This is a genomic window from Streptomyces sp. NPDC054887 (assembly GCF_053610585.1).
In genome coordinates this window covers 55,991-111,859 of sequence record NZ_JBSGYQ010000013.1, presented here as the reverse complement: position 1 = coordinate 111,859, position 55,869 = coordinate 55,991, and the positions used below count along the sequence as shown (strand labels likewise).

Below are 55,869 nucleotides of genomic sequence, written 5' to 3'. Positions count from 1 at the left end.
AGTCGCTGACCCGGATCAGCAGCGCCACGATGATCCAGTTGGTGACGACGGACGAGCCGCCCTGCGCGAGGAAAGGCATCGCCATGCCGGTCAGCGGGATCAGACCCATGACGCCGCCCGCGATGACGAACACCTGGAGGGCGAGGATCGAGGCGAGTCCGATCGCGAGCAGCCGCCCGAACGGGTCGCGCAGCGCGAGGCCCGCCCGGTAGCCGCGGGCGACGATCAGGGCGTACAGCAGGAAGACCGCGGTGAGCCCGGACAGGCCCAGTTCCTCGCCCGCCGTCGCCAGGATGAAGTCGGACTTGGCGGCGAAGCCGATGAGGATGGAGTCGCCCGCGCCGAGCCCCGCGCCCAGCATGCCGCCCGCCGCGAACGCGAAGAGCGACTGGGCGAGCTGACCGGGGCCCCGGCCCGCGTCGATGGAGGCGAAGGGGTGCAGCCAGTCCTGCACGCGGCTGTGGACGTGCGGTTCGAGCGAGCCGACGACGAACGCGCCGACCGCCGCGAGGAGCAGGCCGACGGCGATCCAACCGGTGCGCCCGGTGGCGACGTACAGCAGGATCACGAAGAGCCCGAAGAAGAGCAGCGAGGTGCCCAGGTCGCGCTCCAGGACCAGGACGCCGACGCTGAGCAGCCAGATCGCGACGATCGGGCCGAGGACGCGGCCGGTGGGGAGCTGGAGCTTCCAGATCCTGCGGCCGGTGTAGGCGAGGGCGTCGCGGTTGCCCGCGAGGTAGGCGGCGAAGAAGACGGCGAGCAGGATCTTCGCGAACTCGCCCGGCTGGAAGGAGAAGCCGCCGACGCGGATCCAGATCTTCGCGCCGTTCACGGCGGGGAAGAAGATCGGCACGATCATCAGGACGAGGGCGGCGGCGACCGAGAGGTAGGCGTACCGCTGGAGGAGGCGGTGGTCCCGCAGGAGGATCACGACGCCGATGAAGAGCGCGACGCCGAGGGTCGACCAGACGAGCTGGGTGGGCGCGGCCTGGTCCTTCGGCGTCTCCAGGTCCAGGCGGAAGATCAGTACCAGGCCCAGGCCGTTGAGCAGGACCGCGATGGGCAGCAGCAGCGGGTCGGCGTACGGGGCGCGGAAGCGGACGGCGAGGTGGGCGAGGAGCGCGAGGACGCCGAGACCCGCGCCGTAGCCGGCGGCGCCGGGAGGGACGGCGCCGTTCTTGGTCAGGCCCACGTCGATGTAGCCCAGGACGGCGATGAGGACGGCGCCGACGAGCAGCGAGAGTTCCACGCCGCGCCGTCTGGGGAGGCGTACCTCGGGCGGGGGAGCGTCCACCGTCGTTGCGGTCATGTCAGGCAACGTAGCAAGCGGGCGGGCTGTATGTACGTATATGTCGGCTCACGCGTGCGGAGTTCCCCGACGGGCGCACGCCCGGGGAGTCCGCCCGGCGTGCGGCGGACTCCCCGGGCGCGTGCGGGGCCCGGTGACGGCCGGTCAGCACCAGCGCGGGACGGCGCCGATGTTCGCGATGTAGTGCGCCGAGCCCCAGGCCCAGGTGCCGTCGGTGAGCAGGTACCAGCGGTCGTTGCCGTGCACGCTGCCGCCGCGCGTCTTGCAGAAGATGTGGACGATCGCGCCGTAGGGCTTGCTGCCGATGACCCGGCTCGCACGGGTGGGCTTGTCGCGCAGCAGGAGCCCGGACTTGGCTATGACCCGCCCCTTGTACAAGTGGGAACGCTCGGACGCGGGCTGCTCGGACGCGGGCCGCGGGGGATCCGTAGCGGCGAGCGCGGGGCCCGCGGCGGTGAGGGCGGCCACGGCGCCGGCGGCGGCGTACAGGCCGAGCCGGGAGAACGGGGACCGGGGAAGCAGGGGCATGCTGGCTCCTGGCGGATGAGGGGCCTTCGTCGCGGCGAAGGGCGGCGAGGGGGCTCCGGTCCGTGACGAACCGGTCCTCGACTCGCCCGGTTCACGCTAGTTTCGCCACCCAGTGATCGCAATCCGTCACTCTGTGTGCGCACCGGCGCCCGGGCCGCCCACGCCTTCCCCGTCGGGGTGGACCTCCGGCAGGGTCAGCGTCGCGACCGCCCCGCCGCCCGGCGCGTTGGTGAAGGCGAGGCGCGCGCCGATGGCCTCCGCCTGCCCCACGGCGATCGTCAGGCCGAGACCGTGCCCCTTGCCGCCCGCGCGCGGCTCGGTCCTGAACCGCTGCGGGCCGTGCTCCACCAGGTACGCGGGGAAGCCCTCGCCGTGATCGCGGACCGTCACCACCGGCCCGTCCACGGTCAGTACGACCGGCTCGCCCCCGTGCTGGTGGGCGTTGCCGATGAGATTGCCCAGCACCCGCTCGAGCCGCCGCCGGTCGGTCTCCACCCAGGCGTCCCGTACGATCCGGACCTCCGTCGGGGCCCCCGTCTCGCGCGCCGGGCCGCGCGCCACGCGCTCGGCGAGCGGGCCGATCCGGTGCACGTCCGGGCTGATCTGCTCGCTGCCCGTGTCGAGCCGCGAGATCTCCAGCAGGTCCTCGGTCAGCAGCCGCATCGCCCGCACCCGGTCCTGCACGAGCTGCGTCGGCCGGCCGGGCGGCAGCAGCTCCGCCGCCGCGTGCAGGCCGGTCAGCGGCGTGCGCAGCTCGTGGGCCACGTCCGCGGTGAACCGCTGCTCGCTCTGGAGCTTGCCCTGGAGCGTGGAGGCCATCGCGTCGAGCGCCCCGGCCACCGTGGCCACCTCGTCCTGGCGCGTCGAAGCGGCTTTCGTACGCCGGTCGTTGACCCGGGCGTCGAGGTCCCCGGCGCTGATCCGGCGCGCCACCGCCGCCGTCTGGTGCAGCCGGCGCGTCACGCGGGTGACGGCGAAGACGCCGACGAGCAGCGTCGCGGAGATGGCCAGCAGCGACGAGCCGACGATGGCCCGGTCCAGGCCCATGATGGTGCCGACGCCCTGGCTGTAGTCGATCTCGGCGGCCATGGCGCGCCGGTCGGCCGGAGCCGCCGCCCACATGGTGGGGCGGCCGTCGTGCTCGCTCACCACGGTGCCGTGCCGGCCGGACAGCGCGAGGTCGCGCAGCGACGCCGGCAGCCCCTCCGGGTCGATGCCGGTGTCCGGCGGCAGCGGATCGCCGGCCTCGTACGCCCGGGTCGCCTCCTCCAGCCGGGCGAGCGCCTTCTCGCGGGCCTGGTTGAGCGTCTGGTGCGTGACGGAGACGTGCACGAGCGCGCCGAGGAGCGCCGCGAGCGCGCAGCACATCACGGTGATGAAGGCCGCGGCCTTCCAGGTGAGCCGCGCGGTCCAGGCGGGCAGCCGGGGCCTCACCGGGGACCGCCGGTCCCGGTGGCGCTCGCCGTGGGGGAGGGGCGGGGGGCCGGGGGAACCGTGTGCGAGTGGGAGGGCAGGGGCTCGCCGCCGTCCTGGTGCACCCGCAGGATCTCGTCGCTCGTGGGGAGCATGGCGTGCTGGTGGTCGTCCCAGGACCAGACCGTGCGGAACTCGTACCCGGGCAGGTTCGAGGGGGCCCGGATGATCAGGTCGCGGCCCGCCAGCGAGACGCCGATCACCGCGTCGCTGGTGCCCATCACCCGGATGAGCCGGCCCTTCTCGGCCAGGTAGCAGCTCACCACGAGCTGCCCCTTCGGCAGCGAGACGCCGATGATCATCTCGTCCTTGCCGTCACCCGTGAGATCCCGGTAGTACGCCTTGAGCACGGGGCAGGCCCTCGGTTTCGCGTCGCACTCCCGCAGCCGCTCCACCGTCTGCTCGTACCTGCCGTCGGGCCCGCTCAGCGTGTCCGGGTCCGCGGCCTGCTCCGCCCGGACGACGGTCACGGGCCGCACCGCCCGCACGTCGTCGCCGGGCACCTCGATCCCGCGCACTGTCTCCGTCTCCCCCTCGCCGTAGTCCATCGGAGGGACCGTGGCGGCGGGCCGCTCGGGCCACAGGCGGGTGGGCCCGACGGCCGTGGGCGTCGGGCCGGCGCTCTCCAGCTCCCCGGCGTCGGCGCAGCCGGACAGCGCCGCCAGCACCGGGAGCACCGCGGCGGCGGTCAGGAGCAGCAGTGCCGCGCGGACGGGGCGGTGCGGGCCCAAGGCTCCCCTCGCTTCTTCGCTTCGTGTGGACGGACCGGTACGGCGCCGCTCGCCGCGGCTCAGCGCTGGTACGGGTTGCGGCCGGGCTCGGGCGCCGGGGCGTGGCCCTGGCCGGCGTCGCCCCGCGCCTGCGCGGCTTCCAGCTCGTGCGCCTGCTCCTTGCCGATCTGCTGCTCGGCGCCGCAGAAGGTGCACTGGGTCGCGTACTTCGTCGAGAACGCGAACAGCGGCACGAAGAACAGCGTGAACTTGCTGACGCGCTTCTTCAGCGTGTGCGCCGCCGGGTTGCCGCAGCGCCCGCAGACGAGCGTGAGTATCGCCAGTTGGTACAGGTAGCTCTTGCTGCCAAAGATGATCATTCGGTGATCCCCTCCGTGCCGTGATCCGTGACTGCCCTGCTGTCGAGTCTGCACCAACCCCGCCGTTCGCGACGCCGGGCCCCGCTCACCGGTCGTCGTACCGCAGCCGCAGCACCGTGGAGGTGGCGTGGCGGCCGGCGTTCCGGCGGACCTCGGCCAGCAGCCCCGCGCCCACCCGCCGGTACGGCACGTCACCGAGCCCGACGGCCACGATCCGCCCCTCGCCCTCGTCCGCCGCGCCCGCCAGCGCTTCCCGCGCCTGGGCCCGCACCGTCGGGGTCAGCGGCCTCGACAGCAGCGGGTCCGCGTCGCCGGGCAGCACCAGCACCAGCGCCCGCGGCGCCCGCGCGGTCCCCGTGTAGCCGACGACCGCCGCGTCGCGCGTGTCCGCGTGCCGCACCTTCACCCACGACTTGGCGTCCCGGGGCCGGTAGCGCGAAGCCAGGCCCTTGCACACCAGCCCCTCCACCCCCTGGCCCACCAGCGCCTCGTACCAGACCAGCGCCTGCTCGCGGTCGGTCGTCGCCAGCACCCGCTGCACCTGCGGGCCCGCCTTCGCCAGCGCGCCGCCCAGCAGCTCCCACCGCTCCTCCAGCGGCAGCTCCCGCACGTCGCGCCCCGGCACGGCCAGTACGTCGAAGGCGACGTACGCCACCACCACCCCGTCCGCGATCCGCGCGGCGTGCGGGCGCATCAGCTGGGTGAAGGCGAACGCCCCGTCCGCCCAGGCGCACACCTCCCCGTCGAGCACCAGACCGGCCGGCAGCGCGCCGATCGCGGCGGCGACGTCCGGAAAGTCGAGCGCCATGTCCCGCCCGGACCGGGACTGGAGGACGGCACGGGCGCCGCTCCCGCCGCCCCGCGCGAACGCCACGCACCGGAACCCGTCCAGCTTCAGGCTGTACTGCACCCCGCCCGCCAGCGCGTCCGCCGCCGGGACCGCCGCGGCCGTCCTCGGCCGCATGACCTGCACGGGCGGTACGACCGTCACCACGCCGTTCACGCCTTCGGCAGCGGATGGCAGTGGTCCGGATCGTTCAGGGGGCCGAGCAGGTCCCCGTACCGCTCCAGCCGTACGCCGATGTCCGCCGCCCGGAAGACGAGCCGCAGGGGGCGCTTGCGCCCGTCCTCCACCTCGTCCCACGTCACCGGCGCCGACACGGTGGGCTCGGCCTTCGCCCGGAGGGTGTACGGCGTGGCCGTCGTCTTCGCGGCGGCGTTCTGGCTGAAGTCGACGAAGACCTTGCCCGGCCGCAGCGCCCGCGTCATCCGGTGCACGACCAGCTCCCCGAGCGCGTCCTGCGCCTCCAGCGCGAGCTGCTTCGCGTACGCCGAGACGCGCTCGGACGGCGTCGGCTCCAGTGCGGCCAGCAGGTGCAGCCCCTTGGAGCCCGAGGTCTTCGCGAAGGTCTCGATGCCGTCCCGCGCGAGCCGCTCGCGCAGCCACAGCCCGACCACGCAGCACTCCGCCACCCCCGCGGGCGGGCCGGGGTCGAGGTCGAGGACCAGCCGGTCGGCGACGCCGGGTTCCGGGGCCAGCCACTGCGGCGTATGGAACTCCACGACCAGGTTCGCCGCCCACATCAGCGTGGGCAGGTCCTGGACGATCACCTGCCGCGCGAGCTGCCCCTCGGTGCGGGACACCGCCACCGTGCGCACCCAGTCGGGCGTACCCTGCGGCGGATTCTTGGTGAAGAAGAGCTGTCCCCCGGGGCCGTCCGGATAGCGCAGGAACGAGACGGGCCGGTCGCGCAGGTGCGGCAGGAACGCTTCCGCGGTCGTGGCGTAGTAGTGCAGCACCTCGCCCTTGGTGGTCCCGGTCGCGGGATAGAGGACCTTGTCCAGATTGCTGAGCGCCAGGCGCCGCCCCTCCACCTCTGTGATAGGCGACATACGATGACAATCTCATGTATCCATGGTGAAAGGCGTCTCAAGGGGGCGAAACGTGCGATCCATCTGGAACGGTGCCATCTCCTTCGGTCTGGTCAGCATCCCGATCAAGCTGGTCAACGCCACCGAGCACCACTCGATCTCATTCCGCCAGATCCACACGGCCGACGGCGGCCGGATCCGCTACCGCAAGGTCTGCGAACTCGACGGCGAGGAGATCCCGGCGTCGGAGATCGGCAAGGGGTACGAGGAGCCGGGCGGCGGCATCATGCCGATCACCGACGACGACCTGGCCGCGCTCCCGCTGCCCACGGCCAAGACGATCGAGATCGTCGCCTTCGTGCCGGCGGCCCGGATCGACCCCCTCCAGATGGACTCGGCGTACTACCTGTCCGCCAGCGGCGCTCCCGCCGCCAAGCCGTACGTCCTGCTGCGCGAGGCGCTCAAGCGCAGCGACAAGGTGGCCGTCGCCAAGTTCGCGCTGCGCGGCCGCGAGCGGCTCGGCATGCTCCGCGTGGTGGACGACGCCATCGTGATGCACGGGCTGCTGTGGCCCGACGAGGTGCGCGCGCCCGAGGGCGTGGCACCGGAGACCAAGGTGACGGTGCGGGACGCCGAACTCGATCTGGCGGACGCGCTGATGAACACGCTGGGCGAGGTCGACCTCGACACCCTCCACGACGACTACCGCGAGGCGGTCGAGGTGATGATCGCCGCCAAGGCGTCCGGCGGCGAACTCCCCGCCGAAGCCGCGCCGGCGGCGGGCGGCGGCCAGGTCATCGACCTGATGGCCGCGCTGGAGAAGAGCGTGCGGGCGGCGAAGGAGTCGCGCGGCGAGGGCGGCGCCGGGGACGAGGGCGAAGAGGTCGCCGAGGTCACGCAGATGGCACGGGGCAAGGAGAAGGGCGGGGCGGCGTCCCCGGCGGGCGCGAAGAAGAAGCCGGCGGCGAAGAAGCAGACCGCGGCGAAGAAGACGACACCGGCGGCCGGGGCGACGAGCGGCGGGAAGAAGTCGGCGTCGGCGTCCGGCAGGCAGGCGGCGGGGGAGAAGCAGGCGGCCGGGCAGAAGCAGGCGCAGACGGCGGCGAAGAAGACCACCGCCAAGAAGGCGGCCCCGAGGAAGCGTACGTCGGCCTGACCCCCGGGGAAGTGGCGGTCCGATCCGGTGCCGACCCGGTGCTGTCCGACTCGGTGCCGTCCGGCCCGGAGGCCCGCCGGCCGGGGGCGGAGTGCCGCCCGAGCCCACCCGCGCGCCGCCGTAACGCCGTTGGCGGCCCGTACGGCGACTTTTCACGGTGAGGCCATCGCCGCTTCCCCACCCCTTCCCTTCCGTTGAGTCCTCTTGGAACATTCTGTTCGCTTCCGTCTCCTCACACCCCAAGAGGCCCCACACCCATGCCAGAAATCAATAGGCGCCGCTTCCTCCAGATAGCCGGCGCGACCGCGGGCTTCGCCGCGCTGTCGAGCAGCATCGACCGCGCCGCCGCGATCCCGGCGGGCCGCGTCTCCGGCACCATCCAGGACGTCGACCACATCGTCGTACTGATGCAGGAGAATCGTTCCTTCGACCACTACTTCGGTGCGTTGAAGGGGGTACGGGGCTTCGGGGACCCGCGCCCGGTGACGCTGCCGAGCGGCAAGTCGGTCTGGCACCAGGCGGACGGCAGCAAGAAGGTGACGCTGCCGTTCCACCCCACGGCCGACGACCTGGGCATGCAGTTCCTCCAGGGCCTCAACCACGACTGGGCGGGCGGCCACAAGGCGCTGAACAACGGCAAGTACGACCAGTGGGTGCCCGCGAAGACGCCGACGACGATGGCGTACCTGACCCGGGAGGACATCCCCTTCCACTACGCGCTCGCCGACAAGTTCACCGTCTGCGACGCGTACCACTGCTCGTTCATCGGAGCCACCGACCCGAACCGCTACTACATGTGGACGGGCCACACCGGGAACGACGGCACCGGCGGCGGCCCGGTCCTGGGCAACGAGGAGACGGGATACGGCTGGACGACGTACCCCGAGCGGCTGGAGAAGGCCGGGGTCTCGTGGAAGATCTACCAGGACACCGGTGACGGTCTGGACGCCGCCGGCCACTGGGGCTGGATCAGCGACGCCTACCGGGGCAACTACGGCGACAACTCGCTCCTGTACTTCAACCAGTACCGCAACGCCAAGCCCGGCGACCCGCTGTACGACAAGGCCCGCACCGGCACCAGCGTCAAGAACGGCGACGGCTACTTCGACGACCTCAAGGCCGACGTCCAGGCCGGCAACCTCCCGAAGATCTCCTGGATCGCCGCCCCGGAAGCCTTCACGGAGCACTCCAACTTCCCCTCGAACTACGGCGCCTGGTACATCGCGCAGGTGCTGGACGCGCTCACGTCCAACCCCGAGGTGTGGAGCCGTACGGCGCTGTTCATCACGTACGACGAGAACGACGGCTTCTTCGACCACATCGTGCCGCCGTACCCGCCGGCCTCCGCCGCGCAGGGCCGCTCCACCGTCGACACCTCGACCGAGCGGTACGCGGGCGGCACTTCGTACGCGGCGGGCAACTACGGCCTCGGCCCGCGCGTCCCCATGCTCGTCGTCTCCCCGTGGAGCAAGGGCGGTTACGTCTGCTCCGAGGTCTTCGACCACACCTCCATCATCCGCTTCATGGAACGCCGCTTCGGCGTGCACGAACCGAACATCTCGCCCTGGCGGCGGGCCATCTGCGGCGACCTGACCTCGGCGTTCGACTTCGCCGCCCCGGACGCGCAGCCCGCCGAACTGCCCGGCACCGCCGCGTACGAACCGCCGGACCACGAGCGCCACCCCGACTACCGGCCGACCCCGCCGGCCGTCGGCAGCATGCCCAGGCAGGAGCCCGGCGCGCGCCCGGCCCGCCCACTGCCGTACGCGCCCTACGTCGACGGCGCGGTCAACACCGGCGACGGCCGGATCGCCCTGACCTTCAGCCCGGGAGCGGCGGCGGGCGCGCACTTCTACGTCACGTCGGCGAACCGCACCGACGCCCCGTGGACGTACACCGCCGAGGCCGGGAAGAAGATCTCCGACACGTGGAACTCGGCGTACTCCAAGGGCACGCACCACCTCACGGTCCACGGACCGAACGGCTTCCTGCGGACCTTCCGGAGCCCGGCCACCACCGTCTGTCCCGAGGTCACGGCCCGCCACAACGCCACCACCGGCAACCTGGACCTCACCCTCACCAACCCGGGCACCACGACCGCCCACCTCACCGTCACCAACGCCTACGGCGGCCAGCCGCAGACGTTCGCGGTGCGCGCCGGGGCCACCGTCACGCACACGGCGGACCTGCGCGCCACCAAGCGCTGGTACGACGTGACGGTGGTCTCCGACACGAACGCCTCCTTCCTGCGCCGCTTCGCCGGACACGTGGAGACGGGCGCGCCCGGTGTGAGCGACCCGGCCACCCTCACCGCGTGAGGTCCACGGGACACGTCAGCGGTCCGCCGTCCGGGAGCCGGTCCCGTCCACGGGGTGACGCCGCGAGGCCGGTCGCGTCCACAGCTGGCACCGTGACGCCGGTCCCGTCCACGGCGTGACACCGGGAGGCCGTTCACGTACACGGCCTGACGTCCGCACACCCCGCTCCGTCCTGCCCGTCGCGGCGGGAACTCCGCCGGGGCCGCCCGCCCGCCGACGACCGGGCGGCCCCTGCGGGGCAGGGCCTCACACGCTGCGGAGTTCGGCCGTACGCCGCCTGTTGACGTAGGCGAGCATCGCGGGATCGCCGCCGACGGCCACCGGGTGCCCCACGCAGTCGAGCATCGGCAGGTCGGACGCGTGGTCCCCGTACCCGTAGCAGTCCGCCGGGTCGATCCACGGGCGGGCCTCCAGCAGCTCCCGCACGGCGGCCGCCTTCGCCTCCCCGATCATGGGCTTCTCGACCTCGCCCGTGTACCGGCCGTCGCGCACCACGGGCCGGGTGCACAGCAGGTGATGGGCGCCGACCTCCGCCACCACGGGCGCGAGCACGGCGTCGAACGAGCCGGAGACGAGAACGATCTCCGCACCCTCGGCGCGGTGTGCGCGCAGGGCCTCACGGGTGCTCTCGATGTAGAGCCCCGCCGCGTTCCGCTCGGCGTACCAGCGGGCTCCCAGCTCGTGGATCTCCTCCACCCGGTCGCCGGTGAAGTGGGCGTAGTACTGGCGGTTGATCTCCTCGCGCGGCACGCCCTCGTCCGCCTGCCGCTGGAGGTCGGCCCGGATCCGGGCGTACTCGGTGGCGCCGTACGGGCCGTGTTCGGCCACCAACTGGAACCGAAGGAACTCGAACATGCTCTTGCAGTCGATGAGGGTCTCGTCCACGTCGGCGACGACCAGGTATGGAGGAGTGGGCATCGCCGCACTCTCCTTTCGCATGGATAGATTCACTATTGCAACGTTTGCTGTCGGGCGGTCCCGGGCCCGGACCGCGGCACGGCACGGGGGTGCGGCCGCGATCCGGAACCCCGGGGTAAACCGGCGTCACCGCGTAGTCCGAGAAAGCGTTCCCCGCCTGTCCGCATTTCGTCGTCAAACCTTCGGAGAACGGCTGCACGCCTTTCTCCGAAAGAGCGGTGAGCATTCATTGTGTCGCTGCTTTCACTCGAAACGGTCCCGTCGTGGTGGTGCCCGGCCCCGCGTCAGCGCCGCATCAGCGCCGCGCCGGTGGCCATGCCCCCGCCGAAGGCGAGCAGCAGCACCAACTCGCCCTCCGGGATCGCCTCGTGGCGCAGTGCGTGGTCCAGCGTGATCGGCACGGACGCCGACGCCGTGTTGCCGTACCGGTCGATGGTGCGGTGCACCGTGACGTCACCGGCGAGTTCCAGCGACGGCACGAGGGCGTCGAGCATCACGCCGTTCGCCTGGTGCGCCACCAGGTGCCGCACCTGACGCCCGTCGACCCCGTGGTCGGCCAGGAACCCCTTGACCGCGAGAGGCACTTCGGAGAGCACGAAGTCGCGTACTCCGCCGCCGTCCATCCGGAACGCGTCGCCGTGCTCCATGTGGATCAGCTGCCCCAGGTGTCCGTGGCTTCGCAGCTGCGTGGCGAGGATCGAGCCGCGCCCGCCGTCCCGCTCGGGGCCGATGACCACCGCGCCGGCTCCGTCGCCGAACAGGACCACCGTGCGGTGGTCCGTGCGGTCCAGGATGCGCGAGTAGATGTCGGCCCCGACGACCAGGGCGTAGCCGCCCGCGTCACCGGTGGCGAGCATGCCGCGCGCGGTCGCCAGGGCGAAGAGGAACCCCGTGCACACGCCGTTGACGTCCAGCGCGGCCGCTCCGGTCGCACCGAGCGCCGCCTGCACGGCGGTCGCGGTGGGCGGCTGGGGCCGGTCGGGCGTCGAGGTCGCCAGCACGATGAGGCCGAGCTGCTCCGGCTCGATGCCGGCCCGCTCGATCGCCTGCCGCGCGGCGGCGACGGCGGCGTCCGCGGTGGTCGTCCCGTCGTCGGCCCACCGGCGCTCGACGACCCCCGTCTTGCGGGTGATCCACTCGCTCGGGCCGCCGGTCAGCGCGACGGTCTCCGCGTTGCTCACCACCCGCTCGGGCACCCAGGCACCCGTGCTGATCAGGGCGGTCATCGCGCTTCCTCCTGCTCAAGGGCGCGCGAGGCGACGGGCGCCAGGTTGGTGAGCAGCGCGATCAGGGTCCCGACGATGAGCAGGGTGAAGTGCACCTGCTGCACGGGGCCGAGGTGCAGCCAGTAGCCGAAGTACAGGCCGCTGATGAGGAAGCCGGCGAAGAGGAGCAGGAACGGCACCAGGGAGTGGTTGACCTGGCGTACGTACGTGAACAGGCCCGACGACGGGCTGCGCAGCGCTCGTACGCCGGTGGCGACGGCCCGCCACATCAGGGCGACCGTGCCGAGCTGGTAGACGATGACGGCGACGAGCGCCGGGGCGGCGAGGCTGTTGGGCAGGGCGCGCCCCTCCAGGCCGTTGCCGCGGACCGGGTCGTCGATCAGGGCCTGCATGTTCATGGTGGCCTGGAGCAGTGCCTTGTTGGTGCCGAAGTCGGTGATGTTGTTGACGGCGATGAGCGTCAGCCAGGCGGTGACACCGGCCAGCAGCACCACGGTGAGCAGGAGCAGGCCGCTGCGGCTGTGCGCGGGGGCGGTGCGCTGCTCCTCGGTCCTCGTGAGGGTGGTCGAACTCATGGTGATTCTCCGTTGTCTCGCGGGTCGTGCCGTGCGGTCGCGCCGCGGCGGCGCCGTACGGTTGCGCGGCGGCGCTCGGCCGTACGGTCGGGCCGTACGGTCAGGCCGTGCGGGCGGGCCGTACGGTCAGGCCGTGCGGGCGGCGGCCGGCTCGGGAGCCGCGCCGTTCAGGACGTTCGCCACCGCGTCGGCCGCCAGGCGGTGCTCCTTGGGCCCGAGACGGTCGGCGTCGTACGCGGTGAACCTGATGCGGGCGCGCGCAGCGCGGTTGCCCGCCTGGTGCAGCTCCAGGTCAACGGTGAACTTCAGGCGCGCCGGGTCGGAGGTGTCGGACTCGGCCACCGTGCAGGTGATGTCGGCGTCCAGCGGGAACAGGAAGCTGTCGAAGCTGATGTCCATGCCGTGCCATATGTAGTAGTGGCGCAGCTCCGGCCACTGGGCGGCGACGAACTTCTCGCAGAACGCGATGAACATCTGCCGGAACGCCTCGATGGCGACCATGCCCTGGACGTGCTCGCCGGTCTGGTGGTCGAGCAGCAGCTCGTTGTCGGAGTGCAGCCGCAGCGTCGCCCGGTACGTGTCCTCGCCCTGCTGCTGGAGGCCCGCGAGCAGGACGTTCGGCTCGCGGTTCTTGTGCGCCTCCGCGCGCGGGACGACGACGGGGTTGTTCGGCTGGGTGAGGATCTTGCGCGAGAGGCCGGCTCTCTCGAGTGCGGCGCGGACGTACTCGCGGTCGAAGTCGTTGACGCCCTGCCCCTCCCAGAGCAGGAGCGGGGTGTCGAGTTCGTCGTACACACCGGACGTCACGGCGGAGACGAAGCCGCTGACGGTGCGCACCGCCTCGTGCTTGGCGAAGGAGCTGAAGCGGTCCCCGACGAGGCAGACGCTTTTCAGAAGGTGCTCGGACATGGTTCCTCCGAAGGATTCGGGTGATTCAGGCCGTGCGGACGCCTTGCGGCACGGCACAGCCGGCGCATGAGGGTGTGAGAAGCCGAGGAACGGTGCAGAGGAGCCGCGCGGAAGGCGGGCGCGTCAACGGGCCCGCAGGTGCGGCGGCTTGTGCGTCTCGACGGACCCGCGTCGAATCGGAAGCCTGAATTCCGATTACTGAACGGCGAGTTCGTGCCGGAGAGAGATGATGTGTACGATTTCAGGGGACACCGGCGGTCTGTGACCGGAAGGCCCAGGGCGACCAGAGCGGTCTATGGCCTCGGCGGGCGGTGAATCAACGCGCCATTACGTCGGTGTCGGCAACACTCAGCACACATGAAATACATATTTCCCCCCGGCGATATGTCTACGCGTTCCCCCGCCGCGAGGCCATTCCTTCAGCCCCGCGACAGGTTGAACACTGCCAAACATCTAGTTGGTTGACAACCTCCTCCAGGGTGACCCACGCCACAGACTTTGCGAATGCTAGGAAGTTCGCCGGTCGTTCACCGGGTTCGGGATGCGAAGCGCGGCGTAATCCGTCCTCCATCCGTCAGCCGTTCGCGTGCTGCACCCGCCCGGCCGCCACGCGCCCGGCGAGTTCCACCACGCTCGCCCGGACGACCGCCCCCATGTCCTCGGGCTCCACCTGCGAGCCGACGATGAGGCGCGAAAGCTGCGGTACGGCGCTGGGCCACGCGGCCAGGCCGATGAGCGACAGCAGCATCGCCGCGGCCTCCGGTCCCGGGGCGATGCCCAGGCGCTCGGCCAGTGCGTCCACCTTCAGGGCGTAGGCCCGCGTACGGTCCTCCTCGCCGGCGATCGCCGGCTCCCGCTGGTGCAGGGCCTCCCACAGGAGGAGGCGCAGCAGTTCCGGCCGCTCGCGGTGGAAGTCGTACACCGAGCCGACCCACTGGGCCACGTCGTCGCCCGGCTTGCCCACCGCTACCGTGAGCTCGTCCATGGCGGCGCCGACCGTGGCCGCGAAGAGCCCTTCCTTGCTGCCGAAGTGGCCATAGACCCGCTCCTTGTTGACCCCGGCGAGTTCGGCGATGCGGTCGACCCGCGCCCCCGCCACCCCCAGGGCGGCGAACTCCTGGCGAGCCGCGCCCAGGAGCTTCTGTTTCGTCACTGCTGTGTCTCTAGCCATGGGGCCAGATTACCCAACCGAATAGTTGGGACGCCGTTGACATCCAACTGGTTGGTTGGTTCTATGTGCGCCATGACCACCGACTCGACCGTCACGCCGGCGGCGACGCCGCTGCGTGAGACCAAGCCGGCCAGGGCCATGCCCTCGCCCCGATCCGAGACCGCGCCCGGGGCCGTACCCGCGACCGCCTCCTTCAGCAGGACCGTGCCGGCCCTGTGCGCGGTGGGCGTCCTGATCGTCGGCCAGCTCTACACCGTGCTCCCGGTGCTCGGCCTGCTCGCCGACTCCTGGTCCACGACCGCGGCCGCCGCGGGCTGGACCACGACCGCCTTCGGTTTCGGGTACGCCGCCGGATTCCTCGTCTGGGGCCCGCTGTCCGACCGCTTCGGACGCCGCAGGCTGATCGTCCTCGGCCTGTTGCTGACCGCGCTCACCACGGCCGCCGTCGCCGCCGCGCCCAACCTGGCCGTCGGCTGCGCCGTCCGCGTCGTACAGGGCCTGAGCGCGGCCACCTTCGCGCCGCCCGCCTTCGCGTACATCGCCGAGCGCATCGAGCCCACCCGGCGGGTGGCCGCCATGACGTGGCTGACCAGCTCGTTCCTCTCCGCGGGCGTACTGGGCCAGGTGTTCTCGCAGTCCGTGGCCGACGCCCTCGGCTGGCGTGCGGTCTTCCTGATCTGCGCGGCCGGCATGATCGGCGGCGCGCTGCTGCTGCGCGGCGTTCTGGACCCCGACCGCGCCGCCGCCAACACCTCGTCCCTCGACGCCTACCGGGCCATGGGCAGGCTGCTCACCAAGCCGTCCCTGGTCCTGCTCCTGCTGGCGACGCTCACGCTCCTGTGCGGCTTCGTCGCCGTCTACACGGGCCTTCAGGTGGCCGGACCCGCCGGCCTGGCGGGCGACCCGGACGCGATGCTCCTGCTGCGCGCCAGTTCGCTGCCGGCCATGGTGCTCGTACCGCTGGTGACACCCTTCCTCGTACGGCTGCCCGCTGTGAGCCGGGTCGTCGGAGCCCTGCTGCTGGCCGCCGCGGTGAGCGCGGGATCGGCGCTGCTCTCGCGCGGGGGCGACCTCGACGCCGTACTGCTGGCCGCCCTGCTGTTCGTCTTCGTCTTCGGCATCGCGGTCACGGCGCCGGCGCTCGTGGAGGCCATCGGCTCACAGGCCGGCCCGGCGCGCGGCGCGGCGGTCGCCCTCTACACGTTCGCGCTGTTCATCGGCGCCAGCGTCGGCCCGCAGCTCGCTACGGCGGCGGGCGACCACGCCACCGTCTTCGCGGTGATCGCCGGCGTGCTCGGGACGGGCGCGGTACTGGCCGCCCTCGGCCACCGCGTGCGCCGCTGACCCGCCCCGCCCGAACCCGCACCACAAGGAAGGGAACCGATCCACCATGCGATACGGCATCCTCACCACGGCTCTGGCCCTCGGCGGAGCCTGCGTGCTCGGCACGGCGGTACTCGTCACCGCCGACGACGGCGACCCGGGCACGGCCTCCGCCGCGCCCACCGCGACGTACGACACCGCACCCAAGGAGAAGAACGTGAAGCCGGTAGCCAAGGGCAGCGACCGGGCCGAGGCAGCGACGAAGCAGTCCAAGGACGCACTGGCCGAGGCGGGCCTGGCGATTCCCGAGGGCTGGCACCCGTCCCAGATCCGCGACGAACACCACGAGGACCGCCCGGTGACCGTGGTCCGCTACGAACAGGACACCACCCGCGACCTGGGCGGCGAGCACATCACCACCGTCGTCGACGCCGAGGGCACCCTGTACGGCTACACCCGGATGACGGTGGCGGGCGCCAAGACCCCCGTACCGGCCGACGACAAGGCCGAGGAGACGGCCTTCGACTGGCTGCGCGAGTTCGTCCCCGACCACGCGGACGGCCTGTCGGTCCAGTGGGTGGACCGCCACGACGAAGAGGTGCGCGACAAGGCGGGCGCGGTCCACACGATCGCCGGCGCCAAGGTCAAGACCCACCACGACAACGGCCTCTACACCTGGGTGATCGTCGACGGCAACGGCGAAGTCATCACCTACGAACGGGACATCCGCTGGGACGGCTCGGCGAACCGCCGCGCGACCCAGATGTGGCTCCACGACAAATGGACAGCAGCCCGAGAAGGCACGGGCCCCCAGCCCCCTTCCCCGTACGCGAAGGCCTGACCCCGCCCGGGACGACGTACGCGCCGCAGAGTCACCTGACCACCACACCCGGGGGTCCAGGCCCTAGGGGAAGGGCCCTGGCCGGACCCGCGGCCGAAGGCACGACCAATCACCACCACGACCACGACCACGACCACGACCGAAAAGGCAGAACTATGACGACCACGACGACCGCCGCACAGCAGCTCGACACCACGAGAAGACCCACGGCGAACTGCAACTGCGGCTGCGAGATAGCGATCTGGTCGATGCCGGACGACACCGCGGACCAGTGGGAGTGCTCAACCTCCCGGTAACCGCCGCCAGGGCCGACGGCCAAGCCGCCCCGTGGCAGCCCGGAACCGCCACCAGCCGCCCACAACCTCCTGATCACTCGCCACAGGCAGCCCCGACGGCAACTGCGGCACCTGCGGCACCTGTAACACCGGCGGCACCTCACACGGTGCATCTCCCCCCACGATCCCCCACGAACGGCGACGCGCCCCACCGGTCCCGCGGAGCCTGCTACCCCCACACCTGGGTGGCCCGGTTGCCCACACCGCACCGGCCCACCCACCCAAGCTGGGCGCCGCCAATCCCCCGGACGGCCCCAGACCCGGCCCCGGCCAGCCTCAAACCCCCGCAAGGCTGAGCCGGGGCCGGCGCACGCCCCCACCCCTCCAGCCGCCCACAACCTGCCAGCCGCGTGCGCTCAGTTCGGATCGCCGGCGGTGCCGACACAGCGGATCTCGGAGGGGGCGACCAAGGCTTCGCTTGCGCGGTGGCAGCGGAAGACCACAAGCGAGAGTGCCCCGGAGGAGCGTTGCCATCCTCAGCAGCGGCGGCCCCGGTGCCTGCGGTCCCGCAGCCAGCGGTACGTGCGTCGTGTACGGCACTGCAGACGGCTGCACATACGAGAAGACCCCTCGCCGCAAACACTGATGAGAGGGTCTTCCGGAAATTCCTGCGCAGTCGCCCGGAGAACGCGAACCCGCGCACACGGCTTTGGACGGACCTTGAGCCCTACCAGTACTTGATGGTGCGAGCAGTGGGTGAGCCCATGGAGGCACTAGCCCACCAGTAAGCCACAGAGGACTCACCGCCTGCGCATATTCTTCGCTCGCCCGGGATCGAACCAACCTAAGTTAGAACGACATCATCCCGTGATGCCCTGCTGATCATCCCAGCCCGCATGCTCCTGCCACACGCGCAATCCCTACGCCTCAGGGGATAGCCGAGTGACAAGACGCTCCAGACGGAAGAGCACCTCGAAGCCCACCAGGATCAGCACCGCCGCACCGATTCTGTCGACTCAGGGCAAGTGCTCGTTGAGTAGGAGGCTCGGGGTGACACTACAGATCAGGACGCCGTAGAACAACAGTCGAACGAGTGACCCCAAAATAAAGCGCAATCGGTACAGCAGCAGTACTCCCCTGATTCTGGACCAGAAGGGTGTGCGCCTCGGCTTCGGTACTTCACTGAGCGATGCATGGAGTGCACGCAGCTGTCGGTCTAAGCGCTCGGATGCTTAGAGTCTCCTAAGGGTGATATTCACGCCTGGAGCAACTGTCTCGTACGTGCTGAACCGCTGAGGCGCGTATGCAAGATAGGCCTGACTTCTTCTAGTACGTGTCGACGCCTAGTCTCGGAACGACGCCGAGTGCGCCACTTCTGAAACCACACGCCGGCGGCCCCGAGGAGGGAAGCAGCCGTCAGTACCGAAACAATGATGTCGCTACCGGTGCTTGATGCGGCCGTCATGGCCATTCATTGCTTCGTTCATGTGCGAGTTCAGGACTCTCATGGTCCCCCGGGTCTCACCAAGTACCGCCACAGCAGTCCGAGCGAACGAGCGCAGGGGAGCCCTCCGCCGCCGACCCCGCCCTGTCTACAAGCCTCGGCGTCGTACAGCTCGCTGCTGTTGCTGTCGTCAGGGTTCGTCGGGAACGAAAGCGAGGGATCAGCCCTTTCGCGTCTGTGGCACTCACGGGCAGGAGTTCAGCTCTGGTCATACTCGGCTAAAAATCGATCATCAGAGACCGGGTTCTTCGTGCGACTGAATCGGCCATACCTTTGACTTATGTAATTTGGCCCGACAGTGGCAAGAAAATCATGTTGGCGATTGCCTGAGTGTCTGATTTGTGAGCGTTACAGGAGTTTCCTCCCACTTGACTGCACGGGGTGGACCGCCACCGACTGCCCCCAATGTCAGCTTCAGGGCGATTTATGGTTCGCCAACAGGTTCGAATACATTGGCTGATAGCGGCTTGTGCCTGCTTGATCATTGCTTACAGAATGAGCCGGGTAAGGAAGTCGTATGTAGGTCATGCCTGCACGCGTCACCTAAAGGAAACCACCTGAAAAGGAATCGGTGATGAAGCTAAAGCAGAGTATCGCTGCCGTCGGATGTGTGGCTGCAGTGGCCCTTGGTCTTGTTTCTCCAGTGGCAGTTGCCGGCGAATCTAGCGCCCAGGCTCTTAGCTGCAGGACCAACGTCGGCGACACGGGCGGCTGGGCAGAATGCACCGGTAGTGGGCAATGGCGCACTGTGTCCATTTGTGACTTCGAGCGGGATCGCACGAGCGTATGGTTCTCGCAAAGTGGCGGCACAATGCGCAAGTCCGTTCTCGAATGCCGTTGGGACCTTACGGAAATCAGGATCGAGAAGAGGTAAACCGCGGTCCTCGGGGGCGGATAAACTGCTGCCCGAGGACTTTTGCGGCGCAGGTCTAATCGGCGGTGTCCATGGATGCAGCGTGAAAGGGGGGCACATCCGGCAGGGGTCAGCAAAAGAGTCGGTGCATAAGTCCGCTGCAGCCAGTGAACCGACCGACTTGAAGCCGCGTTCCCTCCCCTGCGCGGGTCTCCGGTGTCGGCGGCTATCGGAGGGCTCATGGCAGGCGCCTGGTCGGGCTCTTCGCATGCATGTAATTAGGGGGCTTCCGGCCGGCCGAAACCGTGGGCCTGGCGCTCCCGGACCTCACGCTCCGCTGGGTGGGGTGAGGCGTTGCTGCACCGGTCACGGCCCGGCGTCGGCAAGCAGTGGACCGATTCGGGCGAGAGCCGACGACCGCCGGGTGCCGATTCCGCCGCAGCTCGTTGCCGTGCTCCGGGACCACATCGACACCTTCGGGACCGCCGAGGACGGGCGGCTCTTCTACAGCGAGCGTGGTGGAGTGGTGTCGTCGTCCACCTACTACCGGGCCTGGCAGGAAGCGCGGTGCATCGCTCTGCCGCCGGCCGCGGTCGCTTCGCCACTGGCGCGACGTCCGTACGACCTGAGGCACTCGGCCCTCTCCACGTGGCTCAACGCCGGTGTGGACCCGACTGAGGTCGCCGCCCGGGCGGGCAACAGCGTGGAGGTCCTCCTGGGCCGGTACGCGAAGTGCCTGGATGGTCGGCAGGAGGTGGGCAACCGCCGCATCGAGGAGCTGCTGCGCGAGTACGAGTGAGAGCGGCGCCGGCGTGGTCCGAGGCCCCTGGGTGAATCCCGGGGGCCTTCGCGTTGCCGGGGCTGACCTGCGAGGTTCTGGCGGGGGCTGGGCCGCGAATAGGCCGCAGAGGCTGTCATACGGCTGCACAGCACGGCAGTTGGCTGCACATACGCGAAGACCCCGTTCTCAGCGAAAGCGCTGATGGCGGGGTCTTTGGGCACCTAGTGCAAGGTGCCCCCGGCAGGATTCGAACCTGCGCACACGGCTCCGGAGGCCCCGTGTACCTCCCGCGTCTCTGCTGGTCAGAGCAGCGGTGGTGCGCCCACGGGAGGCACTGGTCCACAAATAGGCCGCGAGGCTCGATCAGAGCGCTTACTGCCTGCGCCTGTGCTCCGCTCGCCGTGGACCAACCCTAGGTCGTAGGGCATCATTCCGTGGTGTCTTCCGCATTCTCAATGCCCGAATGCTCCTGCCCTAGGCGCAATCCATCAGCCTCAGGTGATAGCCGAGCGACAAGGCGCCCCAGACCAAAGAGCAGCCCGAAACCCACCAGGATAAGCAGCAGCGACGCACTGATTCTGTCGCCCCAGGCGATGCGCTCGTCAACTAGGAGGCCCGGGGTGACGCTACAGACAATGATCAGAATGATGTAGAACAACAGTCGAACGAGTGACCCTGTGATGGAGTGCAATCGGTAGAGCAGCAGTAGCTTTCTGATCCTGGCCCAGAAGGATGTGCGCCTCGGCTGTTGTACTTCGCTGAGCGATACATGGAGTTCACGTAGCTGTCGGTCCAAGAGCTCGGATGCCCAGAGCCTCTTACGGGCGATATCCACGCCTGGAGCCACCGTCGCATGGGTGCTGAACCACTGAGACATGAATGCAAGATAGGCCTGGGCTTCTTCTAGTTCGTGTCGACGCCTAGCCTCGGAACGACGCCGCATGCGCCACTCCTGAAACCACAAGCCGGCGGCCCCGAGGAGGGAGGCGACGACGGCCGTCAGTACCGATACAACGATGTCACTACCGGTGCTTGTTGCTGCCGTCATGGCCATTGCATCGCCTCGCTCAAGTGCGGGTTTAAGGCCCTCGCGCCTATGAGCTGAGTATGCCCGTTCGACAAGAGCATGCGCTCAGCGTGATCCGCCGTCTGGACCACGGCAGGTGCGGCATGGGCACGGCCTCGGAGGTCCTCTGCCTGAACGGGCCGCCAGCCCATGCGCCAACAAACGGTGAGTCGATGCCATGTCTAGGCAAGGCAAGGCAACGGGGCGGCATTCGGCAGCGGTGGAGCGGGTCTGTAGAGCAAGGCCGACGTTCTTCAGGCCTTGTCGAGACTGTCCGCAGCGACCTCAAGGTACTTCTCCAGCGCGATATTCAACTCGCGCGCCGCGTCACTCCAAATCATTTGGGCGTCGTGCTTTCGATTACCCTGCGCGGAGCGAATGCGACCCGCAGCAGCGTTGCGGACGTAGGCGACCTGTGCCATTAGATGTCTGGCAGCTTCGCGCATTGGACGCGGCCCCATGATGCGCACAGTTTGCAACTGGCGGTACGCTTCCTCGTGGCGCTGTTCGATACTTTACTGCAGCTGGCTCAAGCTGGCCAGCTCCTCAGTCGAAAGGTCATCGTCGCGAGGCCAACAGCCGCTTGTTGCCTTATCAATGGGCGCGAGAAGGTCGCGAAACGTCTCCACCGCCGAAGTGGCCTCCGCGTACGCCGACCAGCGTGACTCGATTCGCCATCGGTCAATGGTGCCTTTGTGCTCCAGTTCGACTTTCCGTGCGTCCGCAGCCAACTGCTGCTCCAGTTGGTCGCGTTGCGAGACTAGTTGTGCTGCCAACTGCTCACGGGCAGCTGTCAGTTGCATCTGGGTCTGTTGATGGACCGTAGTTCGGTTCATTTTGGCTAGCAGGAGGCCCAGACAGCCGGTGATGATTGCGGTCAAAATAGCGCCGACAGCAGCGCCGGCGGCGAGGTAGACAGCTGGTGGCCAGCCGGTCAGATGATCTGCAATAGATGCTCGCATAGAGAGGTAGTTTGCCCTCTCTGCTGGAACTGCGAGACCCGTCTGGTCAAGAACGCTTGCTTCGAGGAGCTATGACTTCGACCCTGCAGGTCTGCAGCCCCCTGAGGACTGCGCTGCTCAGGGAGCCTTCGTCTCGCCGGCGCGTAGCTGCCACAGTGTCTGTGCCACGGTCTCTGCGGCAACCACCGGGTCCTCGTGCTCCCACACTCGGACGACTGTCCAGCCAGCGGCACGCAGAAGCTCGTTGGTGTTGATGTCGCGGGCTTGATTACCTTCGAGCTTGGCAGCCCAGGCCTCGGCGTTCCTCTTCGCCGGGCGCAGATGCTGCGGGCACCCATGCCAGAAGCAGCCGTCTACGAAGACAGCGACCTTATCCTTGGGAAAGATGACGTCCGCACGGCGCCGAACACCTTTAAGTGGGCTGGCGTCTACCCGGTACCGCAGGCCCTTCGCGTGGAGCAGGGAGCGCAGAGCGAGTTCCGGCTTGGTGTCTCTGCCGCGATTCGCGCGCATCACTGCACGAACCTCACGAGACGATGCCTTGGACTCGGGAGGCAAGGGCTCTTCGGTGAGCAGGCCTCGGTCCCAAGCACGTTGCCATGCTTCACGTAGGTTCGCTTGACGCGTGCTCTGCGACACCTCACCAAGATAGATCTCTGGTGACTTGCCGTCGTGAGACCACCGGAGGACGGCACGGATCCTCCTGGTCCTCTTGTACAGCCTGAGCGCGACTGAGGCCCGCGCGAACTGGCCATCCCCCAGAGCAACCATGCGTCGGTGCCGGCCCCCCGCCGCCCTGTCCTGCTCGGTTACGGGGGAGATACCCTTGACGCGTTTGTACGCCCGGTCCGCGGGAAGCGTCTCATTCCAGGTACTGCGGCGTTCCGTCATCTCGGTGTTCAGTGCCCCGCGTTACTGAGCGCGTCTGCCACGGCCTTGGCGAAGAACTCGCCGAGGGTGACTGGTACGGCGTTGCCCAATTGCCGCATCTTTTCTCCACGCGGGCCGACACCCTGCCACTCGTCCGGGAACGTCATCACGCGAGCTGTCTCGCGCACTGTCATGTAACGGTGCACGTAACGCCAACCGCCTTCCATGCTGGAGTCGCGCTCCCGTTCGTCGAGAAGCATTACCGACTCTCCACCGGGCACACCGTGAACCCCTGCCTTGACTGTTTTCGCAGGGCGGTCGAGCTCGTTAGGGGTGTGGCCCTTGTAAATGCGGGCATCCGGCCAACCGATGTGATCGGTGATGCCAATAGGTGCAGCCTGTTCGGTCTTGCGGTCGAGCTTGGTGAGGTCGATTGAGGGAAGTGCGGGAAGCGGCGTATCTGTGCCAAACCCTTGCACGGCGTCGCGAAGTGTCCGCCACGGGGCGCAGTCGTCTTCCTCGATTACTTGTGGAAGGTTGGCCCGGACACGCTCGCGGACATAGTCTGGAACATTGGAATGGCGCTGCCAGTACTCGCCGTCTTCATCCTTCATTGATCGATACAAGGCAGCGGCGGAGAATTGCGGCGTCTTGACGTACTTCTCGAAAGTCTCTACGTCTACGTCCAGATCGGCCCGGAAGGCGACAAGTACGACCCGGTGGCGAAGTTGCGGGACGCCGTAGTTGGCGGCGTTAACGGGTACCTTGACGACTCGGTAGCGCTGGTCATCCCTATCATTGTCCGGACGCTGTTCGAGAAGACGCTTTAGCTGGGCGTCGTGGGTCTGCCACTCGACGCTGTCGTCTCGCTCGACAAAAGGAAGCGAGAGCTCCCGCTGGATGTACTGGAAGTAGTCGCTGAATGATGGGCGAAGCAAGCCGCGTACGTTCTCGCAGATAACAGCCTTGGGCTGCATCTCTCGGACCGCTTTAAACATGGCGGGGAACATGTTTCGCTTGTCTTCGTCACCCTTGGCGACGCCGCCAGCGCTGAACGGCTGGCAGGGCGGGCCTCCAGCCAGAACGTCCACTTGCCCGCGGAGCGCACTGAGGTCCAGGTCTCGCACGTCACCTGCGTACAGGGGAGCTGGCTCGCCAGGCATCGGGGCAGCCGGCTTCCTGTCTTCTGTTCGTGCGATGCCGTCGATGCCGAGAGTCTTGGTCGCGCTCGCCTCGAGCGTCTGACAAGCGCGAGTGTTGAACTCGTTGAACAGGAGCGGACGGAAACCGGCCTGATGGACCGCCATGGCCAGACCACCACCACCCGCGAACAGCTCAACGCTGGTGCGGGTACTTGCGATGTCTTTACGCTGCTCAACCATGGCGAAAGCATACCGCGGAGTAGATGATCTTCAGTCGGGTTGGCCAAACTGGCGAGTGGGTGATCGCGCAGAGGCGTACCGTTCGCACGTTCAAGCGTTCGGGTGAGAGTTGGGACACAGGTGACGCAGCAGGTCGGGTTGGGTGATGGAGCTTCGCATCGCGCGGACTTCAGGCTCAGCATTACTAAGGCCCTGAAGGATCAACTGGCGCAGGCCCTGGCGGAGCTGGAGCCGACGCTTCTGTCCCCGGAGAGTCTGCAGGAGCTGGAGCGGCGTGGGGGAATCTACCAGCTGTACCACAGTGGGCAGTTCGTCTACGTGGGCAAGGCTGACAAGAACCTTCCGCAACGAATTGGGAAGCACCTTCGAAAAATCTCCGGTCGGCAGAACATCTCTAGCGATGAAATCCAATTCACTTGCCTGTATGTGGATGAAGACTTTCCGGCCGTGGCGCCCGAAAGGCTTCTAATCGCGAAGTACAGGGAGCAGGGTGAGATTCCGTGGAACACGAATGGGTTCGGCAATAACGATCCTGGTCGTAGGCGAGATGACACTGTCATCAAGGTAAATCACTTTGATGTCCGCTACCCCATCGACTTGGATCGGATCATTCATGGCGTGAAGTCGGGTAATACGTCTCTGCGTAAACTTCTCGCCGACGTTAAGAAGCGTCTACCGTACACCTTCCGCTATGCAATAAAGCTTCTCGGGTCTATGGGAGACAGGGAAGTCAATGTTCCCGACGTGGAGCTTAGCGCTGGAGATCTTTTCGCGCTAATTGGTGAGGCGATCACCGGCCAATGGCAAATCGCCGTGCTGCACGGGTACGTGATCATGTATCCCGAGGGTGAACGTGATTATCCCAGCGCATGGCGGTATTACCGCAATAGCCAGGTAATCGATGTAGAGCCCGAAATCGATCAGGAGCGTGCCGAAATCCTCGAGGAAGAGGATGGCGAAGAGGAGAGTTAGCCGCCGCGCGTGAGCTCTGGGCGTAAGTGCAAGCGATGACTTGACCAGGCGGATACGCCCCGAGGGTCAGGCGGCTGCGGAGGTCGGCTCCGCGGCTTTGGCCGGTGTCCTGCCCGGTTTGGGGTCGAGCATGATCAGGGGGCCGTACGCTTGCTGGCTACTCGGGCAGGCTTTACCCCTGCCCGCAATGTGTCCGAGTGGCCCCCTGGTCTTGCTCGACGCGGGACCCGAACCGGGGAGGTGGGTAAAGCCGTGGAGCCGACCGTCCCCACCCCCGGCCTGGTATTTCGCCCCTTGTGGGCGCGGGCGGGCGACGGCGCCGCAGCCCCGGTGACGTAGGCATGGAGGGGCAGCGGTGCCGGCGTCCGGCCGGCGCCGCCGCGCTGTGCGCGGCACCTCTGATCTCTGCATCAGACAGCATCGCTGTTCAGGAGGCCGGGAAAGCAGACGCCTCAAGCGTCAACTGTGGTGTCTCCCGAGCCACGACTGCAGCACTCCGGTGCTGACCGCCCTGATACTCGTGCTGCCTTCCGGAATGGGGAGGAAGCCACCCCGTGTGGCTGAGCGGTGCTCGGGAGACCGGGTGGCAGTAGTTCGGCTCGCTGCCCGAACCGTGGTCGGGCAGCGAGCGCAGCGAGCCTTGATGAAGTAGGGAAACTCTGTCCGCAGAGGCCGTCTTGTAGCCGTGCGCTTGGGCTGTTGCCATGTATGAGGGGGGCGACGACCAGGCTGGGGGGCTGCCGTGAGCGAGTTGAAGATCACGACGTGGAAGCGGTACGGGCATGATCGGCTCTACGTCAATCTGCCGAACGGCGTGGCCGTAGCTTTCTACGACCGAGACTCGGGCAAGATCACCATCCTTCGCGAGGAACACAGAGGCGCTGCGACCGAACTCCTAGAGGAGCACTTGCCTACGCGGGATCATTTAGTTGGCCCACCGCGGCGCAAGGATCGTCCCCTTCCGCCTCTGACGGTCCAAGACGACCTAGCACTGAATCCTCCCGGAGCTGCCATACGCGACAAGCTCGCCGCGGGGCCCGGGCCTCTGAGGCGTGCTGTTGCCTGGCTGCTGCGACAAGATTCCGAGTGGGATTCTTGGCGCAAGGGCCTGGCCGGCGAACGACGTGTGGGAGCTGAGTTGCAGCGTCTGGCGGGCCGTGGCTGGCGTGTGCTGCACTCTGTGCCGCTGCCGCGAGATGTGGACATCGACCACCTGCTGATCGGCCCGGGCGGTGTTTTCAGTATCAACACCAAGCATCACCGCAACAAGACGGTGTGGGTCGGGGATGACTCGGTGAAGGTCAACCACGGCAAGCCTCAGCCCTACGCCCGCAAGAGCCGGGCGGAAGCGGACCGAGTGCGGCGAGTACTCGAACGGCACTGCGGCTTCCAGGTTCCTGTAGTACCGGTCATCGTCTTCGTCGGCGTGACGGATCTGCAAAAGGTCGTCACGCTGCTGGACGTTCGCGTCTATAGAGAGCGTGAGGTTGCTGCCCTGGGGCCGACGGCAGGTGTTCTCAATGCGGAGCAGATCGAGCAGGTGTATGCGGTTGCTCGGCACCGCATGGCTTGGGAGGTCGCCTGAGCGGCGTCTCCCATGGGCGTACGAGCGGTAGCTCAGAGAGCCATGCCGGGCTGTTGAGCTGGCACTCCGCTGCGTTACGGTTCCGTTCATGCCTACTGCGCTGGACACGCCCAAAGGAGCGGCCGAGCTGGCCGAGTCGTTGCTGCCGCCGCTCGGTGACCGCTGGTTGCATACTCAGGCCGTGGCGGAGCGTGCCAGTGAAGTAGCAGGGGCCGTGCCGGAGAACGAGCGGGATCTGCTCGTCGCTGCTGCCTGGCTGCACGACCTCGGGTATGCCCCCGAGCTGCGGGAAACCGGGTTCCATCCTTTGGACGGTGCACGCTACCTGGAGTCTCTTGGCGCCCCTGCGCGGCTCGTACGGCTCGTCGCCCATCATTCCGGTGCGACCTTCGAAGCGGAGCAGCGCGGACTTTCGGGTGAGCTGGCAGCGTATGAGCGTGAGGACTCGGCACTTCTGGATGCACTGATCTTCGCCGATATGACGACGGGCCCGGCCGGGCAGCGCTTCGAGTTCGATCGACGTATTGACGAGATCTTGGTCCGCTATGAGAAGGGCAGCGAGGTGTACACCGCGATCAGTGAGGCGCGCCCATACCTTGGAGCCGCTGTGGAGAGGACCCTTGCACGGCTAGCAATTCAGCCGATGTAGGGCTGCGGCTTGTCGGCCAGGCCGTGATCGATCCGTAGACGCATCGATGGGTGGATGTTCAAGTCGTCGAGTCGGCTCGGATGGACGAAAGCGACTTCCTTGCTCTCACTGCTCGTGCGCATCCTGCCTCCAACGATGCGCGCGGTGAAGCAGATGGAGAACTGCTGACGAACCTCGCCGTCGTCGTACGCGATGACGTGAGCTGGATTGGTGTAGAGGCCGACCAGCCCAGTCACCTCAACATCGAATCCCGTTTCCTCTCGCGTTTCCCGTACTGCGGCGTGGGCGGCAGACTCGCCTACGTCGACCCCACCGCCCGGCAACGCCCACAGGTCGTTGTCCGTCTTGTGGATCAGCAAGACTTCCCCCGCCTCGCTGAGCGCTACGGCGGTCACCGAGGGAACGATGCTGTTCGCCTTAGGTGCGTTCGGGTCGTTGAAGTAGTCGACGCGGGCCATGCTTCAAGCGTCGCACGTCCCTCGGGCTGCTCACTAGGCCGGCCTGCCGCGCTCCCAGGCGTAGTCGAAGCTCCGCATGTAGTGCCGGAAGGTCCGGCCACCGGGGATGTAGCGGAAGTGCAGTACGGGGTTCTGTCCAGCAGGAGCCCCTAGGACGTGGGGGTTCACGAGCACATCGTCGTCGAAGCGATAGATCGAGTTGTAGAGGATCGTGTCATGCTTCCGGACCTCGATACCTGGTGTCGTGATGACGGGGTCGAGGTAGCGGCGGGTGATCCTGGCTCGTGCTGCCAGGTCGTTGCCGATGCCTTCCTCTTCTCCACGCTGGTGAACCATCTCTGATTCGGGGTCACCCAGCAAGACACGGATCTGCGCTCCGGCCCTGGCTTTGTCAGCCAACTCATCGGACAGGTCCGGGTGGCTGTCGAAGAGAAAGAGACCTGCGTACACCAAGATTTCGATCTGGCTCGTGGCCTGATTGATCAGTGATGACCACAGTGCCGCCGGGACGGCTCCCCGGTGGGGGTAGTACGTGATCAGCTCGGACGAACTCGCTGTCTCGGCCTGCTTTTCGACAGTCGGCCAGAGATAGACCTCGTCGACTCCGAGGAAGCCTGACGCTTTCCAGCGATGGCTGCGGTGTGGCGTTCGGTCCTTCGTGATCCATCGCTCGACGCTCTTGGGGTCGATGCCGACGTAGTCCGCTAGGGACTGAATCGTCTCGCTTTTGGCCGAGATGGCCGCGCGTAAGCGCTCGTTCGCCATGGGGGCGCGCTCCTGCAAGTCGTTGGACTCGGGGACCTTTTGAGCGTAGCGAGAACGTCCCCAAACGTCCATGCGGTTGGTGATACGTCCACTGCCTTCGGCTGTTTTCTGGTCTCACCGGCCAAACGCCCGGCATCAACCCCCGTTCAGAGTGAGGGAAAAGACGATGCGTCAGATACCTGTAGACACGGCTGTGATGACCGTGATGCTGATTCAGGCCCCGGAGCCGAAGGTGAAGAACCGGGAGACCGGTGAGGTCGCGGTCGACAAGCAGTCGGGTAAGACTCTGTTCAACGTGAACGTGGCTGTGATCGTGGACGGTCGTCCCGACGCGGTGACGATCGTGGTCGCTGAGGACGGTGTCCAGCCGGACCTGGTCCCCGGTATGCCGGTGGCTCTGCCCGGCCTGGTCGCCCGGCCGTGGGAGAACGACTTCGGTCACGGGATCAGTTTCCGTGCGAGCGCTGTGATGGCTCAGCAGATCCCGGCGGCGTCGAGCACCAAGGGCTGATCGCCGTGACTGATCTCCTGCTGTTCATCGGAGCGTTAGCCCTCTTCGCGGTCATCGCTCGGGCCAAGGCCCCGGCCGTGTACTGGGCACTGTTCGGCCTTCCGGCCGCTCTGTACCGGATCTTCTCCACCTACCGGCCGACGCTGGAAGCATGTGAGCTGACGGTGGCCCCGGCATGGTGGCGGGTGTTCGCCAACAAGGTGGCCGGCGCCGATGTGCTCCGGCCGGGCATCCCCAGGATTCGCGGGATCTACCCGACCACCACGGGGCTGCGGCTGAGGATGCGCCTGGCTGCCGGCCTGGCACCGGAGCATGTGGAAGCGTCGGCAGAACGCCTGCGCCATGCCTGGGCCGTCCACTCGGTCCACGTCTCCGAGATCCAGCCCGGCGTCATCGAACTGCGCATGACCGGCTTCGACATCCTCGGACGGGTGCGAATGCCGCGTCGCCTGGCCGCCGGTCCACTGTCCGTCGTGGTCGGCCTGCGAGAGGACGGCCTGCCCTTCGTGCGGGACTACCAGGACATCCCGCACGCCCTGACCCTGGGCGCGAACAAGTCCGGCAAGTCGATGTACCAGCGCTGCCTCATCGCAGGACTCGCACCACAGAACGTCGCCCTGGTCGGCATCGACTGCAAACGCGGCGTCGAGCAAAGTCCTTTCGCCCCGCGCTTCTCCGCCCTGGCCACCACACCGGATCAGGCGGACGGGCTGCTGGACGCGCTCGCGGCAGAGATGGAGGACCGCTTCGACCTGCTGTGCCTGCACCAGGGCATCACGCCGGACACCCCTCTGGAAGACATCACCTCCGACATCTGGGGCCTGCCCAAGCACCTGCGCCCCGTCCCCATCGTGGTGCTGCTCGATGAGATCGCGGAGCTGTTCTTGGTTGCCTCCAAGGTCGACAGTGCCCGCCGGGACCGCATGGTTACCCAGCTCGTGCGGTTGGCTCAGCTCGCCCGTGCGGTCGGCATCTACCTGGAGATCTGCGGGCAGCGCTTCGGCTCGGAGCTCGGCAAGGGCGCCACTGCCCTGCGCGCTCAGCTCACCGGCCGTGTGGTGCACCGCTGCAACGACAAGCAGACCGCCGAAATGGGCCTGGGCGACATCAACGACCTGGCCGTCCACGCCGCGACCGCCATCACCGCCAACCGGCCCGGCACCGCGATCGCAGGGGACGCCTCCGGTGGCTGGTCCCGCATCCGCACCCCGCACAAGAAGCTCGGTCAAGTCGCAGCTGTCTGTGCCGAGTTCGCTCACCTGACCCCGGACATCCCGGCCCTCGCCCCGTTCCGCCCGTCGGCGGCGGCTGCTGTCGAGGTTTCGGTACCGGCCCCGGCTGTCGCCCCGTAGGACCCGATCAATCCCTGGTTGGCGTGACTGTCTCGCGCCGTGTCCCTACCCCCGCCATGCCTGAAGGAGCCACCCCATGGCCACTACCCGCAAGCCCACCGGCCGGCGGGCCGCCGCCAAGAAGCCGCCGCCGTGCCCGGACTGCAAGAACGCCGGGCAGGTCTCCGAAGCCTTCAAGGTCGGCAGCCGCACCAAGCACGACAGCGACGACCGGCAGGAAGCCCTGTGCCTGACCTGCCTCGGCACCGGCCAGGCCCCCACCGACTAGCACCCGCCAAGGCCGGGCGGCCGGACCTGTGAGCCCCGCCCGGCCCTGGCACCAAACCTCAAGGAAGGAGAACCGCGATGCGCCCCTCTATCCGCATGGACGCCGTACTCGTACAGGCCGTGATCGCCGGTGCCCTGTCCTTCGCCCACCTCCACGACATCGCGGAAGCCGCCGGACAGGACGGCTGGAAAGCCTGGGCCTACCCCGTCAGCGTGGACCTGCTTCTCGTCGCCTCCTGGCGGCGGCTGCGGAACCTGCGTACGGCAGGGGATCCGACCCGCGCCGCGTGGACCTGGTTCACCGTCGCCCTGGTCGCATCGCTCGGGGCGAACGTGGCCACCGCGGGGCTTCTCGACCTGAACGACGTTCCCGCGTGGCTGCGGATCCTGGTGGCCGGCTGGCCCGCACTCGCCTTCCTCGGCGGCACCCTCCTCGTCCACACCCCTACCGCCCGGGCGGCCGACGAGCCCACCGCACCCGCAGTCGAGATCGACCGTGACGAGCCCGCGCCGGTCCTGTCGCCCGAGCCCGAGCCCGAGCCTGCCGAGGAGATCACGGCACCCGAGCTTGAGCCCGCCCCGGCCCCGCCTCCCGCCGTTGCGGTGCCTGCGCCGCTGCTGGAGCACGCCCGCAAGGTCGCCGCCGCGCACCGCTCCACCACCGGCACGGCGATCGACGCGGACACCCTGCGCGCCCGCCTCGGTGTCCCTGTGCCTATGGCTGAGGCCATCGCCCTCCATCTCGCCTGAAAGGACAGCTCCGGTGACCGTCTCCCTGCCGTTCGTCTTCGTCCTGGCCCTGGTCGCGTGGTTCGCGGTCAAGACCTCCACATCCGCCCCTGGCTCGTCGTGGTCCTGGTCCTCCTGGGCTTCTACCTCCAGGACACGTTCCTCGGTCCCGCGATCGACTCCAGCACCCGCACTGGGGTCGACGTCATCAACGACACCAGCAAGTGACCCGAAAGGAAGATCGGCAATGTTCAAGCCCAAGTACCCGGCCCCCGACACCTACCCGGTGACCCGCCCCACCGTGACCCCGGCCCCTCGGCAGGAGACCGCACCGGCGAACCGGCCGCCCACCACGACTAGCGCCTTTGTCGACCTGGTCAAGTCCAACCCGCTCGCCGTCGCTGGCGGCGTGGTGGTCCTCGGTGCGGTGCTCACCTCGATGTTCCTGGCCGTCGCTCTGACCGCCGGATCCCTGGCCGTGCTCGCCGTGGTGATCCGCTCGCTGATGAACCAGCGCTGACCGGCCCTCCGGGCGGCTTCCACCGCCAAGTTTCCGCCGCCCGGAAGGCGCAGCCCCTCCCCGATGCCATCAAGGAAGGAACCACCATCATGCACGTCCACGGCTCAAGGATCTGCCCCGACTGCGACGGCTTCCCCGTCGTCGCCATCACCACCGGCACCCGACACGCCGACGGCACCCGTCACGTCGTCCCGGTCGTGTGCCCGGCCTGCCACGGCACCGGCCACGCCCCGCGCTGGCTCGTCACCACCCGGCCGGCCTCGGTGGAGGCGGGTGCCCCGTGCTGACGGTCTACGACGAGTTCGCCGGGGTCGGCGGCTCCAGTGAGGGACTGACCAAGGTCCCCGGCACCCAGCTCATCTTCGCCGCCAACCACAACCCCCAGGCGGTCGCCTCGCACGCCGCGAACTTCCCCGGCGTCGACCACTTCGAAGGCGACGTGGCCCGCGCCAAGATCGAGACGTTCCCGCGCGCGGACATCTTCTGGGCGTCCCCCTCGTGCCCGCCGTGGTCCAACGCACGGGGCAAGCGCCGCGACTTCGACCACTCCACCCAAGGCGTCCTGTTCTGGGAGGAGCAGCCGGACCCCGAGACCAAGCGCGCCCGCGCCCTCATGGAGGAAGTCCCGCGCTACCTGCGCGCCATGAACCTGCGCGGGCGCCCGGTGCTGGCCGGTGTGGTGGAGAACGTCATCGAGTGCCGCAAGTGGGACCAGTGGAACCGGTGGATCACCGAGATCCGCGCCGAAGGGTACGAGACCCGCGTCATCGCCCTGAACTCCATGCACGTCAAAGCCGTCCGCTCGCTGCGGGCCCCGCAGTCCCGCAACCGCCTGTTCGTCGCCTACTGGCTGCGCTCCCTGGGCCGGACACCGGACTGGAACAAGTGGTTACGCCCCACCGCCTGGTGCCCGGCCTGCGACACCCGCGTGACCGCCTTGCAGGTTTTCAAGAAGCCCGGCACGGACATGGGCGCGTACGGGAAGTACGGCCAGTACTTCTACCGGTGCCCGCACGTGAAGTGCCGCAACGCCATCGTCGAACCCGACGTGGTCCCGGCGTCCGCCGCGATCGACTGGACCCTCCAGGGCACCCGCATAGCCGATCGCAGTGAACCGCTCGCGGCCGCCACGATGGAACGCATCCGGGTCGGTATCGCGAAGTACGCCCGCCCGATGACGGTGCCCGCCGGCGGGACCTGGCGCAACGACGCCTCCCCGATCGACCGGCCCATGCCGACCCGCACCACCCGCGAAACCGACGGCCTCGCCGTACCCCCACTGCTCATCCCCACCGAGGGCCGTGACGGGAAGGTCGCCTCTTCCGTCCGCGATCCGTTGCGGACGCAGACCGCCCGCAACGAGACCGGCCTGGCGATCCCGCCGTTCCAGATCAGCCTGCGCGGCGGCGGAGCGAAGAACGCCGCTCACTCGATCAGCGAACCGGTGGGCACGGTCACCGCGTCCGGCAACCACCACGGCCTGGTCACCGGCCAGACCCTCCTGATCCCGTACTACAGCAACGGCACCGCCCGCCCCGTCGAGGAACCGGTCGGCACGGTCACCACACGGGACCGGTGGTCGCTGGCCGAAGTGGCCTCCAGCGTGGACCTGGCCGATGTGCGGTTCCGGATGCTGGAGCCCTGCGAGATCGGCCGCGCCATGGCCTTCCCCGACACCTACATCGTCCACGGCAACAAGCGCGACCGCGTCCGCCAGTACGGCAACGCCGTCACCCCGCCCGTCGCGGAAGTCCTCATCTCCGCCCTCGTCGAGACCATCACCGGCGCCCCCTTGGACCGGGAGGCGACGGCATGAGCGAGCTTCTTCACGACGTGCGGGCACTGACCCTGTGGCAGCCGTGGGCGAGCTGCATCGCCTACGGCACCAAGCGGGTCGAGAACCGGTCCTGGCCCACCGAGCACCGCGGCCCTGTCCTGATCCACGCCGGACAGACCACGGACCCCAACGCCAGCAACCTCCCCATGACCCGGGCGTTCCTGCGCCGCCCCCAGCCCAAGGGCGCCATCGTCGCCGTCGCCCTCCTGGACGGCTGCCACCCGGACGACGGCTACTGCACCCTGTGGTCCGCACGCGGACGCTGGCACTGGCACCTGACGAACGTCACCCCCCTCACCGACCCCATGCCCTGGCCCGGCGCACGCGGCCTGTGGACCCCGTCCGCCGGCCTGCTCGCCTCCACGGTGCTCGCTTCGGCTTTGGAGGCGGCCCGTGGCTGACACGCTCGACCCGACCACCCTGGGCGACCTGCTCAGGGTGGCTTCGGCCCCCGACTTCGACCGCTGGCAACAGCAGATCCACAAGACCGGCGGATGCTCCCAGCCCATCCACCTCACGGGCTGGTCCCTCACCCGCGACAAGGCCACCGGCGAGACCCTGCACGCCTACTCCACCGCGAACGAGCCCGGTGGCCGGCTGCGGATCGCCTGCGGAAACCGCCGCGCCTCACGCTGCGCGCCCTGCTCCTACCTCTACGCCGGGGACGCCTACCGCCTCGTCCGCGCCGGACTGGCCGGCGACGACACCATGAGCATCGCCGCGACCGTCCGTACACGGCCCCGTGTCTTCGTGACTCTGACCGCGCCTTCTTTCGGCCCGGTCCACAATCGGCCCGACACCGGTCGCTGCCGCTGCGGCGCCCGCCACCCCGAGAACGATCCCGCCCTCGGCGCGGCGCTCGACCCCGCCACCTACGACTACGCGGGGGCGGTGCTGTTCAACAACCACGCGGGCGAGCTGTGGCACCGCTTCATCAACCGGCTCCGCCGTGAGATCGCCGCACGTGCCGGACTGACCCAACGGGAGCTCGCTGCCACAATCCGGCTGTCGTACGGGAAGGTCGCAGAGTTCCAGAACCGAGGCGCGATCCACTTCCACGCCGTCATCCGCATCGACGGACCTGAAGGGCCCGACAGCGCACCGCCGACCTGGGCCACGCTCGAATTGCTCACCGACACGATCCGCGAGGCCAGGAAGCATCCCTACACCACCGTGACCGTGCCCGCGGCCGAGGGGCAACCCGCACGCACCTTGTGCTGGGGCGAGAAGCTAGATGTCCGGCCCATTACGGCGTTCGACAGCGACGACGTCACCGAACAAAAGGTCGCCGCCTACATCGCCAAGTACGCCACCAAGGCGGCCGAGACCACCGGCAGCCTGGACCGGCGCATCGGTGAACTCGCCGAACTCGACCGGCACCAAGTGCCCGACCACGCCCGGCGACTCATCCGCGCCTGCTGGGACCTCGACCGCGCGTATCCCGACCGAAAGCTCTGGGCCTGGGCTCACATGCTCGGCTTCCGGGGCCACTTCCTCACCAAGTCCCGCCGCTACTCCTCCACGTTCAGCGAACGACGACAGATCCGCGCCGACTACCGCGCCGCCGAACAGCGAGAAGCCCTCGGCCTGCCCGACCCCGAGACCACCCTCGTCCTGGCCGACTGGCGCTACGCCGGCCACGGCCACACCCCCGGTGAAGCAGCCCTAGCCGCGTCCATTGCCGAAGACATCCGCATCAACAGAGAAACCGCTCGCGAAGCCATGCATGACCAACGCGCACTGGAAGGGGTGATGTCTTGAAGGACGAGCTGATGACCACGGCGGAGGTCCTTGCCGAGCTGAAGGGGATCTCGCGGCGTACCTTCTACCGGTGGCGTGAACTGGGGAAGGCTCCCAAAGCATTCACGTTGCCGAACGGGGAGTTGAGGGTGTGGCGGAGTGACTTTCATGCCTGGCTGCGGAGCAGGGAGGGCGCTGCCGCGTGAAGTCGCTCGACGTCAAGATCTGGAGCGTCCGGAAGCGGGATACGAAGCGGCCTTCCTATGACGTTCGCTGGTCTGTGGCCGGACAGGTCTTTTCCGAGTCCTTCAGGACGAAAGGGCTCGGGGACAACTTCCGCTCCAAGCTCATGCGGGCGACACGTGATGGCGAGGAGTTCGACACAGCCTCGGGCCTTCCCGGCTCGATGGCTGAGCAGAAACCGACACTGAGCTGGTACGCCTTCGCTCTGAAGTACCTCGCCATGAAATGGCCTCATGCGGCGCCCAACACGCGCGACGGGATCAACGAATCCTTGACCTCGGTCACGATGGCGCTGCTGGACGATCGACCTGGCCGGCCCACTGATGCCGAGCTGCGGAAAGCGCTTCGGAACTGGGCTTTCGTCCTGCCTGGCCCGGACAGCAGGGAGCTTCCTCCAGAGATCGGCAGGGCTCTGCACTGGGTCGCCAAAGCTTCTCGGCCTCTGTCCGACCTCACTGATCCGGCCCTTGGGCGGGCGGTCCTTGACTCGCTGAAGATCAAATTGGACGGGACCGCTGCAGCTGCGGAGACCGTACGGCGGAAGCGGCGCACCCTGGTCAATGCCCTGCACTACGCCGTGGACCTTGGGGAATTTCGAGAGAACCCGCTGTCGGCCGTGCGCTGGCAGAAGCCCAAGGTCTCGAATGAGGTTGATCCCCGAGTGGTCGCCAACCCGGAGCAAGCCCGCGCGCTGCTTCACGCGGTCTCGTACGTCGGTGGCTACAGGCGGGCCCGTGGGCGGCGGCTGGTGGGGCTCTTCGCCGGGATGTACTTCGGGGGCTTTCGGCCCGCCGAAGTGGTTGGGCTGGCTGAGGCGGATCTAACCCTTCCGGGTTCCGGATGGGGAACCGCTCTGCTGCACCGAACGCGGCCGAGCGCCGGCAAGCGGTGGACCGACTCGGGAGAGAGTCATGACGACCGCGGGCTGAAGAACCGGCCCACGGAAGACGTCCGGCGGGTGCCGATTCCGCCCCAGCTCGTGGCCATACTCCGCGAGCACCTCGACACCTTCGGGACCGCCCAGGACGGGCGCCTCTTCTTCAGCGAGAGTGGGGGAGTGGTCTCCTCGTCCACGTACTACCGGGCCTGGCAAGAAGCTCGGGTGCTGGCCTTGCCGCCGGCCGTAGCTGCTTCGCCGCTGGCCCACCGGCCGTATGACCTGAGGCACTCGGCGCTCTCCACGTGGCTCAACGCCGGAGTCGACCCGACCGAGGTCGCCGAGCGGGCAGGCAACAGCGTGGAGGTGCTGCTCAGTCGGTACGCGAAGTGTCTCGACGGCCGCCAGGAGGTGGCCAACCGTCGCATCGAAGATCTGCTGCGCGAGTACGAGTGATCGCGAGTGAGTGGCGATTCGCTGCGAGGCCCCTGGACCTGTCCGGGGGCCTTCGGCGTTCGGTGGCTGACCTGGGGCGATGTGCCAAGATCCTGTCCACAGACAGTCCACGACGATGAGCTCCGGGACTCGGTGTTTAGAGGATGTCGGGCAGGGCTATGACGCCAGGCCCCGATCGATCGACGTCACCACCGTGAGCTGACCGCCGTCGCCGTCGCTGTCCGCGTTCCTTGTCGTCGGCGTTGCAGTCATCACTTTCATTCGTGCCGGCGAGCTGACCACCGCTTGAGGGAGTTCGATCGATGACCGCTCGCATCACTCGTTCTGGCGCGCTCCTTATGCGCAGTGCGCGCACGATGCCCAGAATTGACACACGATGTGTTGCGTCTTCTTCCTTGGGAGTGAAAGACCATGCCGACGTATGTCACGTTGCTGAACTGGACCGATCAGGGGATCCGGACCTACAAGGACACCCCGCAGCGCGCCGAGGCCTTCGCCGCAGCGGCACAGAAGCTCGGGGCGAAGCTCCTGAACATCTACTGGACTGTCGGTTCGTACGACATCGTGGCCGTCGTAGAGGCGCCCGACGACGAGACCGCCACTGCGATGCTCCTGCAGGTCGGCGGGTTGGGCAACGTCCGTACCACGACCCTGCGGGCCTTCGACCGGGAGGAGATGGACCGCATCATCGCCAAAGCCACTGGCTGAGGACCTTCGGATCGACAACCTGTTACGCGAGCGCCAGTGACACGCTCACGGCGGTACGCTCCGAGGCCCTGGATCTGTCCGGGGGTTTCGCCATGACGTGACCGACCTGCGCCGATGCGCCAAGATCCTGTCCACGAATAGTCCACAGGCCCTGACATAGGGCTGCGTACGGCGGCAGTTGGCTGCACATACGCGAAGACCCCGTTCTCAGCGAAAGCGCTGATGGCGGGGTCTTTGGGCACTTCCTGCGAAGTGCCCCCGGCAGGATTCGAACCTGCGCACACGGCTCCGGAGGCCGTTGCTCTATCCCCTGAGCTACGGGGGCGTACCGCCGCGTGAAGCGGCGACGGGTTGAACACTACCAGCTCCGGCCGGGTGTTCATGAACAGGTTTCGGGCCAGGCGCGCAGGCCGGCCGGCGGGTCGTCGCGCCCCCCGGTCGGCTCCCCGTGCGGGTGGAAGTCGGCAAAAGCCGGACGCGGTCGTGGGGCGACACCTACTCTCGAGTTGTGCCAGGCGTGTCCGGCCGCGTGCTTGTTGTGGACGACAACAAGGTCATCCGGCAGCTGATCAGGGTCAACCTCGAGCTGGAGGGCTTCGAGGTGGTGACCGCGGCCGACGGTGCCGAGGCTCTGGACATGGTTCACCAGGTCAGCCCCGACGTCGTGACGCTCGATGTCGTGATGCCCCGCCTCGACGGGCTCCGTACCGCCGCCCGGCTCCGCGACGATCCCCGGACGCGGCATCTGCCCGTCGCGATCATCAGTGCCTGTACGCAGTACGAGGTGGAGAGCGGACTCGCCGTGGGCGTCGATGCCTTCCTTTCCAAGCCCTTCGAGCCCGCCGAGCTGGTTCGGGTCGTACGGAACCTCGTGCATCAGGAGCGCCCACCGGCCGCCGACGGCCGTCACGAAGCCGGGCAGGCCGGCCGCACAGTCGGGTAGACCCGCTGCACGGCTGAGTGAGTGGCGGGCTGTACGGGCGGTGCTGGCCGAGTGACCAGCTGACACCCCCGTACCCTTCTGCCGGCTTCCCCTACGCTGCTGAACGGTCCCTATCCGGCCCGCTATGCGACGCCTGAGCACCCAGCCGGGCAGGATGCCCGGCGTCGACGTACCTCCTGGCTACAGGGCCTTTTCGGTGCGCGCCTGCACACTTGCGTCTCCGGCGCCGGCTGAGCATCCTGCGCCGGTACCTGCGCCAGCTGGCAGCTGGGCATCCTGCGCCGGTCGCGGGTCTTAGCCCCCATTCCGCGACGGCGACGGCTACTGACGGGCTTGGCCCCTGGCGCCCGCCGCGTCCGGCACCCGGACGCGGTCCGCTTCGCGGACCTCAGCCCCAGTTCCGGTCCCCCGGCCCCGGCCCCCGTTCCTTGCCCCCGGCACCGCCCGGCGCCCGGACCCGGTCCACCCCCCCGCCCCCGCCCTGCCCGCATGGCGAAACCGGTTCGCGTTACGACCCCCCTCCTCCCATACGCTTGTCCCGTGACCCCCGCAGAGCTGTCCCGTACCGTGCTGCGCGCCGTGCGTCGCGCCGTGGATGCGGACGTGTTGCGGGCGCCGGTGCCGGAGCGTGCCGTCGTCGAGCGGCCGCGGCCCGGCGGCCGTGGCGACTACGCCACCAACGTCGCCCTCAAGCTGGCCGGCCCCTCCGGCCGCCCCGCCCGCGAGGTCGCAGAGATCCTTCGGGCGCAGCTCATCGGGTACGGGCCGATCGTCGACGTCGAGGTCACCGGCCCCGGGTTCCTCAACTTCACCCTCGCCCGGGACGTACACGCCTCCGTCGTACGCACCGTCCTCGCCCAGGGCCTCGCCTACGGTCACGCGGACGCCCTAGCCGGTGACGTCGTGCGCGCCGGCAGCGGGCTCCTCGGTGACGCCGTCGCCCGGATCGCGCACGCCATGGGCGCGAGCGTCGTCCGTACGGGGGACGCGGGGCAGGTGCGGGATGCGCGGGGCGTCTCGGACGTGACAGGTGTGAGCGTTGCGAGTGACGGGGGAGGCCGGGAACGGGACCGAGGCGCGGGAGGCGCCCTGTGCCACGGAGACGGGGCACCAGCGCGAAGCGCCCCGCCCGCCGCCGAGCACGCTCTCGTCGCCCGGCTCGGGCGTGACGCCGCCGTCTGGCACCTCGTCTGGCCCACCGCGACCGCCGTCCCCGACGACCTCCTCGTGCAGCGCGAGATCAATCCCCTCTTTCGGGTCCGGTACGCCCACGCCCACATCCGGTCCCTCGTACGCGCCGCCACCCATCTCGGCTTCACCGCGAGCGCGACCACGGACCTGAGCGCGAACCCGGACGTGAGCGCCGACCCGGACGTGGGCGCCACCCCGAACGCGAACCTGACCCCGAACGCCACCCCGGACGCGGACACAGGCGAAGCATCCGCAGCAGAAGCGCCCACAGCCCCGCACCCGTCCACCCGACCCCTCCTCCGCGCCCTCGCCGATCACCCCGCCGTTCTCGAAGCCGCCGCCCGCCACCGCGCGCCCGACCGGCTCGCCCGGCACCTGGACCTGACAGCGGAGGCGTTCTTCCGCTTCCACGACGCGCACCCCGTCCTGCCCCTCGGCGACGAGAAACCCTCGGTCGCCCACCGCTCCCGGCTGGCCCTCGCCGAGGCCACCGGGACGGTGCTCGCCGGCGGCCTGTCCCTGCTCGGCATCAGCGCACCAGAACATCTGTGAGAGAGACAGAAGGACCATGAGCCGTTCCGCACACCCCGCCGGGCCCCGTCACGCCGATGTCTACCCCGAGGGCCACTACACCGCCCCGCCCGCCGACCTCAACGTCCTCGACGAGAAGGTCTGGGCGCGGACCGTACGGCGTGACGCCGACGGGGTCGCCACCGTCGGCGGCATCGAAGTCACCCGCCTCGCCGAGGAGTTCGGCACCCCCGCGTACTTCCTGGACGAGAGCGACTTCCGCGCCCGCTGCCGCGCCTGGGCCGAGGCGTTCGGGCCGGACGCCGACGTGTTCTACGCGGGCAAGGCGTTCCTGTCGCGGGCCGTCGTCCGCTGGCTCAAGGAGGAGGGGCTCAACCTCGACGTCTGCTCCGGCGGCGAGCTGACCACCGCCCTCGACGCCGGCATGCCCCCCGAGCGCATCGCCTTCCACGGCAACAACAAGTCGGTCGAGGAGATCGAGCGGGCCGTGCGCGTCGGCGTCGGGCGGATCGTCCTCGACTCCTTCCAGGAGATCGTCCGCGTCGCGCACATCGCGCAGAGCCAGGGGAAGCGGCAGCGCGTGCAGATCCGCGTGACCGTCGGCGTCGAGGCCCACACGCACGAGTTCATCGCCACCGCCCACGAGGACCAGAAGTTCGGCATCGGACTCGCGGACGGGCAGGCCGCGGAGGCGGTACGGCGGGCCCTGCGGCTCGACGGTCTTGAGCTCATCGGCATCCACTCGCACATCGGCTCGCAGATCTTCGACATGGCCGGCTTCGAGGTGTCCGCGCGACGCGTGGTGCAGCTGCTCACCGAGGTGCGCGACGAGCACGGCGTCGAACTGCCCGAGATCGACCTCGGCGGCGGCCTCGGCATCGCGTACACCTCCGAGGACGACCCGCGCGAGCCGCACGAGATCGCCAAGGCGCTCAACGAGATCGTGGGCCGCGAGTGCGAGGCCGCCGGTCTCGCCACGCCCCGCATCTCCGTCGAGCCCGGCCGTGCGATCGTCGGGCCCACCGCCTTCACCCTCTACGAGGTCGGCACGATCAAGCCGCTGGAGGGGCTGCGTACGTACGTGAGCGTCGACGGCGGCATGTCGGACAACATCCGCACCGCCCTGTACGACGCCGAGTACAGCGTGGCGCTGGTGTCGCGCACCTCGGAGGCCGAGCCGATGCTCGTCCGCGTCGTCGGCAAGCACTGCGAGAGCGGGGACATCGTGGTCAGGGACGCGTTCCTGCCCGCCGACCTCGCCCCCGGCGACCTCATCGCCGTGCCCGCCACCGGCGCGTACTGCCGCTCCATGGCGAGCAACTACAACCACGCGCTGCGCCCGCCCGTCGTGGCCGTGAACGAGGGCGAGGCGCGCGTGATCGTCCGCCGCGAGACGGAGGAAGATCTCCTGCGCCTCGATGTCGGCTGATGAAATAGACGTCTCGCAATCTGGACCAGGGACAGAAAGTCCCGTCCGGTGAGTGAGACTGGTTCACACTCGAGCAAGAGAAGGCTGTGCTGATGAAAGGCGTAGGTCGGATGATGCGTACGCGTCCGCTGAAGGTGGCGCTGCTGGGCTGTGGTGTGGTCGGCTCAGAGGTGGCGCGCATCATGACGACGCACGCCGACGACCTCGCCGCCCGCATCGGGGCCCCGGTCGAGCTGGCCGGGGTCGCCGTGAGGCGCCCCTCGAAGGTGCGCGAGGGCATCGACCCCGCCCTCGTCACCACCGACGCGACGGCCCTGGTCAAACGCGGGGACATCGACGTCGTCATCGAGGTCATCGGCGGCATCGAGCCCGCCCGCACCCTCATCACCACCGCGTTCGAGCACGGCGCGTCCGTCGTCTCCGCGAACAAGGCGCTGCTCGCGGAGGACGGCGCCGCCCTGCACGCCGCCGCCGAGGAGCACGGCCGGGACCTCTACTACGAGGCCGCCGTCGCGGGCGCCATCCCGCTCGTACGGCCGCTGCGCGAGTCCCTCGCCGGCGACAAGGTGAACCGGGTGCTCGGCATCGTCAACGGCACGACCAACTTCATCCTCGACAGGATGGACACCAGCGGAGCCGGTTACTCCGAGGCGCTCGACGAGGCCACCGCCCTCGGGTACGCCGAGGCCGACCCCACCGCCGACGTCGAGGGGTTCGACGCCGCCGCCAAGGCCGCCATCCTGGCCGGCATCGCCTTCCACACCCGCGTGCGGATCGGTGACGTGCACCGTGAGGGCCTGACCGAGGTCACGGCCGCCGACATCGCCTCCGCCAAGCGCATGGGCTGCACCGTCAAGCTCCTCGCCATCTGCGAGCGCGCCGCCGACGGCAAGTCCGTCACCGCGCGCGTCCACCCTGCGATGATCCCGCTGACCCACCCGCTGGCCTCCGTCCGCGAGGCGTACAACGCGGTCTTCGTGGAGGCCGAGGCGGCCGGTCAGCTGATGTTCTACGGTCCGGGCGCGGGCGGCGCCCCGACCGCGTCCGCCGTTCTGGGCGACCTCGTCGCCGTCTGCCGGAACAAGGTCGCGGAAACCACCGGACCCGGTGAGTCCGCGTACACCCAGCTTCCTGTCAGCTCCATGGGGGAGGTCGTCACGCGGTACCACATCAGCCTCGATGTGGCCGACAAGCCGGGTGTGCTCGCCCAGGTCGCGACGGTCTTCGCCGAGCACGGCGTCTCCATCGACACCGTGCGCCAGCAGAGCCGGCAGGACGGAGGCGGCGAGGCATCCCTCGTCGTCGTCACCCACCGCGCGCCCGACGCCGCCCTCTCGGGGACCGTCGAGGCGCTGCGCAAGCTCGACACCGTGCGCGGTGTCGCCAGCATCATGCGTGTTGAAGGGGAGTAAGGACCCATGACCAGCATCGGCACCCACCAGTGGCGCGGCATCATCGAGGAGTACCGGGACCGTCTTCCGGTGACGCAGACGACGCCCGTCGTGACGCTCGGCGAGGGTGGCACGCCGCTCGTACTGGCGCAGGTCCTCTCCGAGCGCACGGGCTGCGAGGTGTACCTCAAGGTCGAGGGCGCCAACCCGACCGGCTCCTTCAAGGACCGCGGCATGACCATGGCGATCACCCGCGCCAAGGAGGAGGGCGCGAAGGCCGTCATCTGCGCCTCCACCGGCAACACCTCGGCGTCGGCCGCGGCGTACGCGGTGCGCGCCGGGATGGTCTGCGCCGTCCTCGTGCCGCAGGGCAAGATCGCGCTCGGCAAGATGGGCCAGGCGCTCGTGCACGGCGCCAAGATCCTTCAGGTCGACGGCAACTTCGACGACTGCCTGACGCTGGCCCGCAGCCTCTCCGACAACTACCCGGTGGCGCTGGTCAATTCGGTCAACCCGGTCCGTATCGAGGGCCAGAAGACCGCCGCCTTCGAGATCGTCGACCGGCTCGGAGACGCCCCGGACGTTCACGTTCTTCCCGTCGGCAACGCCGGAAACATCACGGCGTACTGGCGCGGCTACCGCGAGTACGCGGCCGACAAGATCTCCACCCGCACCCCGCGCATGTGGGGCTTCCAGGCCTCCGGATCGGCTCCGATCGTGCGCGGCGAGGTCGTCAAGGACCCGCACACCGTCGCCACCGCGATTCGCATCGGCAACCCCGCCTCGTGGCAGTACGCACTGGAGGCGCGGGATCAGTCGGGCGGCTTCATCGACGAGGTGACGGACCGTGAGATCCTGCGCGCCTACCGCCTGTTGGCCTCCCAGGAGGGCGTCTTCGTCGAGCCCGCCTCGGCCGCCAGCGTCGCCGGTCTGCTCAAGGCCGCGGACGAGGGCAAGGTCGACCCCGGCCAGAAGATCGTCTGCACGGTGACCGGAAACGGCCTCAAGGACCCCGACTGGGCGGTGGCCGGAGCGCCCCAGCCGGTCACGGTGCCGGTGGACGCCGCCACGGCGGCGGAGCGCCTCGGCCTCGCTTAGAGCGTAAAACGCCGGTCGAGGGTCCCCCGGGGGCGGCGTAAAGCCCCGTAAGGCCCCGTAAGACCAGACATAGGCGCACAGGATGGCTCGCGACACGCATCGTGCGCCTCCTGTGCGCCCTATGTCGTCACAGAACCTTCCTTCGATAGGCTGTACCCAACCCGCCCCGCCGCATATGCCGCGGTGCTGTTGCCGTCATGGCCTTCGGGTGTTCGCACGTCCCCCAGAGTGTCGCAGTCCGCACATCTCGCAGTCCTACAAGGAGAGTCGTCGAGCGATGGCCGGTCCCGCGTTCCGCGCCGCCGCCGTAAGGGTGCGCGTCCCCGCCACCAGCGCAAACCTCGGCCCCGGCTTCGATGCCCTGGGCCTGTCGCTGGGGCTGTACGACGACGTCGTCGTCCGGGTCGCCGACTCCGGGCTGCACGTCGACATCGCGGGCGAGGGCGCCGAGACGCTGCCCCGCGACGAGAGCCACCTGCTCGTACGGTCGCTGCGCACCGCCTTCGACCTGCTCGGCGGACAGCCGCGCGGCCTCGAGGTCGTCTGCGCCAACCGCATCCCGCACGGCCGCGGCCTCGGCTCCTCCTCCGCCGCCATCTGCGCCGGCATCGTCGCCGCGCGCGCCGTGACCATAGGCGGCGACGCACGGCTCGACGAGGCCGCGCTGCTGGAGCTGGCGACCGAGATCGAGGGCCACCCCGACAACGTGGCCGCCTGCCTGCTCGGCGGCTTCACGCTCGCCTGGACCGACGGGGGAGCGGCCCGGGCGATCAGGATGGATCCCGCGCATTCCATCGTTCCGGTGGTCTTCGTCCCCGGTAAGCCGGTACTCACCGAGACCGCCCGCGGCCTGCTGCCGCGCACCGTCCCCCACGTGGACGCCGCCGCCAACGCGGGCCGCGCCGCCCTGCTCGTGGAGGCCCTGACCAGGCGACCCGAGCTGCTGCTCGCGGCGACCGAGGACCGACTGCACCAGGACTACCGCGCCCCGGCCATGCCGGAGAGCCTGGCCCTGGTCAACCGACTGCGCGCGGACGGCGTCCCCGCGGTCATCTCCGGCGCGGGCCCCACGGTGCTCGCGCTGGTCGAGGACAGTGCGGCCGACAAGGTCGCACGGCTGGCGGGCGAGGGGTGGGCGGCCAACCGGCTGGCTCTCGACGCCGCGGGAGCGAGTGTCCTGCCCCTCGGGGCCCAGTGACACGCGATTGCCGGTGAACGAGAGGGGGAATATTTGTTGGATCCGGTAGTGTTAATCTCAAGTCTGCACCCGGCGTCCTTGTGGCGCGGTGCATCGTGTCCCCGTTCGGGACCACCCTTCTTCCGGGAGCCTCCCCAACTGCCTGAGCAGCCTGCCTGAGCAGTTTCGAGCACGCTCCGGAACCGGCAATGCAAGAGCCGGACCCCCAGCACGTTTATCTCTTCCGCCGTATCCGGCGGACCACCGCCCCGGCACGGTTCACCAAGACCGCAGTCGGACAGCACAACCGGTCGCCGAGCCAGACAGGCCGACGTCCGCTCCAGGGAAGGACCCTTCGTGAGCGACACCACCGATCTGATGGGCGTGACTGCCGACAAGAATGTCGACAACACCGCGTCCGCCGCAGGTGCTGCCACTGGTAGTGCCGCACGGCGCCGCCGCTCCGGCACCGGCCTCGACGGCATGGTCCTGGCCGAGCTGCAGCAGGTCGCGTCCGGCCTCGGCATCAGGGGCACCGCGCGTATGCGCAAGAGCCAGCTGATCGAGGTCATCAAGGAAACGCAGGCCGGCGGCTCCGCCCCGGCCAAGAGCGCCGACACGGCCGGCTCAACCGCCGAGGCCAAGCCGAAGCGCCGCGCCACCTCCAAGGCCCGTACGGGCGACGAGAGCGCCAAGGCCCCGGCCGCCGCGCCCGCCGCCGAGCAGGCCGTGGCGCAGCAGCAGATCGACATCCCCGGTCAGCCGGCCAGCGACGACCAGCCGGCCGGCGAGCGCCGCCGGCGTCGCGCCACCGCGCAGGCGGGCAGCCCCGAGTCGGCTGTCGCCACCGAGGTGAAGGCCGAGCCCAAGGCCGACCTCAAGACCGAGGTACGGACCGACGCGCAGCCCGAGGCCAAGGCCGAGGCCGCCGTCGACACCGCCGAGGGCCGCCGCGGCGACCGCCAGGAGCGCGGTCAGCGCGGCGACCGCCGGGAGCGCGGTCAGCGCGACCGCGGCGAGCGCGGGGAGCGCGGTGACGGCCAGCGCGGCGACCGCCAGGAGCGCGGGGACCGCGGCGACCGCCGTGACCGCGGCAAGGGCGACGACCAGGGCGGCCAGCGCCAGCAGCGCCAGGGCGGCCCGCAGGGCGCCGGACCCCAGGACGACGACGATTTCGAGGGTGGCCGCCGTGGCCGCCGCGGCCGCTACCGCGACCGCCGTGGCCGTCGTGGCCGCGAGGAGTTCGGCAGCGACGCGCCGCCGGTCTCCGACGACGACGTCCTGATCCCCGTCGCGGGCATCCTGGACATCCTCGACAACTACGCGTTCATCCGGACCTCCGGCTACCTGCCGGGCCCGAACGACGTGTACGTGTCGCTCGCCCAGGTCCGCAAGAACGGCCTGCGCAAGGGTGACCACGTCACCGGCGCCGTCCGCCAGCCCAAGGACGGCGAGCGCCGCGAGAAGTTCAACGCGCTCGTACGCCTCGACTCGGCGAACGGCATGGCGGCCGAATCCGGCCGCGGGCGCCCGGAGTTCAACAAGCTGACGCCGCTGTACCCGCAGGACCGTCTGCGTCTGGAGACCGACCCGGGCGTCCTGACGACCCGGATCATCGACCTCGTCGCGCCGATCGGCAAGGGCCAGCGCGGCCTGATCGTGGCCCCGCCGAAGACCGGCAAGACCATGATCATGCAGGCGATCGCCAACGCGATCACGGTGAACAACCCCGAGTGCCACCTGATGGTCGTCCTCGTCGACGAGCGTCCGGAAGAGGTCACCGACATGCAGCGGTCGGTGAAGGGCGAGGTCATCTCCTCGACCTTCGACCGCCCGGCCGAGGACCACACCACCGTCGCCGAGCTGGCCATCGAGCGCGCCAAGCGTCTCGTCGAGCTGGGTCACGACGTGGTCGTCCTGCTGGACTCGATCACCCGTCTGGGCCGTGCGTACAACCTCGCGGCTCCCGCCTCCGGACGCATCCTGTCCGGTGGTGTCGACTCGACCGCGCTCTACCCGCCGAAGCGCTTCTTCGGTGCGGCGCGCAACATCGAGGACGGCGGCTCGCTGACCATCCTGGCCACCGCGCTCGTCGAGACCGGCTCGCGCATGGACGAGGTGATCTTCGAGGAGTTCAAGGGCACCGGCAACATGGAGCTCAAGCTCGACCGGAAGCTCGCCGACAAGCGCATCTTCCCGGCTGTCGACGTCGACCCGTCCGGCACCCGCAAGGAGGAGATCCTCCTCAACGCGGAAGAGCTCGCCATCGTCTGGAAGCTGCGCCGGGTGCTGCACGCGCTCGACTCGCAGCAGGCGATCGAGCTCCTGCTGGACAAGATGAAGCAGACGAAGTCGAACGCCGAGTTCCTGATGCAGATCGCGAAGACGACTCCTTCGGGCAACAGCAGCGACTGACCGCCGCAGCACCACCGAGCCGCCCCGCCACGCAAGTGGCGGGGCGGCTTCGTTGTGTCCGGCGACAGTGGTGGCGGTCGACTTGGCCCGCCCCAAACCCGTAAACCGTGCATGTTTTGCCAAGTTGTGTTCACCGCTCGGCCACAACTGGCCGCGAATGTACGGGAGTCGGTCGTACGATCGATCGGCCGCAGCCGGGGGGAACCCCTCTGCGGCGCCTTCACGTACATCTGCATCAGGAGTCCCGAGTGATCTCTGGCAAGCCGGGCGGCAAGCACCGCCGCCGGATACGCACGGCCGTACCGGCGGCAGGGGCCGCGATCGCCGCCGCCGTCGCGGCGGCGATGCTGACGGCCCCGGCCGGCGCGGCGTCCCCGACGCCCGTGCCCACGAGCGAGCCGGCCGTCACCGCGCCCTCCCCGGCCGAGCTGGAAGCCCGTCTGGCCGCCGCGCTCAAGAGGACCGACGAGCCGCCCGCGGTCGACAGGTTCTCCTCGGGCGGGACCATCGAGCCGATGGTCATCGGCGGTACGGACACGAGCATCGCCTCGGCCCCCTGGATGGCCCAGCTCTTCTACAACGACGGGCCCGACTCCTTCTTCTGCGGCGGCGCCGTCGTCGCGCCGACGAAGATCCTCACCGCTGCGCACTGCGTCAAGGGCGTCGACTGGAAGGGCAAGGGCGTCGTCGTCACCGGCAGCGAGAAGCTGGGCTCGGGCGCCAGGTCGGCCGTGTGGCGGCAGTGGAGCCACCCCAAGTACAGCGACCGCACGCTCGACAACGACATCGCGGTCCTCACCCTGGCCTCCCCGGTCAAGGCCAGGCCGATCGCCACGGCGAAGTCGGACGACACCTCGTCGTACCGTGCCGGGACCAAGGCCACGGTCTACGGCTGGGGCCGCACCACCTCCACGAGCAACGCCGTCTCGCAGACCCTCCGCAAGGCGGAGCTGCCCCTCAACTCGAATGCCACGTGCGCGGACTGGCAGCTCGGCCACCAGTTCGTCAAGGGCCACATGGTCTGCGCGGGCAAGCCCGCCGGCGGTCGCGACAGCAACACCAAGACCGCCTGCAACGGCGACTCCGGCGGCCCCCTGGTCGTCGGCGGAAGGGTCGTCGGCGTGGTGTCGTGGGGCGTCAAGGACTGCGTCGAGAAGGGCGCGTACAGCGTCTACGCGAAGGTCTCCTCGTACGCCGGATCCGTCGTCCCGCGCGTCGACGACGCCAACCTGACCGGCGACCACCGGTCCGACGTCCTCGCCCGCCGCGGCTCGGACGGCCGGCTCCACTCCTACGCCTCCCGGGGCAGGTCGTTCGCCGCGCGCGCCGACCAGGGCGACTACAGCGGCGCGAACGTGATCCTCCAGAGCGACCTGAACCGGGACGGCTTCGAGGACCTCGTGGTACGCACCACATCCGGGGACCTCGTGTGGTCGCACTACGTGCCGTCGACCCGGAAGTGGGCCAACACGAGGATCGCGTCCGGCTGGGGCTCCAGGAAGCACATCGTCGTCCCCGGCGACGTCACCGGGGACGCCCTGCCCGACCTCCTGTCCGTCGACTCCGCGGGTGTCCTGTGGATCTATCCGGGCAAGGGCGACGGAGCCTTCTCGCCCCGGGTGAAGGCCGGCACGGGGTGGGGAGCGTTCAACTCCGTTCGCGGCAACGGCGACTTCACCGGCGACGGCAAGGCGGACCTCATCACGCGCAGGTCGGGGACGTCCGAGGTCTTCCTCCACAAGGGGACCGGCAGGGCCGGCTCCGGCGCCTTCGCCGCCGCGGTGAAGGCGCGTACGTGGAGCGGCTACAACGCCTTCGACGCGGCCGGCGACGTGACCGGTGACGGCAGGGCCGACTACCTGGCCCGTACGCCCGGCGGCACGGCGTACCTCTACCCGGGCACCGGAAAGGGCACGTCGGAGATCTTCGCCACACGCGTCAAGATCGGGACCGGCTGGCAGCAGTACGACATCTTCGGCTGAAAACCCTGGTGAGAGGCGGCTTCACGTCCTCTCGTCCGGACTTCTCCGCCGCGCCCTGTGGCCCCTGCCCCCAGCAGGGGCCACAGGGCGTTGTGCAACCCTTCACGGTGCTCCGCCGTCTGACAAGTGTCGTAAGTGCCGACATACCGTGCCTGATCACCGCGGCCGGAGGTACCGGAACCGACGAGCTGGGGAGAACATGGCCGAGCAGCAGAGCAGGAGCAGCCGAATACGGGGCACCGGCAGACGCCGGAAGGCCCCGGAGCCCGGCGGCCGTCCGAAGGCGCTGACGGTCACCGCGTGGGCCGCCGCGGGCGTCGTCGCGCTGGGCGGCGGCGGCCTCGGTCTCGCGTACTTCCAACTCAACGGCAATCTCAAGGGCGTTGACATCAACACCCAGCTCGGCGGCGACCGCCCCGACGACGTCGACAACGGCTCCCTGGACATCCTGGTCCTCGGCTCCGACTCCCGCTCCGGTGACAACGCCGAGTACGGCGAGGACCAGGGCGGCGCCCGCTCCGACACGGCGATGGTCATGCACGTGTACGAGGGCCGGAAGAAGGCCAGTGTCGTCTCCATACCGCGCGACACCCTGATCGACCGCCCCGCGTGCGCCTCGGACAGCGGCGGCGGCACCGTCCCGGGCGGCACCCACCGGATGTTCAACACGGCGTACGAGGTGGGCGGCCCGGCCTGCGCGGTGAAGACCGTCGAGAAGATGTCCGGCATCCGCATGGACCACTACGTCGAGGTCGACTTCACCGGCTTCAAGAAGCTCATCGACGAGCTGGGCGGGGTGGAGATCACCACCCGGCAGGCGATCGACGACGGCAAGAGCCACCTGCACCTGAAGCCGGGCACGCACACCCTCGACGGCGAGCAGTCGCTGGGCCTCGTACGGACCCGCAAGAGCGTCGGCGACGGCAGCGACCTCGGCCGCATCCAGCTCCAGCAGGCGTTCATGAAGGCGCTGATCGACCAGGTGAAGGACGTCGGCGTCCTCACCAGCCCGAAGAAGCTGTACGGCCTGGCCGACAGCGCCACCAAGGCCGTCACCACCGACTCCGACCTCGCCTCCGTGAAGGAGCTGACGAGCTTCGCACGCGGCCTCAAGGGCATCGGCGCCGGCGACATGAACATGGTGACGCTGCCGGTGCAGTACGACCCGGCCGACCCCAACCGCGTCCTGCCGCTCCAGCGCCAGGCGAAGCAGGTGTGGGACGCGCTGCGGCGGGACGAGCCCGTGCCGGCCTCCGCGACCAAGGACTCGGCGGGCGACAAGGGCGACGCGGGGAAGGTCCTTCGAAGCTCCTAGCGGGCCGGGAATAGTTCCGGCCGGTCCCCGGTTTTGGGAGATGCGGCCAGTGCTGGCAGACTGGTACGTCGGCCCCGGTTCACGTACGCGCAATCCGCGCGTGCGACCCGGCGCCCTCCCGAAACTAGGAGACACCTTGAAGCGCGAAATCCACCCCGAGTACGTCGAGACCCAGGTCAGCTGTACCTGTGGCGCCTCGTTCACCACCCGCAGCACGATCTCCAGCGGCTCCGTCCGTGCCGAGGTCTGCTCCGAGTGCCACCCGTTCTACACGGGCAAGCAGAAGATCCTCGACACCGGTGGCCGCGTGGCCCGCTTCGAGGCCCGCTTCGGCAAGGCTGCCGCCGCGAAGTAGCGAGCCAATGCGCCGGTCCTCGGCCGTCCCGTACCGGGGCGGCAAGGACCGGCGCTTTGTCGTGACGCACAGTCCGCACTTCCCTTTTCGTTTTGCAACCCAGGAGCCCGAAGATGTTCGAGGCGGTCGAGGATCTGATCGGTGAGCACGCCGATCTCGAGAAGAAGCTGGCCGATCCCTCGGTCCACGCCGACCAGGCGAACGCGCGCAGGCTGAACAAGCGCTACGCCGAACTGACCCCGATCATCGGGACGTACCGGGCCTGGAAGCAGACCGGCGAGGACATCGTCACGGCACGCGAATACGCGCACGACGACCCGGACTTCGCGGCCGAGCTCAAGCTGCTGGAGAAGCAGCAGGCCGAGCTCACCGAGAAGCTGCGGCTACTCCTCGTCCCGCGCGACCCCAGCGACGACAAGGACGTCATCCTCGAGGTCAAGGCGGGCGCGGGCGGCGACGAGTCGGCCCTGTTCGCCGGCGACCTGCTGCGCATGTACCTGCGGTACGCGGAGCGCGTCGGCTGGAAGACCGAGATCATCGACGCCACCGAGTCCGAGCTGGGCGGCTACAAGGACGTCCAGGTCGCCGTGAAGACCAAGGGCGGCAACGGGGCCACCGAGCCCGGCCAGGGCGTCTGGGCGCGGATGAAGTACGAGGGCGGCGTGCACCGCGTGCAGCGCGTGCCCTCCACCGAGTCCCAGGGCCGCATCCACACCTCCGCGGCCGGCGTGCTGGTCACCCCGGAGGCGGAGGAGGTCGACGTGGAGATCCACGCCAACGACCTGCGCATCGACGTCTACCGGTCGTCGGGCCCCGGCGGCCAGTCCGTCAACACCACCGACTCCGCGGTCCGCATCACGCACCTGCCGACCGGCGTCGTCGCCTCCTGCCAGAACGAGAAGAGCCAGCTCCAGAACAAGGAGCAGGCCATGCGCATCCTGCGCTCGCGGCTCCTCGCCGCCGCCCAGGAGGCCGCCGAGCAGGAAGCCTCCGACGTCCGCCGCAGCCAGGTCCGCACGGTTGACCGCTCGGAGAAGATCCGTACGTACAACTTCCCGGAAAACCGGATCTCGGACCACCGCGTGGGCTTCAAGGCGTACAACTTGGACCAGGTGCTCGACGGCGACCTGGACGCGGTGATCCAGGCATGCGTCGACGCCGACTCCGCCGCGAAGCTCGCGGCGGCCCAGGAAAGTCAGTAAGCCAGCAAATTTAGTAAGCCCCCTGCAAGCCGGAGGACCGGGATGAATCTGCTGCTCGCCGAGGTGGCCCAGGCCACCCAGCGGCTGGCCGACGCCGGCGTGCCCTCACCGCGGTTCGACGCGGAGGAGCTCGCCGCGTTCGTGCACGGCGTCAAGCGGGGGGAGCTGCACAACGTCAAGGACGCGGACTTCGACGCCCGCTACTGGGAGACGATCGCGCGCCGCGAGGCCCGCGAACCGTTGCAGCACATCACCGGACGCGCCTTCTTCCGCTTCCTGGAGCTCCAGGTCGGCCCCGGCGTCTTCGTCCCGCGCCCGGAGACCGAGTCCGTCGTCGGCTGGGCCATAGACGCCGTACGCGCCATGGACGTCGTCGAGCCGCTCATCGTCGACCTGTGCACCGGCTCCGGCGCCATCGCCCTCGCCATGGCCCAGGAGGTCCCGCGCTCGCGTGTGCACGGCGTCGAGCTGTCCGACGACGCCATCAAGTGGACCCGCAAGAACGCCGAGGGCTCGCGCGTCACCATCCACCAGGGCGACGCCCGGGACGCGCTTCCCGAGCTCGACGGCCAGGTGGACCTCGTCGTCTCCAACCCGCCGTACATCCCGCTCACCGAGTGGGAGTACGTCGCCCCCGAGGCCCGCGACCACGACCCGGAGATGGCCCTCTTCTCCGGCGAGGACGGCCTCGACCTGATCCGCCACATCGAGCGGACCGCCCACCGCCTGCTGCGCCCCGGCGGCGTCGTCGTGATCGAGCACGCCGACACCCAGGGCGGCCAGGTGCCGTGGATCTTCACCGAGGAACGTGGCTGGGCCGACGCGGCCGACCACCCCGACCTCAACAACCGGCCCCGCTTCGCGACCGCCCGCAAGGCCATGCCGTGACCGCCGGCCGCAGAAACCAGTTCCCGCACGAGGAGGCCCGTTAAATGGCACGGCGATACGACTGCAACGACGCGACGGACCGCACGACCGGTCTTCGTGAAGCCGCGGCCGCCGTCCGCCGTGGCGAGCTGGTCGTCCTCCCGACCGACACCGTCTACGGCATCGGAGCCGACGCCTTCAGCGCCGAGGCCGTCGGCGACCTCCTGGAGGCCAAGGGACGCGGGCGCAACATGCCCACCCCCGTCCTCATCGGCTCCCCGAACACCCTGCACGGGCTGGTCACCGACTTCTCCGAGCAGGCGTGGGAGCTCGTCGACGCGTTCTGGCCGGGCGCGCTGACCCTCGTCGCGCGGCACCAGCCGTCCCTCCAGTGGGACCTGGGCGAGACGCGCGGCACGGTCGCCGTCCGCATGCCCCTGCACCCGGTCGCGATCGAGCTGCTGACCGAGTTCGGCCCGATGGCCGTCTCCAGCGCCAACCTCACGGGACACCCCGCGCCGGAGGACTGCGACGCCGCCCAGGCCATGCTCGGCGACTCCGTCTCCGTGTACCTCGACGGCGGTCCGACGCCGGGCATCGTCCCGTCGTCGATCGTCGACGTCACCGGGAAGGTCCCCGTCCTGCTGCGGGCCGGCGCACTCGACGCAGAGGAACTGCGCAAGGTCGTACCCGACCTCGAGGTGGCCAGTTGACCGCCCTTGACGGGCGTGGCACAGCCGAAGGTATACCCGGGCAGACCTTCCGTATCCTCCACGTCAGCACCGGCAACGTCTGCCGCTCGCCGATCACCGAGCGGCTGACCCGCCATGCCCTCAGCTCCCGCCTCGGCGACCCGCTCACCCGCGGCCTCGTCGTCGAGAGCGCGGGGACCTGGGGGCACGAGGGCGCTCCCATGGAGGCGAACGCCGCCGCCGTCCTCGCCGACTTCGGCGCGGACGCGGCGGGCTTCACCGGACGCGAGCTCCTCGACGAGCACGTCATCCGCGCCGACCTCGTCCTGACCGCGACGCGCGACCACCGCGCGCAGGTCATCTCGATGGGCCACTCGGCGGGCCTGCGCACCTTCACGCTCAAGGAGTTCACGCGGCTCGTACGGGCCATCGACCCGGCGACGCTGCCCGATCCCCTCCAGGACGGCGTGGTGGAGCGCGCGAGGGCCCTCGTACGGGCCGCGGCGGCCCTCCGCGGCTGGCTGCTCGCCCCGAGCGTCGAGGCCGACGAGGTGTACGACCCGTACGGCGCTCCCATCACCTTCTTCCGCTCGATCGGCGACGAGATCAACACGGCGCTGGACCCCGTGGTGACGGCACTGACGGGCACCCCGACACGCACCTGACGCCGTACGCCGGGCGCCTCGCCCCGGGCCGTCCTACATTGGAGGGGCCCCACCCCTCCGCCAGGCCCGGAGCCAGCCATGCCGGTCACCGCCTCATCCCCCCAGCGCGAGCACGCCGTCCTCGGGGCCGGCTTCGAAGCGCTGAGCCGCCAGGACCCCGAGATCGCCGACGTCGTCCTCGGCGAGATGGGCCGTGAGGCCACCGGCCTCCAGCTGATCGCCGCCGAGAACTACTGCTCGCCCGCCGTCCTCGCGGCCCTCGGCTCCCCGCTCGCCAACAAGTACGCCGAGGGCTACCCCGGCGCCCGCCACCACGGCGGCTGCGAACTCGTCGACGTCGCCGAACGCATCGCGATCGACCGCGCCGCGCGCCTCTTCGGCGCCGAGCACGCCAACGTGCAGCCGCACTCCGGCTCCGCCGCCGTCCTCGCCGCCTACGCCGCGCTCCTGCGCCCGGGTGACACCGTCCTGGCGATGGGTCTCCCGTACGGGGGACACCTCACCCACGGGTCCCCGGCCAACTTCTCCGGCCGCTGGTTCGACTT

General features: G+C 69.2%; 55 protein-coding genes, 2 tRNA genes and 1 pseudogene (2 of these 58 only partly in view). 37 read left to right on the top strand and 21 right to left on the bottom strand.

The genetic code is table 11. From position 1 onward, the window contains the following. From ACWGH0_RS10395 to ligD, 7 genes are all read right to left on the bottom strand, one after another. Positions 1-1,309: the 5' portion of an FtsW/RodA/SpoVE family cell cycle protein gene (locus tag ACWGH0_RS10395; RefSeq protein ID WP_453403734.1), read on the bottom strand. It extends 71 nt beyond the left edge of the window; 1,309 of the gene's 1,380 nt are visible here — the first part of the coding sequence; it begins with the start codon at positions 1,307-1,309; the stop codon falls past the left edge of the window. Between the two features lie 144 nt (positions 1,310-1,453). Further along, positions 1,454-1,837 carry an SH3 domain-containing protein gene (locus ACWGH0_RS10390; RefSeq protein ID WP_453403733.1) on the bottom strand — a complete coding sequence of 128 codons (384 nt, stop codon included), beginning with the start codon at positions 1,835-1,837 and terminating at the stop codon, positions 1,454-1,456. Positions 1,838-1,963: 126 nt separating this feature from the next. Beyond that, positions 1,964-3,271 carry an ATP-binding protein gene (locus tag ACWGH0_RS10385; protein ID WP_453403732.1) on the bottom strand — a complete coding sequence of 436 codons (1,308 nt, stop codon included), beginning with the start codon at positions 3,269-3,271 and terminating at the stop codon, positions 1,964-1,966. Continuing rightward, entirely contained in the window at positions 3,268-4,041 is a 774-nt protein-coding gene (locus ACWGH0_RS10380; RefSeq protein ID WP_453403731.1) for a hypothetical protein, read from the bottom strand. The genes ACWGH0_RS10385 and ACWGH0_RS10380 overlap by 4 nt, the downstream gene beginning before the upstream one ends. A gap of 59 nt (positions 4,042-4,100) precedes the next feature. After that, entirely contained in the window at positions 4,101-4,400 is a 300-nt protein-coding gene (locus ACWGH0_RS10375; protein ID WP_453403730.1) for a zinc-ribbon domain-containing protein, read from the bottom strand. Between the two features lie 85 nt (positions 4,401-4,485). Next, positions 4,486-5,394: an ATP-dependent DNA ligase gene (locus ACWGH0_RS10370; protein ID WP_453403729.1), complete on the bottom strand. Its 909-nt coding sequence runs from the start codon at positions 5,392-5,394 to the stop codon at positions 4,486-4,488. Positions 5,395-5,399: 5 nt separating this feature from the next. Continuing rightward, positions 5,400-6,293 (bottom strand): non-homologous end-joining DNA ligase, encoded by an 894-nt coding sequence (ligD, locus tag ACWGH0_RS10365; RefSeq protein ID WP_453403728.1) that lies wholly within the window; start codon positions 6,291-6,293, stop codon positions 5,400-5,402. Positions 6,294-6,345: 52 nt separating this feature from the next. Between ligD and ku the strand changes: the two genes are divergently transcribed. Together ku and ACWGH0_RS10355 are read left to right on the top strand one after the other, a co-directional pair. Then, complete coding sequence (gene ku / locus ACWGH0_RS10360; RefSeq protein ID WP_453403727.1) at positions 6,346-7,428, top strand: non-homologous end joining protein Ku; 1,083 nt, start codon at positions 6,346-6,348, stop codon at positions 7,426-7,428. A 257-nt stretch (positions 7,429-7,685) separates the two neighbouring features. Continuing rightward, the gene (locus tag ACWGH0_RS10355) at positions 7,686-9,746 is read left to right on the top strand and encodes a phosphocholine-specific phospholipase C (RefSeq protein ID WP_453403726.1); all 2,061 of its coding nucleotides are present in this window, start codon (positions 7,686-7,688) and stop codon (positions 9,744-9,746) included. A gap of 246 nt (positions 9,747-9,992) precedes the next feature. Here the strand turns inward: ACWGH0_RS10355 and ACWGH0_RS10350 are convergent, their stop codons facing one another. From ACWGH0_RS10350 to ACWGH0_RS10330, 5 genes are all read right to left on the bottom strand, one after another. Next, positions 9,993-10,664 (bottom strand): HAD family hydrolase, encoded by a 672-nt coding sequence (locus ACWGH0_RS10350; RefSeq protein ID WP_453403725.1) that lies wholly within the window; start codon positions 10,662-10,664, stop codon positions 9,993-9,995. 284 nt (positions 10,665-10,948) lie between these two features. Next, on the bottom strand, positions 10,949-11,890 hold the full coding sequence (locus ACWGH0_RS10345) for a 3-oxoacyl-ACP synthase III family protein (protein WP_453403724.1): 942 nt from the start codon (positions 11,888-11,890) through the stop codon (positions 10,949-10,951). Continuing rightward, complete coding sequence (locus ACWGH0_RS10340) at positions 11,887-12,465, bottom strand: DUF2165 family protein (protein WP_453403723.1); 579 nt, start codon at positions 12,463-12,465, stop codon at positions 11,887-11,889. Before ACWGH0_RS10340 ends, ACWGH0_RS10345 begins: the two co-directional genes overlap by 4 nt. A 126-nt stretch (positions 12,466-12,591) precedes the next feature. Next, positions 12,592-13,374 (bottom strand): AfsA-related hotdog domain-containing protein, encoded by a 783-nt coding sequence (locus tag ACWGH0_RS10335; protein ID WP_453403722.1) that lies wholly within the window; start codon positions 13,372-13,374, stop codon positions 12,592-12,594. A gap of 574 nt (positions 13,375-13,948) precedes the next feature. After that, positions 13,949-14,527 carry a TetR/AcrR family transcriptional regulator gene (locus ACWGH0_RS10330; RefSeq protein WP_453403721.1) on the bottom strand — a complete coding sequence of 193 codons (579 nt, stop codon included), beginning with the start codon at positions 14,525-14,527 and terminating at the stop codon, positions 13,949-13,951. 90 nt (positions 14,528-14,617) lie between these two features. Here ACWGH0_RS10330 and ACWGH0_RS10325 point away from each other — a divergent pair, with 90 nt between their 5' ends. From ACWGH0_RS10325 to ACWGH0_RS10310, 4 genes and pseudogenes are all read left to right on the top strand, one after another. After that, complete coding sequence (locus ACWGH0_RS10325; protein WP_453403720.1) at positions 14,618-15,889, top strand: MFS transporter; 1,272 nt, start codon at positions 14,618-14,620, stop codon at positions 15,887-15,889. A 46-nt stretch (positions 15,890-15,935) separates the two neighbouring features. Then, positions 15,936-16,709, top strand: coding sequence for a hypothetical protein (locus tag ACWGH0_RS10320; protein WP_453403719.1), 774 nt, complete (start codon positions 15,936-15,938; stop codon positions 16,707-16,709). A gap of 155 nt (positions 16,710-16,864) precedes the next feature. Next, on the top strand, positions 16,865-17,005 hold the full coding sequence (locus ACWGH0_RS10315; RefSeq protein ID WP_453403718.1) for a hypothetical protein: 141 nt from the start codon (positions 16,865-16,867) through the stop codon (positions 17,003-17,005). Positions 17,006-19,550: 2,545 nt separating this feature from the next. Next, positions 19,551-20,140: pseudogene (locus tag ACWGH0_RS10310) on the top strand (tyrosine-type recombinase/integrase); the annotation flags it as partial. Positions 20,141-20,354: 214 nt separating this feature from the next. On the opposite strand, the gene ACWGH0_RS10305 reads toward ACWGH0_RS10310, so the two are convergent. The 6 genes from ACWGH0_RS10305 to ACWGH0_RS10280 all read right to left on the bottom strand — a co-directional run bounded on the left by ACWGH0_RS10305 (position 20,355) and on the right by ACWGH0_RS10280 (position 24,402). Then, positions 20,355-20,455 (bottom strand) — tRNA-Arg (locus ACWGH0_RS10305). A 94-nt stretch (positions 20,456-20,549) separates the two neighbouring features. After that, positions 20,550-21,170: a hypothetical protein gene (locus ACWGH0_RS10300; protein ID WP_453403717.1), complete on the bottom strand. Its 621-nt coding sequence runs from the start codon at positions 21,168-21,170 to the stop codon at positions 20,550-20,552. Positions 21,171-21,442: 272 nt separating this feature from the next. Beyond that, positions 21,443-21,634 carry a hypothetical protein gene (locus ACWGH0_RS10295; protein WP_453403716.1) on the bottom strand — a complete coding sequence of 64 codons (192 nt, stop codon included), beginning with the start codon at positions 21,632-21,634 and terminating at the stop codon, positions 21,443-21,445. Between the two features lie 69 nt (positions 21,635-21,703). Then, a complete protein-coding gene (locus tag ACWGH0_RS10290) occupies positions 21,704-22,150 on the bottom strand; it encodes a hypothetical protein (protein ID WP_453403715.1) in 447 nt (148 codons plus the stop codon). 117 nt (positions 22,151-22,267) lie between these two features. Next, positions 22,268-22,789 carry a very short patch repair endonuclease gene (locus ACWGH0_RS10285; protein WP_453403714.1) on the bottom strand — a complete coding sequence of 174 codons (522 nt, stop codon included), beginning with the start codon at positions 22,787-22,789 and terminating at the stop codon, positions 22,268-22,270. A 260-nt stretch (positions 22,790-23,049) separates the two neighbouring features. Continuing rightward, positions 23,050-24,402, bottom strand: coding sequence for a DNA cytosine methyltransferase (locus ACWGH0_RS10280; RefSeq protein WP_453403713.1), 1,353 nt, complete (start codon positions 24,400-24,402; stop codon positions 23,050-23,052). Between the two features lie 120 nt (positions 24,403-24,522). On the opposite strand from ACWGH0_RS10280, the gene ACWGH0_RS10275 reads away from it, so the two are divergent. The 3 genes from ACWGH0_RS10275 (at position 24,523) to ACWGH0_RS10265 (ending at position 27,608) form a co-directional block, all read left to right on the top strand. Continuing rightward, on the top strand, positions 24,523-25,374 hold the full coding sequence (locus ACWGH0_RS10275) for a GIY-YIG nuclease family protein (RefSeq protein ID WP_453403712.1): 852 nt from the start codon (positions 24,523-24,525) through the stop codon (positions 25,372-25,374). 742 nt (positions 25,375-26,116) lie between these two features. Then, on the top strand, positions 26,117-26,959 hold the full coding sequence (locus ACWGH0_RS10270) for a nuclease-related domain-containing protein (protein WP_453403711.1): 843 nt from the start codon (positions 26,117-26,119) through the stop codon (positions 26,957-26,959). Between the two features lie 88 nt (positions 26,960-27,047). Then, positions 27,048-27,608, top strand: coding sequence for an HD domain-containing protein (locus ACWGH0_RS10265; RefSeq protein ID WP_453403710.1), 561 nt, complete (start codon positions 27,048-27,050; stop codon positions 27,606-27,608). Here ACWGH0_RS10265 and ACWGH0_RS10260 read toward each other — a convergent pair. Both ACWGH0_RS10260 and ACWGH0_RS10255 read right to left on the bottom strand, forming a co-directional pair. After that, positions 27,596-28,066: an NUDIX hydrolase gene (locus ACWGH0_RS10260; RefSeq protein ID WP_453403709.1), complete on the bottom strand. Its 471-nt coding sequence runs from the start codon at positions 28,064-28,066 to the stop codon at positions 27,596-27,598. The two genes, ACWGH0_RS10265 and ACWGH0_RS10260, sit on opposite strands and share 13 nt — an antisense overlap. Before the next feature lie 33 nt (positions 28,067-28,099). Next, positions 28,100-28,831 (bottom strand): XRE family transcriptional regulator, encoded by a 732-nt coding sequence (locus ACWGH0_RS10255; protein ID WP_453403708.1) that lies wholly within the window; start codon positions 28,829-28,831, stop codon positions 28,100-28,102. Positions 28,832-28,997: 166 nt separating this feature from the next. Between ACWGH0_RS10255 and ACWGH0_RS10250 the strand changes: the two genes are divergently transcribed. The 13 genes from ACWGH0_RS10250 (at position 28,998) to ACWGH0_RS10190 (ending at position 38,071) form a co-directional block, all read left to right on the top strand. Next, positions 28,998-29,342 carry an SCO3933 family regulatory protein gene (locus ACWGH0_RS10250; protein WP_138902913.1) on the top strand — a complete coding sequence of 115 codons (345 nt, stop codon included), beginning with the start codon at positions 28,998-29,000 and terminating at the stop codon, positions 29,340-29,342. A gap of 5 nt (positions 29,343-29,347) precedes the next feature. Beyond that, positions 29,348-30,694 (top strand): FtsK/SpoIIIE domain-containing protein, encoded by a 1,347-nt coding sequence (locus ACWGH0_RS10245; protein ID WP_453403707.1) that lies wholly within the window; start codon positions 29,348-29,350, stop codon positions 30,692-30,694. Between the two features lie 76 nt (positions 30,695-30,770). Beyond that, a complete protein-coding gene (locus ACWGH0_RS10240) occupies positions 30,771-30,962 on the top strand; it encodes a hypothetical protein (RefSeq protein ID WP_138902911.1) in 192 nt (63 codons plus the stop codon). Between the two features lie 77 nt (positions 30,963-31,039). Beyond that, entirely contained in the window at positions 31,040-31,711 is a 672-nt protein-coding gene (locus tag ACWGH0_RS10235; RefSeq protein ID WP_453403706.1) for a DUF2637 domain-containing protein, read from the top strand. A gap of 57 nt (positions 31,712-31,768) precedes the next feature. Next, the gene (locus ACWGH0_RS10230; protein WP_453403705.1) at positions 31,769-31,918 is read left to right on the top strand and encodes a hypothetical protein; all 150 of its coding nucleotides are present in this window, start codon (positions 31,769-31,771) and stop codon (positions 31,916-31,918) included. A gap of 19 nt (positions 31,919-31,937) precedes the next feature. Continuing rightward, positions 31,938-32,210 (top strand): SpdD protein, encoded by a 273-nt coding sequence (locus tag ACWGH0_RS10225; protein ID WP_453403704.1) that lies wholly within the window; start codon positions 31,938-31,940, stop codon positions 32,208-32,210. 89 nt (positions 32,211-32,299) lie between these two features. Continuing rightward, positions 32,300-32,497 carry a hypothetical protein gene (locus ACWGH0_RS10220; protein ID WP_453403703.1) on the top strand — a complete coding sequence of 66 codons (198 nt, stop codon included), beginning with the start codon at positions 32,300-32,302 and terminating at the stop codon, positions 32,495-32,497. Then, positions 32,491-34,026: a DNA cytosine methyltransferase gene (locus ACWGH0_RS10215; protein ID WP_453403702.1), complete on the top strand. Its 1,536-nt coding sequence runs from the start codon at positions 32,491-32,493 to the stop codon at positions 34,024-34,026. The genes ACWGH0_RS10220 and ACWGH0_RS10215 overlap by 7 nt, the downstream gene beginning before the upstream one ends. Then, positions 34,023-34,448 carry an ASCH domain-containing protein gene (locus ACWGH0_RS10210; protein ID WP_453403701.1) on the top strand — a complete coding sequence of 142 codons (426 nt, stop codon included), beginning with the start codon at positions 34,023-34,025 and terminating at the stop codon, positions 34,446-34,448. The genes ACWGH0_RS10215 and ACWGH0_RS10210 overlap by 4 nt, the downstream gene beginning before the upstream one ends. Then, entirely contained in the window at positions 34,441-35,808 is a 1,368-nt protein-coding gene (gene repSA / locus ACWGH0_RS10205; protein ID WP_453403700.1) for a replication initiator protein RepSA, read from the top strand. The genes ACWGH0_RS10210 and repSA overlap by 8 nt, the downstream gene beginning before the upstream one ends. Positions 35,809-35,819: 11 nt before the next feature. After that, positions 35,820-35,993, top strand: a complete 174-nt coding sequence (locus tag ACWGH0_RS10200) for a helix-turn-helix transcriptional regulator (protein WP_189809267.1) — start codon at positions 35,820-35,822, stop codon at positions 35,991-35,993. Continuing rightward, on the top strand, positions 35,990-37,363 hold the full coding sequence (locus ACWGH0_RS10195; protein ID WP_453403699.1) for a tyrosine-type recombinase/integrase: 1,374 nt from the start codon (positions 35,990-35,992) through the stop codon (positions 37,361-37,363). Before ACWGH0_RS10200 ends, ACWGH0_RS10195 begins: the two co-directional genes overlap by 4 nt. Positions 37,364-37,774: 411 nt before the next feature. Further along, positions 37,775-38,071 (top strand): GYD domain-containing protein, encoded by a 297-nt coding sequence (locus tag ACWGH0_RS10190; RefSeq protein ID WP_452812439.1) that lies wholly within the window; start codon positions 37,775-37,777, stop codon positions 38,069-38,071. Positions 38,072-38,324: 253 nt separating this feature from the next. Here ACWGH0_RS10190 and ACWGH0_RS10185 read toward each other — a convergent pair. After that, positions 38,325-38,396 (bottom strand) — tRNA-Arg (locus ACWGH0_RS10185). A gap of 129 nt (positions 38,397-38,525) precedes the next feature. Between ACWGH0_RS10185 and ACWGH0_RS10180 the strand changes: the two genes are divergently transcribed. From ACWGH0_RS10180 to ACWGH0_RS10110, 15 genes are all read left to right on the top strand, one after another. Continuing rightward, positions 38,526-39,014 (top strand): response regulator, encoded by a 489-nt coding sequence (locus ACWGH0_RS10180; RefSeq protein WP_453403760.1) that lies wholly within the window; start codon positions 38,526-38,528, stop codon positions 39,012-39,014. 540 nt (positions 39,015-39,554) lie between these two features. Continuing rightward, the gene (gene nrtL / locus ACWGH0_RS10175; RefSeq protein WP_453403698.1) at positions 39,555-40,757 is read left to right on the top strand and encodes an ArgS-related anticodon-binding protein NrtL; all 1,203 of its coding nucleotides are present in this window, start codon (positions 39,555-39,557) and stop codon (positions 40,755-40,757) included. 16 nt (positions 40,758-40,773) lie between these two features. Continuing rightward, positions 40,774-42,165 carry a diaminopimelate decarboxylase gene (gene lysA / locus ACWGH0_RS10170; RefSeq protein ID WP_453403697.1) on the top strand — a complete coding sequence of 464 codons (1,392 nt, stop codon included), beginning with the start codon at positions 40,774-40,776 and terminating at the stop codon, positions 42,163-42,165. Positions 42,166-42,275: 110 nt separating this feature from the next. Then, a complete protein-coding gene (locus ACWGH0_RS10165) occupies positions 42,276-43,577 on the top strand; it encodes a homoserine dehydrogenase (RefSeq protein WP_453403759.1) in 1,302 nt (433 codons plus the stop codon). Between the two features lie 6 nt (positions 43,578-43,583). Then, entirely contained in the window at positions 43,584-44,654 is a 1,071-nt protein-coding gene (gene thrC / locus ACWGH0_RS10160) for a threonine synthase (RefSeq protein WP_453403696.1), read from the top strand. Between the two features lie 277 nt (positions 44,655-44,931). Beyond that, positions 44,932-45,852, top strand: a complete 921-nt coding sequence (gene thrB / locus ACWGH0_RS10155; RefSeq protein WP_453403695.1) for a homoserine kinase — start codon at positions 44,932-44,934, stop codon at positions 45,850-45,852. Positions 45,853-46,188: 336 nt separating this feature from the next. Further along, positions 46,189-48,246, top strand: a complete 2,058-nt coding sequence (gene rho, locus ACWGH0_RS10150) for a transcription termination factor Rho (protein ID WP_453403694.1) — start codon at positions 46,189-46,191, stop codon at positions 48,244-48,246. Positions 48,247-48,590: 344 nt separating this feature from the next. Then, a complete protein-coding gene (locus ACWGH0_RS10145) occupies positions 48,591-50,228 on the top strand; it encodes a trypsin-like serine protease (RefSeq protein WP_453403758.1) in 1,638 nt (545 codons plus the stop codon). 199 nt (positions 50,229-50,427) lie between these two features. Continuing rightward, entirely contained in the window at positions 50,428-51,543 is a 1,116-nt protein-coding gene (locus ACWGH0_RS10140; RefSeq protein ID WP_453403693.1) for an LCP family protein, read from the top strand. Between the two features lie 136 nt (positions 51,544-51,679). Beyond that, positions 51,680-51,898, top strand: a complete 219-nt coding sequence (rpmE, locus tag ACWGH0_RS10135; RefSeq protein ID WP_453403692.1) for a 50S ribosomal protein L31 — start codon at positions 51,680-51,682, stop codon at positions 51,896-51,898. A gap of 113 nt (positions 51,899-52,011) precedes the next feature. Beyond that, positions 52,012-53,100 carry a peptide chain release factor 1 gene (prfA, locus tag ACWGH0_RS10130; RefSeq protein WP_453403691.1) on the top strand — a complete coding sequence of 363 codons (1,089 nt, stop codon included), beginning with the start codon at positions 52,012-52,014 and terminating at the stop codon, positions 53,098-53,100. A gap of 42 nt (positions 53,101-53,142) precedes the next feature. Then, a complete protein-coding gene (gene prmC, locus ACWGH0_RS10125) occupies positions 53,143-53,988 on the top strand; it encodes a peptide chain release factor N(5)-glutamine methyltransferase (protein WP_138900238.1) in 846 nt (281 codons plus the stop codon). A gap of 44 nt (positions 53,989-54,032) precedes the next feature. Continuing rightward, the gene (locus ACWGH0_RS10120; protein ID WP_453403690.1) at positions 54,033-54,680 is read left to right on the top strand and encodes an L-threonylcarbamoyladenylate synthase; all 648 of its coding nucleotides are present in this window, start codon (positions 54,033-54,035) and stop codon (positions 54,678-54,680) included. Continuing rightward, positions 54,677-55,324: an arsenate reductase/protein-tyrosine-phosphatase family protein gene (locus tag ACWGH0_RS10115; RefSeq protein WP_453403689.1), complete on the top strand. Its 648-nt coding sequence runs from the start codon at positions 54,677-54,679 to the stop codon at positions 55,322-55,324. Before ACWGH0_RS10120 ends, ACWGH0_RS10115 begins: the two co-directional genes overlap by 4 nt. 78 nt (positions 55,325-55,402) lie before the next feature. Next, a protein-coding gene (locus tag ACWGH0_RS10110; protein WP_453403688.1) for a serine hydroxymethyltransferase crosses the window boundary here: on the top strand, positions 55,403-55,869 show its beginning. 796 nt of this gene lie beyond the right edge of the window; the window shows 467 of its 1,263 coding nt (coding positions 1-467); the start codon lies at positions 55,403-55,405; its stop codon lies beyond the right edge, outside the window.

What these genes read in the sequence shown, in the direction of transcription:
- ACWGH0_RS10390 (WP_453403733.1), bottom strand. Translation starts at nt 1,837, where the DNA reads ATGCCCCTGCTTCCCCGGTCCCCGTTCTCCCGGCTCGGCCTGTACGCC.
- ACWGH0_RS10375 (WP_453403730.1), bottom strand. Translation starts at nt 4,400, where the DNA reads ATGATCATCTTTGGCAGCAAGAGCTACCTGTACCAACTGGCGATACTC.
- ligD (WP_453403728.1), bottom strand. Translation starts at nt 6,293, where the DNA reads ATGTCGCCTATCACAGAGGTGGAGGGGCGGCGCCTGGCGCTCAGCAAT.
- ACWGH0_RS10355 (WP_453403726.1), top strand. Translation starts at nt 7,686, where the DNA reads ATGCCAGAAATCAATAGGCGCCGCTTCCTCCAGATAGCCGGCGCGACC.
- ACWGH0_RS10350 (WP_453403725.1), bottom strand. Translation starts at nt 10,664, where the DNA reads ATGCCCACTCCTCCATACCTGGTCGTCGCCGACGTGGACGAGACCCTC.
- ACWGH0_RS10345 (WP_453403724.1), bottom strand. Translation starts at nt 11,890, where the DNA reads ATGACCGCCCTGATCAGCACGGGTGCCTGGGTGCCCGAGCGGGTGGTG.
- ACWGH0_RS10340 (WP_453403723.1), bottom strand. Translation starts at nt 12,465, where the DNA reads ATGAGTTCGACCACCCTCACGAGGACCGAGGAGCAGCGCACCGCCCCC.
- ACWGH0_RS10335 (WP_453403722.1), bottom strand. Translation starts at nt 13,374, where the DNA reads ATGTCCGAGCACCTTCTGAAAAGCGTCTGCCTCGTCGGGGACCGCTTC.
- ACWGH0_RS10325 (WP_453403720.1), top strand. Translation starts at nt 14,618, where the DNA reads ATGACCACCGACTCGACCGTCACGCCGGCGGCGACGCCGCTGCGTGAG.
- ACWGH0_RS10320 (WP_453403719.1), top strand. Translation starts at nt 15,936, where the DNA reads ATGCGATACGGCATCCTCACCACGGCTCTGGCCCTCGGCGGAGCCTGC.
- ACWGH0_RS10315 (WP_453403718.1), top strand. Translation starts at nt 16,865, where the DNA reads ATGACGACCACGACGACCGCCGCACAGCAGCTCGACACCACGAGAAGA.
- ACWGH0_RS10300 (WP_453403717.1), bottom strand. Translation starts at nt 21,170, where the DNA reads ATGACGGCAGCAACAAGCACCGGTAGTGACATCGTTGTATCGGTACTG.
- ACWGH0_RS10295 (WP_453403716.1), bottom strand. Translation starts at nt 21,634, where the DNA reads ATGCGCGAAGCTGCCAGACATCTAATGGCACAGGTCGCCTACGTCCGC.
- ACWGH0_RS10290 (WP_453403715.1), bottom strand. Translation starts at nt 22,150, where the DNA reads ATGCGAGCATCTATTGCAGATCATCTGACCGGCTGGCCACCAGCTGTC.
- ACWGH0_RS10280 (WP_453403713.1), bottom strand. Translation starts at nt 24,402, where the DNA reads ATGGTTGAGCAGCGTAAAGACATCGCAAGTACCCGCACCAGCGTTGAG.
- ACWGH0_RS10265 (WP_453403710.1), top strand. Translation starts at nt 27,048, where the DNA reads ATGCCTACTGCGCTGGACACGCCCAAAGGAGCGGCCGAGCTGGCCGAG.
- ACWGH0_RS10260 (WP_453403709.1), bottom strand. Translation starts at nt 28,066, where the DNA reads ATGGCCCGCGTCGACTACTTCAACGACCCGAACGCACCTAAGGCGAAC.
- ACWGH0_RS10255 (WP_453403708.1), bottom strand. Translation starts at nt 28,831, where the DNA reads ATGGCGAACGAGCGCTTACGCGCGGCCATCTCGGCCAAAAGCGAGACG.
- ACWGH0_RS10250 (WP_138902913.1), top strand. Translation starts at nt 28,998, where the DNA reads ATGCGTCAGATACCTGTAGACACGGCTGTGATGACCGTGATGCTGATT.
- ACWGH0_RS10240 (WP_138902911.1), top strand. Translation starts at nt 30,771, where the DNA reads ATGGCCACTACCCGCAAGCCCACCGGCCGGCGGGCCGCCGCCAAGAAG.
- ACWGH0_RS10235 (WP_453403706.1), top strand. Translation starts at nt 31,040, where the DNA reads ATGCGCCCCTCTATCCGCATGGACGCCGTACTCGTACAGGCCGTGATC.
- ACWGH0_RS10225 (WP_453403704.1), top strand. Translation starts at nt 31,938, where the DNA reads ATGTTCAAGCCCAAGTACCCGGCCCCCGACACCTACCCGGTGACCCGC.
- ACWGH0_RS10220 (WP_453403703.1), top strand. Translation starts at nt 32,300, where the DNA reads ATGCACGTCCACGGCTCAAGGATCTGCCCCGACTGCGACGGCTTCCCC.
- ACWGH0_RS10210 (WP_453403701.1), top strand. Translation starts at nt 34,023, where the DNA reads ATGAGCGAGCTTCTTCACGACGTGCGGGCACTGACCCTGTGGCAGCCG.
- ACWGH0_RS10200 (WP_189809267.1), top strand. Translation starts at nt 35,820, where the DNA reads ATGACCACGGCGGAGGTCCTTGCCGAGCTGAAGGGGATCTCGCGGCGT.
- ACWGH0_RS10190 (WP_452812439.1), top strand. Translation starts at nt 37,775, where the DNA reads ATGCCGACGTATGTCACGTTGCTGAACTGGACCGATCAGGGGATCCGG.
- lysA (WP_453403697.1), top strand. Translation starts at nt 40,774, where the DNA reads ATGAGCCGTTCCGCACACCCCGCCGGGCCCCGTCACGCCGATGTCTAC.
- ACWGH0_RS10165 (WP_453403759.1), top strand. Translation starts at nt 42,276, where the DNA reads ATGATGCGTACGCGTCCGCTGAAGGTGGCGCTGCTGGGCTGTGGTGTG.
- thrC (WP_453403696.1), top strand. Translation starts at nt 43,584, where the DNA reads ATGACCAGCATCGGCACCCACCAGTGGCGCGGCATCATCGAGGAGTAC.
- thrB (WP_453403695.1), top strand. Translation starts at nt 44,932, where the DNA reads ATGGCCGGTCCCGCGTTCCGCGCCGCCGCCGTAAGGGTGCGCGTCCCC.
- ACWGH0_RS10145 (WP_453403758.1), top strand. Translation starts at nt 48,591, where the DNA reads ATGCTGACGGCCCCGGCCGGCGCGGCGTCCCCGACGCCCGTGCCCACG.
- ACWGH0_RS10140 (WP_453403693.1), top strand. Translation starts at nt 50,428, where the DNA reads ATGGCCGAGCAGCAGAGCAGGAGCAGCCGAATACGGGGCACCGGCAGA.
- prfA (WP_453403691.1), top strand. Translation starts at nt 52,012, where the DNA reads ATGTTCGAGGCGGTCGAGGATCTGATCGGTGAGCACGCCGATCTCGAG.
- prmC (WP_138900238.1), top strand. Translation starts at nt 53,143, where the DNA reads ATGAATCTGCTGCTCGCCGAGGTGGCCCAGGCCACCCAGCGGCTGGCC.
- ACWGH0_RS10120 (WP_453403690.1), top strand. Translation starts at nt 54,033, where the DNA reads ATGGCACGGCGATACGACTGCAACGACGCGACGGACCGCACGACCGGT.